This is a genomic window from Reyranella soli, from assembly GCF_007992495.1.
Classification (GTDB): Bacteria; Pseudomonadota; Alphaproteobacteria; order Reyranellales; family Reyranellaceae; genus Reyranella; species Reyranella soli.
The window spans coordinates 1-56306 of the sequence record NZ_BKAJ01000081.1; the positions used below are offsets into that span (position 1 = coordinate 1).

50 protein-coding genes (1 of these 50 running past the window's edge) are annotated in these 56306 nt (G+C 66.5%); 20 read left to right on the plus strand and 30 right to left on the minus strand.

Annotated features, from left to right (window positions below; translation table 11 throughout):
• Positions 1-3315, minus strand: a 3315-nt coding sequence (locus RSO01_RS23035; protein WP_147151813.1) for a carboxyl transferase domain-containing protein, incomplete at its 3' end; no start/stop codon positions are given.
• A 30-nt stretch (positions 3316-3345) separates the two neighbouring features.
• Here RSO01_RS23035 and RSO01_RS23040 point away from each other — a divergent pair.
• The gene (locus tag RSO01_RS23040) at positions 3346-3804 is read left to right on the plus strand and encodes a flavodoxin family protein (protein ID WP_147151814.1); all 459 of its coding nucleotides are present in this window, start codon (positions 3346-3348) and stop codon (positions 3802-3804) included.
• 147 nt (positions 3805-3951) lie between these two features.
• Here RSO01_RS23040 and RSO01_RS23045 read toward each other — a convergent pair whose 3' ends face one another.
• The gene (locus tag RSO01_RS23045) at positions 3952-4713 is read right to left on the minus strand and encodes a bestrophin-like domain (RefSeq protein ID WP_147151815.1); all 762 of its coding nucleotides are present in this window, start codon (positions 4711-4713) and stop codon (positions 3952-3954) included.
• Between the two features lie 5 nt (positions 4714-4718).
• Entirely contained in the window at positions 4719-5522 is an 804-nt protein-coding gene (locus RSO01_RS23050) for an SDR family NAD(P)-dependent oxidoreductase (RefSeq protein WP_147151816.1), read from the minus strand.
• A 74-nt stretch (positions 5523-5596) separates the two neighbouring features.
• Between RSO01_RS23050 and RSO01_RS23055 the strand changes: the two genes are divergently transcribed.
• The 3 genes from RSO01_RS23055 to RSO01_RS23065 are packed head-to-tail and all read left to right on the plus strand — an operon-like array spanning position 5597 to position 8571.
• On the plus strand, positions 5597-6061 hold the full coding sequence (locus RSO01_RS23055; RefSeq protein WP_147151817.1) for a tripartite tricarboxylate transporter TctB family protein: 465 nt from the start codon (positions 5597-5599) through the stop codon (positions 6059-6061).
• Positions 6062-6064: 3 nt separating this feature from the next.
• A complete protein-coding gene (locus RSO01_RS23060; protein ID WP_147151818.1) occupies positions 6065-7564 on the plus strand; it encodes a tripartite tricarboxylate transporter permease in 1500 nt (499 codons plus the stop codon).
• Positions 7565-7602: 38 nt separating this feature from the next.
• Positions 7603-8571, plus strand: coding sequence for a tripartite tricarboxylate transporter substrate binding protein (locus RSO01_RS23065; protein WP_147151819.1), 969 nt, complete (start codon positions 7603-7605; stop codon positions 8569-8571).
• A gap of 88 nt (positions 8572-8659) precedes the next feature.
• Here the strand turns inward: RSO01_RS23065 and RSO01_RS23070 are convergent, their stop codons facing one another.
• Both RSO01_RS23070 and RSO01_RS23075 read right to left on the minus strand, forming a co-directional pair.
• Positions 8660-9892, minus strand: a complete 1233-nt coding sequence (locus RSO01_RS23070; RefSeq protein ID WP_147151820.1) for an acyl-CoA dehydrogenase family protein — start codon at positions 9890-9892, stop codon at positions 8660-8662.
• Positions 9893-10022: 130 nt separating this feature from the next.
• A complete protein-coding gene (locus tag RSO01_RS23075; protein ID WP_147151821.1) occupies positions 10023-11147 on the minus strand; it encodes an acyl-CoA dehydrogenase family protein in 1125 nt (374 codons plus the stop codon).
• 87 nt (positions 11148-11234) lie between these two features.
• Between RSO01_RS23075 and RSO01_RS23080 the strand changes: the two genes are divergently transcribed.
• Complete coding sequence (locus RSO01_RS23080; protein WP_147151822.1) at positions 11235-11585, plus strand: DOPA 4,5-dioxygenase family protein; 351 nt, start codon at positions 11235-11237, stop codon at positions 11583-11585.
• A complete protein-coding gene (locus tag RSO01_RS23085; protein ID WP_147151823.1) occupies positions 11586-12068 on the plus strand; it encodes a CinA family protein in 483 nt (160 codons plus the stop codon). It begins immediately after the preceding gene.
• 2 nt (positions 12069-12070) lie between these two features.
• Here RSO01_RS23085 and RSO01_RS23090 read toward each other — a convergent pair whose 3' ends face one another.
• From RSO01_RS23090 to RSO01_RS23100, 3 genes are read right to left on the minus strand one after another with little or no spacing between them, the layout of a single operon-like run.
• Entirely contained in the window at positions 12071-12472 is a 402-nt protein-coding gene (locus RSO01_RS23090) for a DUF423 domain-containing protein (RefSeq protein WP_147151824.1), read from the minus strand.
• Positions 12473-12477: 5 nt separating this feature from the next.
• Positions 12478-13281: an SDR family NAD(P)-dependent oxidoreductase gene (locus RSO01_RS23095; RefSeq protein ID WP_147151874.1), complete on the minus strand. Its 804-nt coding sequence runs from the start codon at positions 13279-13281 to the stop codon at positions 12478-12480.
• Positions 13278-14051 carry an enoyl-CoA hydratase/isomerase family protein gene (locus RSO01_RS23100; protein WP_147151825.1) on the minus strand — a complete coding sequence of 258 codons (774 nt, stop codon included), beginning with the start codon at positions 14049-14051 and terminating at the stop codon, positions 13278-13280. The genes RSO01_RS23095 and RSO01_RS23100 overlap by 4 nt, the downstream gene beginning before the upstream one ends.
• 80 nt (positions 14052-14131) lie before the next feature.
• Here RSO01_RS23100 and RSO01_RS23105 point away from each other — a divergent pair, with 80 nt between their 5' ends.
• On the plus strand, positions 14132-15073 hold the full coding sequence (locus tag RSO01_RS23105; RefSeq protein WP_147151826.1) for a 3-hydroxyacyl-CoA dehydrogenase family protein: 942 nt from the start codon (positions 14132-14134) through the stop codon (positions 15071-15073).
• Here RSO01_RS23105 and RSO01_RS23110 read toward each other — a convergent pair.
• Complete coding sequence (locus tag RSO01_RS23110) at positions 15070-16632, minus strand: DEAD/DEAH box helicase (protein ID WP_147151827.1); 1563 nt, start codon at positions 16630-16632, stop codon at positions 15070-15072. The two genes, RSO01_RS23105 and RSO01_RS23110, sit on opposite strands and share 4 nt — an antisense overlap.
• Positions 16633-16902: 270 nt before the next feature.
• The gene (locus RSO01_RS23115; protein ID WP_147151828.1) at positions 16903-18597 is read right to left on the minus strand and encodes an N-acyl-D-amino-acid deacylase family protein; all 1695 of its coding nucleotides are present in this window, start codon (positions 18595-18597) and stop codon (positions 16903-16905) included.
• A gap of 113 nt (positions 18598-18710) precedes the next feature.
• On the opposite strand from RSO01_RS23115, the gene RSO01_RS23120 reads away from it, so the two are divergent.
• The gene (locus RSO01_RS23120) at positions 18711-19778 is read left to right on the plus strand and encodes an LLM class flavin-dependent oxidoreductase (RefSeq protein ID WP_170303288.1); all 1068 of its coding nucleotides are present in this window, start codon (positions 18711-18713) and stop codon (positions 19776-19778) included.
• Complete coding sequence (locus RSO01_RS23125; RefSeq protein ID WP_147151830.1) at positions 19775-20668, plus strand: DMT family transporter; 894 nt, start codon at positions 19775-19777, stop codon at positions 20666-20668. Before RSO01_RS23120 ends, RSO01_RS23125 begins: the two co-directional genes overlap by 4 nt.
• On the opposite strand, the gene RSO01_RS23130 is transcribed toward RSO01_RS23125, so the two are convergent.
• Positions 20649-21437: an SDR family NAD(P)-dependent oxidoreductase gene (locus tag RSO01_RS23130; protein WP_147151831.1), complete on the minus strand. Its 789-nt coding sequence runs from the start codon at positions 21435-21437 to the stop codon at positions 20649-20651. The two genes, RSO01_RS23125 and RSO01_RS23130, sit on opposite strands and share 20 nt — an antisense overlap.
• 58 nt (positions 21438-21495) lie before the next feature.
• Between RSO01_RS23130 and RSO01_RS23135 the strand changes: the two genes are divergently transcribed.
• A complete protein-coding gene (locus tag RSO01_RS23135) occupies positions 21496-21978 on the plus strand; it encodes a GFA family protein (protein ID WP_147151832.1) in 483 nt (160 codons plus the stop codon).
• 3 nt (positions 21979-21981) lie between these two features.
• Entirely contained in the window at positions 21982-22554 is a 573-nt protein-coding gene (locus RSO01_RS23140; RefSeq protein ID WP_147151833.1) for an RraA family protein, read from the plus strand.
• Between the two features lie 242 nt (positions 22555-22796).
• On the opposite strand, the gene RSO01_RS23145 is transcribed toward RSO01_RS23140, so the two are convergent.
• Genes RSO01_RS23145 through RSO01_RS23155 form a run of 3 tightly spaced genes read right to left on the minus strand, consistent with a single transcriptional unit; the run spans position 22797 to position 25317 of the window.
• Positions 22797-23267, minus strand: coding sequence for a hypothetical protein (locus RSO01_RS23145; RefSeq protein WP_147151834.1), 471 nt, complete (start codon positions 23265-23267; stop codon positions 22797-22799).
• Positions 23268-23269: 2 nt separating this feature from the next.
• Entirely contained in the window at positions 23270-24295 is a 1026-nt protein-coding gene (locus RSO01_RS23150; RefSeq protein ID WP_147151835.1) for an alpha/beta fold hydrolase, read from the minus strand.
• Entirely contained in the window at positions 24292-25317 is a 1026-nt protein-coding gene (locus RSO01_RS23155) for an alpha/beta fold hydrolase (protein WP_147151836.1), read from the minus strand. Before RSO01_RS23155 ends, RSO01_RS23150 begins: the two co-directional genes overlap by 4 nt.
• Positions 25318-25332: 15 nt before the next feature.
• Between RSO01_RS23155 and RSO01_RS23160 the strand changes: the two genes are divergently transcribed.
• Both RSO01_RS23160 and RSO01_RS23165 read left to right on the plus strand, forming a co-directional pair.
• Positions 25333-26145, plus strand: a complete 813-nt coding sequence (locus RSO01_RS23160; RefSeq protein ID WP_147151837.1) for an enoyl-CoA hydratase — start codon at positions 25333-25335, stop codon at positions 26143-26145.
• Positions 26146-26319: 174 nt separating this feature from the next.
• Positions 26320-29208, plus strand: a complete 2889-nt coding sequence (locus tag RSO01_RS23165) for an ATP-binding protein (protein ID WP_147151838.1) — start codon at positions 26320-26322, stop codon at positions 29206-29208.
• On the opposite strand, the gene RSO01_RS23170 is transcribed toward RSO01_RS23165, so the two are convergent.
• Together RSO01_RS23170 and RSO01_RS47480 are read right to left on the minus strand one after the other, a co-directional pair.
• The gene (locus RSO01_RS23170; protein WP_170303290.1) at positions 29205-33071 is read right to left on the minus strand and encodes a hypothetical protein; all 3867 of its coding nucleotides are present in this window, start codon (positions 33069-33071) and stop codon (positions 29205-29207) included. The genes RSO01_RS23165 and RSO01_RS23170 overlap by 4 nt on opposite strands.
• Before the next feature lie 13 nt (positions 33072-33084).
• Positions 33085-33990: a hypothetical protein gene (locus RSO01_RS47480; RefSeq protein ID WP_170303291.1), complete on the minus strand. Its 906-nt coding sequence runs from the start codon at positions 33988-33990 to the stop codon at positions 33085-33087.
• 412 nt (positions 33991-34402) lie between these two features.
• Here RSO01_RS47480 and RSO01_RS47485 point away from each other — a divergent pair, with 412 nt between their 5' ends.
• From RSO01_RS47485 to RSO01_RS23180, 3 genes are read left to right on the plus strand one after another with little or no spacing between them, the layout of a single operon-like run.
• A complete protein-coding gene (locus tag RSO01_RS47485) occupies positions 34403-34558 on the plus strand; it encodes a hypothetical protein (protein WP_170303292.1) in 156 nt (51 codons plus the stop codon).
• 47 nt (positions 34559-34605) lie between these two features.
• Complete coding sequence (locus RSO01_RS47490) at positions 34606-35850, plus strand: MFS transporter (protein WP_170303293.1); 1245 nt, start codon at positions 34606-34608, stop codon at positions 35848-35850.
• Positions 35851-35865: 15 nt separating this feature from the next.
• On the plus strand, positions 35866-36621 hold the full coding sequence (locus RSO01_RS23180) for a maleate cis-trans isomerase family protein (protein ID WP_147151841.1): 756 nt from the start codon (positions 35866-35868) through the stop codon (positions 36619-36621).
• A 209-nt stretch (positions 36622-36830) separates the two neighbouring features.
• Here RSO01_RS23180 and RSO01_RS23185 read toward each other — a convergent pair whose 3' ends face one another.
• The 11 genes from RSO01_RS23185 to RSO01_RS23235 form a co-directional block, all read right to left on the minus strand.
• On the minus strand, positions 36831-37709 hold the full coding sequence (locus RSO01_RS23185; RefSeq protein WP_147151842.1) for a carbohydrate ABC transporter permease: 879 nt from the start codon (positions 37707-37709) through the stop codon (positions 36831-36833).
• Positions 37706-38587, minus strand: coding sequence for a carbohydrate ABC transporter permease (locus RSO01_RS23190; RefSeq protein ID WP_246158700.1), 882 nt, complete (start codon positions 38585-38587; stop codon positions 37706-37708). The genes RSO01_RS23185 and RSO01_RS23190 overlap by 4 nt, the downstream gene beginning before the upstream one ends.
• A gap of 56 nt (positions 38588-38643) precedes the next feature.
• A complete protein-coding gene (locus RSO01_RS23195; RefSeq protein ID WP_147151844.1) occupies positions 38644-39987 on the minus strand; it encodes an extracellular solute-binding protein in 1344 nt (447 codons plus the stop codon).
• Positions 39988-40156: 169 nt separating this feature from the next.
• The gene (locus tag RSO01_RS23200) at positions 40157-40441 is read right to left on the minus strand and encodes a DUF4242 domain-containing protein (RefSeq protein WP_246158703.1); all 285 of its coding nucleotides are present in this window, start codon (positions 40439-40441) and stop codon (positions 40157-40159) included.
• Between the two features lie 231 nt (positions 40442-40672).
• Complete coding sequence (locus tag RSO01_RS23205; RefSeq protein WP_170303294.1) at positions 40673-43006, minus strand: exo-beta-N-acetylmuramidase NamZ domain-containing protein; 2334 nt, start codon at positions 43004-43006, stop codon at positions 40673-40675.
• On the minus strand, positions 42957-44294 hold the full coding sequence (locus tag RSO01_RS23210) for a putative glycoside hydrolase (protein WP_147151846.1): 1338 nt from the start codon (positions 44292-44294) through the stop codon (positions 42957-42959). Before RSO01_RS23210 ends, RSO01_RS23205 begins: the two co-directional genes overlap by 50 nt.
• The gene (locus tag RSO01_RS23215; protein WP_147151847.1) at positions 44291-45067 is read right to left on the minus strand and encodes a polysaccharide deacetylase family protein; all 777 of its coding nucleotides are present in this window, start codon (positions 45065-45067) and stop codon (positions 44291-44293) included. The genes RSO01_RS23210 and RSO01_RS23215 overlap by 4 nt, the downstream gene beginning before the upstream one ends.
• 85 nt (positions 45068-45152) lie before the next feature.
• Positions 45153-46142, minus strand: coding sequence for an NADP-dependent oxidoreductase (locus RSO01_RS23220; RefSeq protein WP_147151848.1), 990 nt, complete (start codon positions 46140-46142; stop codon positions 45153-45155).
• Positions 46143-46243: 101 nt separating this feature from the next.
• Complete coding sequence (locus RSO01_RS23225) at positions 46244-47047, minus strand: crotonase/enoyl-CoA hydratase family protein (RefSeq protein ID WP_147151849.1); 804 nt, start codon at positions 47045-47047, stop codon at positions 46244-46246.
• The gene (locus RSO01_RS23230; RefSeq protein WP_147151850.1) at positions 47044-47244 is read right to left on the minus strand and encodes a hypothetical protein; all 201 of its coding nucleotides are present in this window, start codon (positions 47242-47244) and stop codon (positions 47044-47046) included. Before RSO01_RS23230 ends, RSO01_RS23225 begins: the two co-directional genes overlap by 4 nt.
• Positions 47238-47996, minus strand: coding sequence for a TSUP family transporter (locus RSO01_RS23235; protein ID WP_147151851.1), 759 nt, complete (start codon positions 47994-47996; stop codon positions 47238-47240). The genes RSO01_RS23230 and RSO01_RS23235 overlap by 7 nt, the downstream gene beginning before the upstream one ends.
• 57 nt (positions 47997-48053) lie before the next feature.
• On the opposite strand from RSO01_RS23235, the gene RSO01_RS23240 reads away from it, so the two are divergent.
• Positions 48054-49490 carry an amidase gene (locus tag RSO01_RS23240; protein WP_147151852.1) on the plus strand — a complete coding sequence of 479 codons (1437 nt, stop codon included), beginning with the start codon at positions 48054-48056 and terminating at the stop codon, positions 49488-49490.
• 13 nt (positions 49491-49503) lie between these two features.
• On the opposite strand, the gene RSO01_RS23245 is transcribed toward RSO01_RS23240, so the two are convergent.
• The gene (locus RSO01_RS23245) at positions 49504-49713 is read right to left on the minus strand and encodes a CYTH domain-containing protein (RefSeq protein ID WP_147151853.1); all 210 of its coding nucleotides are present in this window, start codon (positions 49711-49713) and stop codon (positions 49504-49506) included.
• Positions 49714-50109: 396 nt separating this feature from the next.
• Between RSO01_RS23245 and RSO01_RS23250 the strand changes: the two genes are divergently transcribed.
• The 3 genes from RSO01_RS23250 (at position 50110) to RSO01_RS23260 (ending at position 53306) form a co-directional block, all read left to right on the plus strand.
• Positions 50110-51084, plus strand: coding sequence for a Bug family tripartite tricarboxylate transporter substrate binding protein (locus RSO01_RS23250; RefSeq protein WP_147151854.1), 975 nt, complete (start codon positions 50110-50112; stop codon positions 51082-51084).
• A gap of 8 nt (positions 51085-51092) precedes the next feature.
• On the plus strand, positions 51093-51452 hold the full coding sequence (locus RSO01_RS23255; RefSeq protein WP_218037437.1) for a DMT family protein: 360 nt from the start codon (positions 51093-51095) through the stop codon (positions 51450-51452).
• A gap of 81 nt (positions 51453-51533) precedes the next feature.
• The gene (locus RSO01_RS23260) at positions 51534-53306 is read left to right on the plus strand and encodes a glycosyltransferase family 39 protein (RefSeq protein ID WP_147151855.1); all 1773 of its coding nucleotides are present in this window, start codon (positions 51534-51536) and stop codon (positions 53304-53306) included.
• Here RSO01_RS23260 and RSO01_RS23265 read toward each other — a convergent pair.
• Positions 53303-54598, minus strand: a complete 1296-nt coding sequence (locus RSO01_RS23265) for a PepSY-associated TM helix domain-containing protein (RefSeq protein ID WP_147151856.1) — start codon at positions 54596-54598, stop codon at positions 53303-53305. The two genes, RSO01_RS23260 and RSO01_RS23265, sit on opposite strands and share 4 nt — an antisense overlap.
• 19 nt (positions 54599-54617) lie before the next feature.
• Positions 54618-56306 carry the 3' portion of a ferrous iron transporter B gene (gene feoB / locus RSO01_RS23270; protein ID WP_147151857.1) on the minus strand. The gene runs 189 nt beyond the window's last position, so only the last 1689 of its 1878 coding nucleotides appear in the window; its start codon lies off the right edge, out of view — the gene reads right to left on this strand; it ends in the stop codon at positions 54618-54620.

Here is a 56306-nt window from a genome sequence, read left to right on the forward strand (position 1 = left end):
GCGCGGGCGTGGTGGGGCGTTGAGCAGGGCCGTCGACACCCAGCGGCGTGAATCGGCGGGATCGATCACCTCGTCGACCTCGAAGTAGGTCGCCGTGCTGAGCGCTTTGCCGCGCGCATAGGCGGCGGCCACCATCTTGTCGAACAGGGCGCGCCGCTCGGCCGGATCGGCGACCGCCTCGAGCTCCTTGCGATAGCCGAGCTTCACCGCACCCTCGAGCCCCATGCCGCCGAACTCGCCGGTCGGCCAGGAGATGGCGAAGGTGCCGGCATGGAACGAACCGCCGGCCATCGCCTGGGCGCCCAGCCCATAGGCCTTGCGCAGCACGATGGTGCCGAATGGCACGCCGAGATTGGCGCCGATCACGAACAGGCGCGAGCAATGGCGCACCAGCGCCGTTTTCTCGATCTCGGGCCCGACCATCATGCCCGGCGTATCGCACAGGAACAGCACGGGCAGGTCGAAGGCATCGCAGAGCTGCAGGAAGCGCGCGGCCTTGTCCGAGCCGTCAGAGTCGATTGCCCCGGCGAGGTGCGTCGGGTTGTTGGCGACGATGCCGAATGGCTTGCCCTCGATGCGCGCCAGCGACGTCACCATGCCGGGCCCGAAGGCACGCCGCAGCTCCAGGACCGAGCCTTCATCGCACAAGGTCTCGATGACATTGCGCACGTCGTAGACACGCAGCCGGTTCTCGGGAATGGCGCGGCGCAGCAGCCGCTGGTCGGCCGCGCGCCATTCCGGCAGCGCCCCCTGGAAATACGACAGGTACTTCTTGGCGACGGCGACCGCCTCGGCTTCGTCTTCGACCGCGATGTCGACCATGCCGTTGGGCACCTGAACGCTCATCGGTCCGACTTCCTCGGGCGCAAACACGCCGAGATTGCCGCCCTCGATCATCGCCGGGCCACCCATGCCGATCGACGAGTTCTTCGTCGCGATCACCACGTCGCAGCAGCCCAGGATCGCGGCATTGCCGGCGAAGCAGCGCCCGGAGTTGATGCCGACCAGCGGCGAGGAGCCGCTCAGCCGTCCGAAAATATGGAAAGCCATCGTGTTGAGACCGGCCACCGACTGCACGTCGACGTCACCCGGCCGGCCGCCGCCGCCCTCGGTGAAGAAGACCAGCGGCAGGCGCTGCTCCTCGACGATCTCGAACAGCCGGTCCTTCTTGTGATGGTTGGTCTTGCCCTGGGTGCCGGCCAGTACCGTGTAGTCGTAATGCGCGATCGCCACCCGGCTCTTCTCCGACCCGAACAGCGAGCCGTTGACGCGGCCGATGCCGGTGATCAGCCCGTCGGCCGGCGTCTTCTCGATCAGGTCCTCCTGGGTGCGCCGCGTGCGCTGGCTGGCGATGGCGAAGGCGCCCCATTCGACGAAGCTGCCGGGATCGACCAGGTCGTCGAGGTTCTGCCGCGCCGTGCGCTGGTTGGTCTTGCGCCGGCGCGCCACCGACTCAGGCCGCTTGTCGTCGAGCGTCATGGCGCGGCGCTCGAAATACTCGGCGAGGTCCGGCCGGATGTGGTCGAGGTCGATCTGGGCTTCGGCAACCGTGCCCTTCACCTCGACATCGGCTTCCTCGACGAACAGCAGCGCATGGCCCTCGTAGATCGTCTCGCCGGCCTCGACCGCGATCCGCCGCACGTAGCCGCGCGCCGGGCTCCTGATCTCGTGCTGCATCTTCATCGCGTCCATGACCAGCAGGGGCTGGCCGGCGGCAACGGCATCGCCCTCGTCGACCGAAATGCTGACGATCGTGCCCTGCATGGGCGCGGGCACCGCCACCGTACCCTCGGGCGCATCCGATGCGGCGTCCGATGCTGCCTGCTGCTGCGCGGTCTTGCCGAACGACAGCACCGCCAGTGGATCGACGGCATCGACCTTGGCGCCGGCCTGCCGGCCGCCGGCGACCGGTGCGGTCGCGGCCTGGAAATAGAGGCCGGCCTGCAACGCGGCCGAGGCATCGATCAGCGCCTTGGCCTGCTCGTCGACGAAGCGCGTATGGACCTTGTCGGCGCGGAAGTCCTTGTGCGCCAGCAGCGCGCGCAGGAAGGCGATGTTGCTGGGCGCCCCTTCGAGGCGGAACGCGGCGAGCGCGCGTTCGCTGCGCGCCAGGGCGTCGGCGAAGTCCGGCGACGGGCTGTGCACGATCAGCTTGGCGAGCAGGGAATCGAAGTTGGGATTGGTGCGATAGCCGGCATAGCCGTAGGTGTCGACGCGCACGCCTGGGCCCGACGGCGGCTCGAACACGGTGAGCGTGCCGCCGCCCGGCTTGGCCGAACCGTCCTCGGTCATGGTCTCCATGTTGATGCGCAGCTGGATGGCATGGCCGCGCGGCTTGGCATCGGCGATGCCGGTCTTGGCCAGGGCGACGCCGCCGGCCAACCGAAGCTGCGTCTTCACCAGGTCGACGCCCCATACCTCTTCGGTGACGGTGTGCTCGACCTGCAGGCGCGGATTGGCCTCAATGAAGAAGAACTCGTTGCCGTCGACCAGGAACTCGAAGGTGCCAAGGCTGCGGTATTTCACGGCCTTGGCCATGGCGACAGCAGCAGCGACGATCTTCTTGCGCAAGGCTGGCGCGAGGTTCGGGCTGGGCGCCACTTCGACGATCTTCTGGCTGCGCCGCTGCAGGGTGCATTCGCGTTCGCCGAAGGCGACGATGCCGCCCTTGCCGTCGCCCACGATCTGGACCTCGATATGGCGCGCGCGACCGACCAGGCGCTCGGCATAGAGGTCGCCGTTGCCGAAGGCCGACTTGGCTTCGGCGCCGGCGCGCGCGAGGGCATCCGTGAGCTCGCCCTCGTTCTTGACGAGCCGCATGCCGCGCCCGCCACCGCCGGCGATCGCCTTGAGCGCGATACCGGACTTCGCGTGCTTCTTGAAGAAGGCGGTCGCACCGGCGAGGTCGACGACGCCGGTGCCTGGCAGTACCGGCACCTTGCTCTTCTGCGCCTGGGCCCGGGCGCGCGCCTTGTCTCCGAACAATTTCAGCTGCTCGGGCGTCGGACCGACGAAGGTGATCTTGGCCTCCGCGCAGGCCTGCGCAAAATCGGCATTCTCCGACAGGAAACCGTAACCCGGATGCACCGCGTCGCAGCCTGCCTTCTTCGCTGCCGCGACCACCGCAGCGATGTCGAGGTAGGCGGCAGCGCCCTTGCCCTCGAGCGCGATGGCTTCATCGACCCGCCGGACATGCAATGACGTCGAATCGTCCTCGGAATGGAGGCCGGCGGTGGCGATGCCGAGCTCGGCGGCGGCCTGGGCGATGCGGATGGCGATCTCGCCGCGATTGGCGATCAGGAGTTTTTTCAGCATGTCGATGCGTTACGGGGTAAAACCCCTCCCATGTCCAAGAGGCTGCTCATTGTGGCCCACGCGCCGTCGGAGAACACCCTCTCCCTGCGCGGCGCCGTCGAGCGGGGCGCGCTTAGCGAAACCGGCATCGACGTGCGGGTGGTGGCGCCATTGCAGGCCGGTCCTGACGACGTGCTGGCGGCCCAGGCGGTGATTCTCGGCACGACAGAGAACCTCGGCTACATGAGCGGCGCGCTGAAGGACTTCTTCGACCGCTCCTACAATCCCCTGCTCGAGAAGACGCAGGGGTTGCCGGCAGCCCTCTATATCCGCGCCGGCAGCGACGGCACCGGCACGCGCCGCGGCGTCGAGACGATCCTGACCGGCCTGCGCTGGCGGCTGGTCCAGGAGCCGCTGCTCTGCAAGGGCCCCTGGCAGCCCGCCTTCGTCGAGCAATGCGAGGAGCTGGGCGCGGCCATGGCGGCGGGGCTGGCTGCCGGGATCTTCTAGGGAGCGCGGACCTCCAGGTCCGCTCATCTCTGTCGTCCTGAGCGAAGCGAAGGACCTCATCGCCGTTTGCAACCGTCATGAGATCCTTCGCTTCGCTCAGGATGACAAGAGCGGACCTGGAGGTCCGCGCTCCGGCAAGACGCGCCCTCAGGGACCGAGCACGCCGAGCGCGTCTCGAATCGGCGTGGACGGGATCTGCAACAGCCCGCCGAACGGATTGTTCAGCTCCAGGATCAGGAAGATCGCACCCGACGCCGAAAGGGCAATGATCGCGAGCACCGTGGCGCTGGTCGCATTGATCGGCGAGAACAGCGTGAATCCGGCGAACAGCATGGTCAGCCAGAAGATCACCACCGCGAGAAGCGCCGGCGGCAGGCCCGCGTCCGCCTCCTCGAACAACAACACGCGCGCCTCGGTGATCGCCGACGTCGTGGCGAGGGCGCGGAACTTGAGGTTCCGTTGAACGTCGTTCTGCGGCGCCAGGGCCTCGATGGCCGCGAATACAAGATCGCCCTCCAGCCCCGGCTGGTACGGCGCACCGGTCGGTGATTGCACGGCGCGCTGGCCCCAGATTCGTCCAATCAAGGCGGGAATCGCCTGTCGCTGCAATTCGCGGGCTTGGCGCGCTTCCGGTCCATAGCGCTTGAGCTGGTTGTCCATCAGAACCAGCTTCTCGGCGATCTGCCTGACCTCCTGGCGCTGGAGGTCATAGGTGTTCTTGGCGGAGGTGATCAGCAGGCCCAGCACCAGGGCCGTGATGGTGGCGACCAGCCCGGAACCCAGCCGCACGACGTCCTTCGCATGGTCGTTCAAATGATGCTTGGGCAGGTGCCTGCGCAGCAGGATTCCCGCGCAGGCGCCGCCCAGCATCAGCAGGGCGGCGCAGACCGATATGGCTACGGTGCTCACGGGTGTCAGTGAGCGGTCCAGCCGCCATCGACCACCAAGCCGGCCCCCGTCATGAAGCCCGCGTCGTCCGACGCCAGGAAGACGATGCCCTTGGCAATGTCGTCAGCGACACCGAGCCGGCCGATCGGATGCAAAGTGAGCGTCGTTTGGCGCGCCTTTTCGGTGTCGTTGGTGCCCTGCTGGCGCGCGCGCATGGCGAAGGTCTGCTGGCCCATGTCGGTCTCGATGAGGCCGGGATGGATCGAGTTGACGCGGATCTTGTAGCCCTTGCGGCCGAACTCCAGCGCCGTCGACTTGGTGAACAGCGTCACGCCGCCCTTGGTCAGCGAGTAGAGCGGGTCGAGCTGCGAGCCGACGAGCCCGGCGATGGAGGCAAGGTTGACGATGGCGGAACCATGCTCGCTCTTCGGTCCGCTCTCCTTGAGATGCGGCAGGGCCGCACGCGTGCCCAGCACGACGCCGGTCAGGTTCACAGCCACGAGCCTGTTCCATTCATCAAGTGAGGCTTCCTCCACGCCCTTGCCGTTGAAGATGCCGGCATTGTTCACCAGCACGTCGAGCTTGCCAAACTTCTTCACTGTAGCGTCCATGGCGGCGGCCCAACTCGCTTCGCTGGTGACGTCGAGCGAGACATAGAGTGCCTGGCCGCCTGCCGCCTCGATCTCCTTCGCCGTCTGCCGGCCGCGCTCGTCGAGCAGATCACCGATCGCCACCTTGGCGCCGGCTTGCGCCATCAACTTGGCCGTGGCACCGCCGATGCCGCGCGCCGCGCCCGACAGGAACGCAACCTTGCCGTCTAACCTGTTCATCCTTCCTCCCGATCCCGGTTTGCCGCTATGCTGACGCTTAGAAGAGCAAAAGAAAACAGGGAGGGCCACCAGGCATGCGCCAAGGTCGGCTGATCGCGACAGGCGCCATGCTGGTGTTCTGCCTGTTCGCCCTATGGCAATCGTTGCTGCTGTCGCTGACGGACCGTCTGGGGCCAGGCCCCGGCTTCTTTCCGTTCTGGCTGGCGTTGATCGGCGCCGTGCTCGCCGTCGCCCTGCTGGTCACGACGTTCCGCGAAGCGGCCGATCCTTCCGATGCAGAGACCCGCATCCTGCCGCACGGCGAGGGCGGCAAGCGCTGGCTCGCCATTGTCGTGCTGCTGGCAGCGGTGACGGTGGCGATGGAGTATGTCGGCTTCCGGATCGCCATGCTGGTGTTCAACGCCGTCCTGGTGGTCGCGCTGGGCGAGCGGCGCTGGTGGGTGATCGCCGTGTTCTCCATCCTCGGCAGCGTCGGCGTCTACTATGTCTTCACCACCTGGCTGGATGTGCTCCTGCCGGTCAGCCCGTTCGGGTTCTAGGCCATGGAAGCACTCGGCCACCTGCTCTCGGGCTTCGCCGCGGCGTTGTCCTGGTACTACCTGCTCTATGCCTTCGTCGGCTGCGTGCTCGGCACGCTGATCGGCGTGCTGCCCGGGCTCGGGCCGGCGGCGGGCACGGCGATCCTGATCCCGCTGACCTTCAGCCTCGATCCGACGGGCGCCATCATCATGCTGAGCGCCATCTACTACGGCGCGATGTACGGCGGCACCATCACCTCGGTGCTGATCAACGTGCCGGGCGAGGCGGCATCGGTGGTGACCTGCATCGATGGCCATCAGATGGCGCGCCAGGGCCGGGCCGGCTCGGCGCTCGGCATCGCCGCCATCGGCTCCTTCGTCGGCGGCACGCTGGCCACCGTGGCGCTGGTCGTCGTCGCCATGCCGCTTGCCACCTTGGCGCTGAAGTTCGGGCCGGCCGAGTTCTTCGCCCTGATGGTGGCGGGCCTCTGCCTGGTCGTCGGCCTGGCCGGCAAGAACATCCTGGCGGCCCTGCTGATGACGGTGATCGGCCTGCTGCTGGCCTTGATTGGCCTCGATCCGGTGCGCGGGGCACCGCGTTTCACCTTCGGCATCGAGGAGTTGTTCGACGGCATCGGCTTCGTGCCGGTCGTCATGGGCCTGTTCGGCGTCGCCGAGCTCCTGCTGGCGGCCGAGACGCGGCAGACGCACATGATCCAGGCCGAGCTCAAGAGCTGGATGCCGACCCGCCAGGAGTGCAAGGACTCGGTGGGCGCGATCGGCCGCGGCACGGTGGTCGGCTTCGTGCTGGGCCTGATCCCGGGCGTCGGCGCCATCGTGCCGACTTTCATGGCCTATGTGCTGGAGAAGCGCGTCTCCAAGACGCCGGAACGCTTCGGCAAGGGCGCGATCGAAGGCGTGGCCTCGGCCGAGACCGCCAACAACGCCTATGCCAACGCCTCAATGGTGCCATTGCTGGCGCTCGGCATCCCGAGCTCGCCCACCATCGCGGTGCTGATGGGAGCGTTCATCATCAACGGCATCACGCCCGGCCCGTTCCTGTTCGCTGAGCAGCCCAAGCTGGTGTGGACGGTGATCGCGAGCTTCTTCGTCGGCAACGTGCTGCTCTTGATCCTGAACCTGCCGCTGGTCGGGCTATGGGCCAAGCTGCTGAAAATCCCGTTCAGCTACATGTGCGCGGGCGTGCTGATCTTCTGCGTGATCGGCGCCTATGGACTGAAGCAGAACCTGTTCGACGTCTGGGTGATGCTGGGCTTCGGCATCATCGGCTACCTGCTGCGCAAGCTCGATTTCCCGATCGCACCGGCCATCCTGGCGCTGATCCTGGGGCCGATGATGGAGAAATCGCTGCGCACCACGCTGGAGATCTCCGGCGGCAGCTTCGCCATCTTCCTCGACCGGCCGGTGGCGCTTGCGCTGCTGGCGATCCCGGTGATCGTGGTCGGCTTCCTCGTATTCAAGCCGCGTTCACTTGCGCCGCTCAGGGAGAGCGACGCCGAATAACCAAGGTTGCTTCGTCAGAGACAAAAGGGAGGAAACTTATGTTCATCCGTCGCCGCACGCTGCTTGCCGCCTCGGCGGCCAGCGCCGTTGCAAGCCCCGCCCTCGCGCAGAACTACCCGCGCCGCGCCGTGCAGCTGATCGTCGCCTTCCCGGCCGGCGGCAGCACCGATGTCGGCGCACGCATCCTGGCGGGCCTCGCCGAGAAGGACTTCGGCCAGCCCCTGACCGTGGTCAACAAGGCGGGTGCGGGCGGCCAGATCGGCTTCACCGAGGCCGCACGCGCCCGGCCGGATGGCTACACGCTCTGCTTCCTCAACCTGCCGGGCATGAACACCATCACCCTCGATCCCGAACGCAAGGCTGCGTTCACCATCGACAGCTTCATCCCGATCGTGAACCAGGTGCTCGATCCCGGCTTCATCTGGGTCAAGGGCGACAGCCCCTACAAGACGCTGGCCGACCTGGTGGACGCGGCCAAGAAGAACCCCGGCAAGATCAGCGCCTGCACCACCGGCATCCTGAGCGACGACCATCTCGCCATTCTGATGGTGCAGGAGGCGGCCAAGTGCGAGTTCCGCATCGTCCATTTCGACGGCGGCGCGCAACAGCTCACCGGCGTGCTGGGCGGCCACGTCGACGTCGCCTTCGACAACGTCGGCAGCGTCTTCAAGCGCGTCGCCACCGGCGAGATCCGTGGCCTCGCCGTTACCGACACCCAGCGCTCCAAGTTCCTGCCGCAGATCCCGATCACGCCCGAGCTCGGCATGCCGACGGTGATCTCCTCCTCGACGCGCGGCGTCGGCGCACCCAAGGGCACGCCGGCCGACATCTGCAAGATCGTCGAGACCGCCTTCCTGAAGGCGATCAACTCCGCCGAGATGAAGGAAAAGATGGACGCCGTGGGCCTGGCGCTGAAGCCGATGGTCGGCGCGGAATACGCCAAGTACTACGCCGACCAGCAGGCGCAGGCGAAGAAGTACACGGAGTGGGCGCTCAAAATGAGATAAGGCGCGTTCACACGCGCCTGGCGGGCGGCAGCGCTTGTAACCAAGCGCGAGAGCCCGCACAGCGCAGAAAGGACACGGGCGTGCCTGCCTACTTCAACTTGTTGAACGGCACGTCCTTGTCGACGCGTACGTCCGCCGGCATGCCGAGCACGCGCTCGGCGACGATATTGCGCAGGATCTCATCGGTGCCGCCGGCGATGCGGAAGCCGGCGCCGCCGATCCATTGCGCCTGGAAGCCCGCGGCGTGCGGCACCTCCTCCTTCATGATGCCGGCCGGGCCCATCAGCTCCATGGCGAAAGCGCCCATGTCCTGCATCTTGGGGGCGGCCACGATCTTGATGATCGAGGATTCCGGCCCGGGCGTCTGGCCCTTGGAGAGCGCCGTCAGCGTGCGGTACCGCGTCAGCTTCAAGCCCTGTTGCTGGACGTACCAGTCGGCGATCTTCGAGCGGACCTGCTGGTTGCGGATCGCCGGTCCATCCTCGAGGTCGGTGTCGCGGGCGAGCTCCATCAGCTCGTCGACATCGAGGCCGCCCGAGGGCATGCCGACCGCCAGGCGCTCGTTCATCAGTGTCGTGAGGGCCGCCTTCCAGCCCTCGCCGACCTTGCCCAGCCGCTGGCTGTCGGGGATGCGCACGTCAGTGAAGAACACCTCGTTGAAGTTGGCGCCGCCCGACATCTGCTTGATCGGCCGCACCTCGACACCCGGCGTCTTCATCGACAGGAAGAACATGGTGAGGCCCGCGTGCTTCGGCACATTGGGATCGGTGCGGGTGATGATGATTCCGTAGTCGCTATAGTGCGCGCCCGACGTCCAGACCTTCTGGCCGTTGATCACCCAGCCGTCGCCCCCATCAGGTAATTTGGCACGCTCGGCGCGGGTGCGGATGCCGGCGACGTCGGAGCCGGCGGCCGGCTCGGAGAAGAGCTGGCACCACACTTCGTCGCCGTGCAGCGCGGGCTTCACATAGCGCTGGAGGTGCTCGGGCGAGGCATAGGCCATCATGGTCGGGATGCACATGCCGAGCCCGATGTCGAAGAAGCCCAGCGGCACCAGGTAGTTCGCTTCCTCCTGCTGGTAGATCACCTGCAGGATGGGCGAGCCGCCGCGGCCGCCATATTCCTTGGGCCAGGTGATGCGCGCGTAGCCCGCCTTGGCTTTCATGTCCTGCCAGGCCTTGGCCTTCTTCAGGAGCTCGGGATCGTCGTTGCGGGCGCGGAAGCTCGCCTTGTCGTCGCTCTTGCGCGTGGCGTTGGCATCGAGCCAGGCGCGCACTTCCTTGCGGAAGGCGGCTTCTTCGGGAGTGTCGTTGAAGTCCATCTGTCTCCTCCAATCACCTCATCCTGAGGAGCGCCCGCAGGGCGCGTCTCGAAGGATGGGCCTCAGTCTTGATGTTGCCCACCCTTCGAGACGCATCGCTTCGCGATGCTCCTCAGGGTGAGGCGGTGCGTTACGCGGCGTTCTTCTGCTCCAAACGGCTCACCAGTTTGTCCTTCCAGGCCATCGGCCCGCCCAGCGCCAGCGCCATCACGCGGGCCCGGCGATAATGGAACTGCGTGTCGGCTTCCCAGGTGAAGCCGATGCCGCCGTGGGTCTGGATGTTCTCCTTCGAGGCGAAGTCGTAGGCGTCGGTGGCGGCGATGCGCGCTGCCGCGGCGGCGAGCGGCAGGTCGGCCCCACCGTCGGTCAGCATCATGGCGCCGTAGTAGGCGTTGGAGCGCGCCAGCTCGAGCTTGACGTAGCAGTCGGCAAGCTTGTGCTTGATCGCCTGGTAGGAGCCGATGGCGCGGCCGAAGGCCTGGCGCTGCAGGGCATAATCGCGCGCCATCCACATCGCGGCCTCCGCGCCGCCGACCTGGGCGAAGGCGAAGTACACCGCCGCGGCGTCGTAGAGCCGCTCCAGCGTGCGCCAGCCCTCGCCCTCTGCGCCCAAAAACTCGGCGTTGGCGTCCTTGAAAGTGAGCTCCGCATGCTTGCGCGCCGGATCGATGGTCTCGACGCGCTTCTTCGAAACGGCAGCCTGCGTGAGATCGACCAGAACCAGCGACACGGCGCGATCACCCTGCCCACCGGTGTTGGCGAGCACGACCGCAAACGTCGCCGCTTCGCCGTCGGCCACCGGTACTTTCTTGCCGTTGAGACGGCCGCCGCCGAAGGTCGTGCGGATGCCGCGCGGCTTGGGCGGTTGCGGGCCCTCGGCGATGGCGAGCGTGCCGATCGCCTTGCCGGCCGCCAGCTCGCTCAGCCACTTCTTCTTCTGCGCGTCCGAGCCCGCGAGCTTCAGCGCCTCGGTCGCCAGCACGACCGACGTGTCGAACGGCACGGGCGCCGCCGCGCGGCCGACCTCCTCGGCGATGACGCAAAGCTCGAGGGGCGACAGGCCGAGCCCGCCATACTCTTCGGGAATGCCGGTCGCCGGCACGCCGAGATCGACGAGGCCTTTCCAGACCTCGTCGGCGTGAGTCTCGTTGCCGTCCAGCACGCGACGCACGACCTTGGTCGGGCACTTGTCGGTGAGGAACTTACGGAGCTGCTCCTTGAGCAGCTTCTGGTCGTCGGAGAAATCGAAGTTCATGATGGGCAAAGCCTAGCAATTGCGCTCGCATCGGGGAACGGTAGAAGGTTCCGACAGGCGGGTGCAGCAATGTGATACGGTGAACACATGGATACAGCGCAAATCAAGGATTGGCACGCTCACATCTACTTCGACGCCATCACGGTCGAGCCCGCGCGAGCGTTGCGCGAGAGGATCGAGCAGGCGTTCGAGATCGAGATGGGGCGCTTCCACGAAAGGCCGGTGGGCCCGCATCCGCGCTTCAGCTACCAGGTCGCGTTCAAGAACGAGCAGCTGGCGCCGCTGCTGTCGTGGCTCACGCTCAACCGCGGCGACCTCACGATCTTCGTGCATCCCAACACCGGCCAGGACCTGGAGGACCATCGCGACCGCGCGATCTGGCTCGGCCAGCAGGTGCCGCTGGTGCTCGACATCTTCACCAAGAAAAAGGACTCGTAAATGGATTCGCTCCTGCCGCTGGCGCAGAAGGTCGGCGAGAAACTGAAGGCCCGCAAGGAAACGGTCGGCGTATCCGAATCGTCGGCCGGCGGCCTGGTCTCCGCCGTGCTGCTCGCCGTCCCTGGCGCGTCGGCCTACTTCATGGGCGGCGCCGTCGTCTACACGCGGCCGGCGGGCGAAGCCTTCCTGACCGCATCTCCGGACAGGCGCAAAGGCATCCGCTCCTCCTCCGAACCCTGGGCCACGCTCGCCGCCGAGCTGGTGCGCGAGCGGCTGAACACGACCTGGGGCCTCGCCGAGACCGGCGCTTCGGGTCCGACCGGCAATTCCTACGGCGATCCCGCCGGCCACACCTGCGTCGCGGTCGTCGGCCCCAAGGGCAAGATCTCGCGCACGTTGCGCACTGGCTCGAACGACCGCGTCGCGAACATGCGCGCGTTCGCGGCCGAAGCGCTCAAGCTTCTGGACGAACAGCTCGCCTGAAGTCAGTCGGCCCCTGGCCTCATCAGCGCAGCAAGGGCGAGGCTCAACCAGCCCAGGATGAAGGCGGCGCCGCCGATTGGCGCCACCGCGCCCATCCATCGCGGACCACCGAAGGCAAGCGCGTACAGGGCGCCCGGAAAGAGCACGCTGCCAAGCAAGAACAGGCACTGAGCGACGAGGGCGACGGGCGCGTTGATCGTCGCGCTACGCACCAGGACGACCACGCCCATGATCGCGAGCGCATGGATGACTTGGTACTGGCTGCCTGTCTGCAGCCACTCGCGCGCCTTGCGGCCGGCCTCGGTGGAAAGATCGAGGCCGTGGGCCGCGAATGCGCCGACAATGACGGAGATCGCGCCGCTCAGTGCGGCGACCACGATCCAGCCTTTCGCGGCAGCGCCCACGGAACTTACTGCGGCCGCGTCGGCCGTCCGCCGGCCGTGATGCCGCCGTCGATCACCAGCTCCTGGCCGGTCATGTAGTTGGCGGCCTCGGTGCACAGGAACATGACGCCGTTGGCGATGTCCTGCGCCACGCCGACACGGGTCAGCGGCACCATCATGGTCGCACGCTCGACCGGATCGATCGGCGCGTTGCGGCGGTTGCCCTCGGCGCCGGTCGGGATCTTGCCCCAGATCGGCGTGGCGATGATGCCGGGATGGACCGAGTTGCAGCGGATGTTGTCGTGGGCATGCTCCAGCGCCACTGACTTCGCCAGCAGCCGCACGCCGCCCTTGGTCGCCGAGTAGGCGGCAAGGCCCGGCGCGCCGCGCAGGCCTGCGATCGACGACATCAGCACGATCGAGCCGCCGCCCTGGCGCCGCAGCGCGGGGATGGCGTGCTTGATCGACAGGAACACGCCGTCGAGGTTGATCGCCTGCTGGCGCTGCCAGTCGGCGAGCGTCATCGTCTCGATCGGCGCCATGACGCCGATGCCGGCATTGGCAACCATGATGTCGAGGCGGCCGAAATTCTTCTCGGCGTCGGCGATCACGCCCGGCCACGCCGCCTCGTCGCGCACGTCGTGGTGCAGGTAGCGGGCTTTGCCGCCGGCCTTGACGATACGCTCGACGACCGCCTTGCCCAGCGCGTCGTCGATGTCGGTGATAAGAACCGACGCACCTTCGCGCGCCAGCGTCTCCGAGCAGGCTTCGCCGATGCCGGAGGCGCCGCCGGTGACGATGGCGGCTTTGCCGGCGAGCTGGGCCATCAGCGGCCCTTCCAGTTGCCCGGCCGCTTCTCGGCGTAGGACTTCACGCCCTCCTTGAAGTCCTCGGTCTTGCGCGTCCAGTCCTGCTCGGTGAGCTCGCGCTCGGTCGCGACCTCGGCGGCATCGGCAAAGCCGCGCCGCATGGTCTCGCGCGTCGACATCACGGCAAGCGGCGCCGATTCGGCGATCTCGTGAGCGAGCTTCATCGCCTCCTTGCGCACGTCGGCGAGCGGCGCCAGCACGTCGGCGAGGCCCCATTCGACCGCCTGCTCGCCGCCGATGCGCCGACCGGTCAGGAACATCAGGTTGGCGCGCTGCTGCCCGATCAGCCGCGGCAGGGTGAAGGTCAGCGAAAAGCCGGGATGGAAGCCGAGCCGCGTGAAGTTGGCGGCAAAGCGCGCCTCCGGTGCGGCAACGCGGAAGTCCGGCATCAGGGCAAGGCCGAGGCCGCCGCCGATCGCCGGGCCCTGGATGGCGCCGATGCTGGGCTTCTTGGAGCGGAACAGGCGGGTAGCCTCCTTGTAGAGGTGCTTGCCGCTTTCGGCCGCGCCGGTCTGCGGACGATTGGCGAAATCGGCGCCGGCGCAGAACGACTTGCCCTGCGCGCAGAGCACGTAGGCGCGGATTTCGTTGTCACGGTCGAACGCCTCGAAGGCGTCGGCGATCTGGTTGATCAGCGAGTTGTCGAAGAAATTGTGCGGCGGCCGCTGGATTTCGACGATGCCGACATGACCTTCGCTGCTGACGCCGATATCCTTGTAGGTGGCGCTCATACGTTTCCCCCACGGGCTAATGATGAGCGGCGATATTGCCCCGCCGCCGGGGCACCCGTCGAGTTGGGAGGAGAGCAAGAATGTCGCAAAGCGAACGCCATGCCCCAGGACATGCACTGGTGGTGGGTGGCGGCACGATGGGCGTGGGAATCATCGCCATGTTCCTGGGCGGTGGTTGGAAAGTCGATGTCGTGTCGCGCTCGGCCTCGACGCGCGAGGGCCTGCCCGACGGCTGTGCGCGCGCTCTCGCCGCACTCGGCAAGCCCATCGATACGTCAGGACTCGCGACCTATGCGACGCTGCCGGAAGCCTCGTGGAAGGCGATCGATGTGGTCGTCGAAACGGTGACCGAGGACCTCGAGCTGAAGCGCCGGCTGTTCGCCGAGATGGAGGCGCTGGCCCGGCCGGACTGCGCCATCACCTCGAACTCCTCGAGCTTCCCGATCAGCGAGATCGCCAAGGGCCTCGCGACCCAGGGCCGCATGATGGGCCTGCACTTCTTCATGCCGGCGCATCTCATCCCCCTGGTCGAGGTCGTGCGCTCGGTCCACACCGACGTGAAGCAGGCCGAACGCGTCGGCGAGATCATGCGCGCGCTCGGCAAGCGGCCGGTGCAGGTGAAGAAGGACGTCATCGGATTCTTAGGCAACCGCATCCAGGGCGCGCTGATGCGCGAGGCCCTGTGGCTGATCGAGCAGGGCGTGGCCTCGCCCGAAGACATCGATGCCACCGTGCGGCTCTCCTTCGGCTTCCGCTACGCCGCGGCCGGCCCGATCGTGCAGAAGGAGCATTCGGGCTGGGACACGACCTGCGCCGTCGCCAAGATCATCTGGCCCGACCTCAGCAATGCCGATGGCCCGCCACCGGTTCTGCAGAAGAACGTCGACGAGGGCCGCATCGGCTTCAAGACCGGGCGCGGCTTCTTCGAGTGGGACGACCAGTCGATGGCAAAAGAGCGTGCCCGATATGAGCACGCTCTTCGCAAGTGTCTGGAAATCTTCCGCGAGGAAGGAATTATCTAGGCGGCGCGACCGCGACCGCTGCGGCCACCACCACCACCGCCGCCGCCGAAGCGACGGCCGCCGCGCGGCGGGCCGCCGAACGGGCGGTCGCCTTGCGGGCGCGGCGTGTAGGGCCGGTTGGCGTTCGGGCGGGCGCCGTGAGGGCGCTCACCCTGCGTCGGGCCAGTGCGCGGACGATCGTCGTGGGTGCGCTCACCCTGCGGGGCGTCGCGATAGTCGCCGCGCGACCACTGATGCTCGGCCGGGGCCGACGGGCGATCGGCGCGCGAGCGCTCGCCGAACGGGCGATGGCCGCCGCGGCCGTTGCCATTGCCATTGCCGCGCTTGGGACCGTGACCGTTGCCGCGATGCTCGCGACGCTCGCCTTCATCACGCGCGTCGCGCTCGGCCTTGGGACGAAGCGGCGGCGCTGCCGGCATGTCCTCGTTGGCCGGCGTCGCAACGACGGCGATGCGCTGGTTGGTCAGCCGCTCGATGCTCTTGAGCTGGCCGCGCTCGCTGCCGTCGCAGAACGACAGGGCGATGCCCGAGGCGCCGGCACGCGCGGTGCGGCCGATGCGATGGACGTAGCTCTCGGCGTCGGCCGGCAGCTCGTAGTTGATGACGTGCGTGACGCCGCTCACGTCGATGCCGCGCGAGGCGAGATCGGTGGCGACCAGCACGCGGGCGCGGCCGCGGCTGAAGTTGTCGAGCGCCTTCTGCCGGGCGTTCTGTGACTTGTTGCCGTGGATCGCTTCGGAGCGCACGCCGCGATCCTCGAGCGCCTCGGCGACGCGGTTGGCGCCGCGCTTGGTGCGGGTGAAGACGATGACACGCTCGAGCGTCTCGTCGTTCAGCAGGTGGCTCAGCAGCGCACGCTTGGCGGCGGCCGGCACGAAGTAGACGCGCTGGTCGATCTTGTCGACGGTGCGGCCCTGCGGGGCGATCTCGACCTTCTCGGGGTTCTTCAGGATCTCAGCCGCGAGCTTGGAGATGTCACCCGGCATGGTCGCCGAGAACAAGAGCGTCTGGCGCTGCTTGGAGACCGAAGCCACGATGCGGCGCACGTCGCGGATGAAGCCCATGTCGAACATGCGGTCGGCCTCGTCGAGGACGAGGAAGGTCACATGCGCCAGCTTGACGTTGCCGCGCTCGACCAGGTCGAGAAGCCGGCCCGGCGTTGCAACGAGGATGTCGACGCCGCGATTCAGGGTCTCGATCTGGCGGCCGAAGCCCAGCCCGCCGATCACCATGCCGAGCTTCAGCCCGAGGCCACGGCCGTAGGTGTCGAAGCTGCGGCCGATCTGGACGGCGAGCTCGCGCGTCGGCGCCAGCACCAGCGCGCGCGGATGCTTGGGCTGCGGACGCTCGCGGAAACCGGAGAGGTGCTGCAGGATGGGCAGCGCGAAAGCGGCGGTCTTGCCGGTGCCGGTCTGGGCGATGCCCAGCACGTCGCGGCCCTGCAGCAACGCCGGGATGGTGCGCGCCTGGATCGGCGTGGGCACGGTGTAACCGGCGGCATCGAGGGCACGCAGCAACGGCTCGGCGAGGCCGAGATCCGCAAACGAAACATTACTCACTGGAAATCAAATCCTTTGGCCGCCGGCGTACCGTTCAGGCACGCGAATGGAGCGGCTTTTGGCCCGTTCCCGCGCGCGGCTGGGACGGCTCTTGTTTTGGGGATTGTCTCGGGATGAGGCGCCGTCGAATGAGAGGCGCGTCGCGCGATCGCGAGAAATCTTTTTCAGCCCGCAAACCAGCGGGCTGGCGCGTATATGATTGTGCGGCGCAACTAAGTCAAGCGACGGTATTGTGGCGGCTCGCGGGCCTGAGCCCGCGACCGAAAACCATCAGCCGCGCGCCTTCCTGCGCAACAAACGACCCGGCAGGTTGCCCGTCGGCTTGTTGTCGCGCAGCAGGACCTGGCCGTTGACGATGGTGGCGTGCATGCCCTCGCAGGTCTGCTTGAGCCGCTTGGCGCCGGCCGGCAGGTCGCACACGACCTCGGGCAGGTGCGGCCCGACCGTGTCGGGATCGAACACGACGATGTCGGCCGCCATGCCCTCGCGCAGCAGGCCGCGATCGTGGAAACCGAACTGGGTCGCGGTGTCGTTGGTGATCAGCTTCACCGCCTCTTCCAAGGTAAAGGCCTGCTTCTCGCGGACCCAGTGGCTCAAGAGATGCGTCTGCAGCGAGCTATCCATGATCTGCGAGACGTGGGCGCCGGAGTCAGAGAAGGTCACGACCGAGCGCGGATGCTTCATCAGCTCCAGCGCCTCGGCCTGGTCCTCGTTGGCGATCGGCTGGATCATGAAGAACTTGAGATCGCGCTCCAGAGCCATGTCGATCATCAGATCGACCGGATGGGTGTTCTTCTGGCGTGCCAGCTCGGCCATGGACTTGTGCGGGCCCGTCATGCTGTCGAGCGAATAGATCACATCCCACTCCGGCGGCCGCGCTTCCGCGCCACGCACGGTCGGACCCTCGTAAGGCTTGGAGGCGATCTCGACCAGCCTCCGGCGCTTGTCGGCATCGAGCAGCCACTGCTTCTGCTCAGCCAACGGCAGCTTGCGCATGTCGCGCCACATGTCCCACTTGTCGAACGGCAGCTGCGTCTCGAAGGAGAGCAGCACGTTCAGCGCCCGGCTGTGGACCTGGGCGAACATGCGCCCGCCCTGGTGGGCAGTGCGCTCCATGATGTCGAACGTGGTGCGCCAATGGCCCGGGACGGCCTTCCGGTTGAACAGGCCGAAGGTGAACGGCCGCCCGCTCTCGATGGCGAGCCTGCTGAGGTCCTCGTACCAGCGCCGTGCCTTTTCGGCGTCGCCGCGCGGTTCGCCCGCGACCTCGACCATGCCCGCGCCCATGGCCTTGACCAGCGTCTCGAACTCTTCCCAGGTGGCGAGGCGGCTTGCCACCGGCTTGTCGTCCGAGGTCATGTGGCTGACGCTGCGCGTGGTCGAGAAGCCATGCGCGCCCGCCGCGATCGATTCACGGGTGTGATGCGCCATCGCCTTGATCTCGTCCTCGGTCGCCTTGTCGGTGAAGGCGCGCTGGCCCATCACATAGGTGCGCAAGGCACAGTGGCCCATGTAGCCCGCGTAGTTGATGCCCTTGGGCAAGGACTCCAGCACGTCCAGGAACTCGGGAAAGGTCTCCCAACGCCACTTGATGCCGGCCTTCATGGCGGCGCGGCTGATGTCCTCGGCGCGCTCGAGGTTGCGCATCACGAGATCGGCCTCTTCCGCGCGGCAGGGCGCCAGGGTGAAGCCGCAGTTGCCCATCAGCACCGTCGTCACGCCCTGGAAGCAGGAGCTGGTGCCGATCGGATCCCAGAAGATCTGCGCGTCCATGTGGGTATGGCCGTCGACGAAGCCCGGCGAGACGACGCGGCCGTCGGCGTCCATCGTCTCCTTTGCGGCGGCACCGTTGATGCGGCCGATCTCGGCGATCTTGCCGTCCTTGACCCCGATGTCTGCACGATAACGCGGTAGTCCGGACCCATCGACGATCATGCCGTTCTTGACGACGAGGTCGAATGCCATGGCGATCCTCCGGCTATTTCCTGAAAGGTACCCTTCCGCAGAGTGGGGTCAATCGCTGGCAAGCGCATGGCTGCCGTCATAGGATCGCGCATCAAGGAAAAGCGCGAGGAAACATGGAATTCGGCATTCTCTTCACGTCGCATCCCAACCCCGCGGAAGAGCCCTACCCTCACCGCGCCGTGCACGCGCGCACCACCGACGAGGTGATCGAGGCCGAGCGGCTGGGCTACGACACCGCCTGGATCGCCGAGCACCACTTCGCCACCAGCTACGGCATCATGCCGGACTGCTTCGCCTACATGGCCTATCTCGCGGCCAAGACCAGCCGCATCAAGATTGGCGCCGCCGTCATCACCCTGCCGCTCTACGACCCGATCCGCGTGGTCGAGAACACCTCGTTCGTCGACATCCTCTCCGACGGCCGCGTGCGGCTGGGCGTGGGCTCTGGCTATCGGCCCTACGAGTTCGAGGGGCTGGGCCGCGACTTCGACAATCGTCGCGACATCGTCGAGGAATCGATCGGCCTGATGTTCGATGCCTGGCATCGCCATCGCTGGGACCACAAGGGCAAGTACTACAAGGGCACCGTCAAGGAGCCCTACGAGATGCTTCCTCATCCCGTCCAGATGCCGCATCCGCCGCTCTACATGGCTGGAGGTACCGATCGTTCGATCGGATACAGCGGTCGCAACGGCTTCGGCCTGATGCTGTCCACCCTGCCCAGCGTCGAAACGCTGGCCGCGCAGACCGCGTTGTACAAGCGCGAGCTCGCGACGGCGTCGGCGGAGCGGCGCAAGAACCCGGCGGCGGGCGAGATCGACATCGCCCGCTGGGTCTACATCGCCGACACGGATGCCCAGGCGCGCGCCGAGACCGAGGAGGCGATCGTGCGCCACATCTCGCATTTCGGCGGCTCGGGCACGGGCGGCTATCTCGGCTCGGTCTCCGAGAAGGGCGCCGCCATCAAGTACGACGATCTCGCCTCGACCCTGCTGCACGGCTCGGCCGAGACGGTGATCGCCTGTCTGCGTGAGATGCAGGCCAGGACCGGCATGACCTCGCTGCTGCTGCACTACCCGCCCTATTACGGACGCGAGAAGACGATGAAGAGTATCCGGCTGTTCGCCGAGCGCGTGATCCCGGCCTTCCGTCCGCCGGCACGGCGGGCAGCGGCAGAGTGACGGCAGCGACGGCGGGCACGCCGAACAAAGCAGCACTGGGTCCCCTCCTCACCATGTTCGCGATGCTGTGCTTCGCGGGCATGGATGCGACCAGCAAGTTCCTGGTGGCCGACTATGCCGTCGGCCAGATGATGTGGATTCGCTGCATCATCCTTTTTCTGTTCGCCTGGTTCATCGTGCGGCGCATCGGCGTGCGCGCCGCCTTGAAGACCCCACGGCCGGGAGTGCAGATCACGCGGTCACTGATCCTGCTGGTCGAAAGCGCCCTGTTCGTGTTCGCCTTCCGCTACCTGCCGCTGGCCGACACCCATGCCCTTGCCTCGACCTCGCCGCTGATCGTGATCGCGCTCGGCGTGATCTTCCTCAACGAGCGGGCCGGTGCGGCGCGCTGGCTGGCCGTCGTCGCGGGGTTCACCGGCGTGCTGCTGATCATCCGGCCGGGCTTTCGCGACTTCGACTGGCCATTGTTGCTGCCGGTGGTCGGCGCGGTGCTGTGGGCGACCTACCAGATCCTGACGCGGCTCGCCGCCCGGCACGATTCAGCAGACACGTCGCTAATCTGGTCGGCGCTGATCGCGCTGATCGCCACCACCTTCGTCGCCCCGATCGACTGGCGCTGGCCAACGGCGGGCGCCTGGGTGCTGATCGTGGGCGTCGCGATGATCGGCTCGGTGGCGAACTATGCGCTGATCAAGGCGCTCGACTATGCCGAAGCCGGAGCCGTGCAGCCCTACAGCTACACGCTGCTCGTCTGGGCGACCCTGCTGGGCTTCGTCGTGTTCGGCGACTTCCCGGACTTGTGGACCATCGTCGGCGCCGCCGTCATCGTCGCCAGCAGCGCCTACACCTGGTACCACGACCGCATGACGGCTAGCGCGGCCAGGCCCTGAGGGCCACGAGCCCGCCGTCGATCGGCAGCAGCACGCCGGTCACCCAGCGCGATTCATCGGAGGCGAGATAGACCGCGCCATAGGCGATGTCCCACGCCGTGCCTTCGGTCTGCATGGGCACCATCTTCTTGCGCCGCTCGCGCGCCTCGGCGCCGAGATGCGCGACCATCGGCGTGTGCACCGAGCCCACGATGATGCAGTTGGCGCGGATGTTTTCCGTCGCGTAATCGGCCGCCACCGACTGGGTGAAGCCGTGCAGGCCGGCCTTGGCCGTCGAGTAGGCGACGGCGCCCGGGCTGCCCATCAGGCCGACGGCGCCCGCGATAGACGACACCATGATGATCGAGCCGCCGCCGCCCTTCTTCATCTCGGGGAGGCAGTACTTGGTGCACAGCATGGTGGTGGTGAGGTTGGCCTCCAGCACCTTGTGCCAGTCGGCCGGGGTCACCGTCTCCGGCGTGCCCGGCGCGCCGACACCGACATTGTTGTGCAGGATGTCGAGCCGTCCGTAGGTCTTGGCCGCGAACGCCGCCATCGCCTCGGCCGCGTCGGCCTTGGCGACGTCGCCCGCGAACACCGAGGCCTCGCCGCCCTCGTCCTTGATCTGCTTGGCGAGCTTCTCGGCGCGCTCGGCGCTGCGATTGACCAGCACCACCTTGGCGCCCTCGCGGGCGAACATGATGGCGGTCGCCATGCCGTTGCCCACGCCTTCGCCGCGCGGCGCCGCGCCGGTCACCACCGCCACCTTGCCTGCAAGCCGTCCGGCCATTTCTCTCCCCTTCGCCCGGTGCTATCTCAGGCGCGACCTTAGCCGGGAGACTCGCGCCATGGCCAGCAACACCCCAGCCCACGACGGCGGCTGCACCTGCCGCAACGTGCGCTATCGCATGACCTCCAAGCCGTTGTTCGTGCATTGCTGCCACTGCCGCTGGTGCCAGCGCGAGACCGGCTCGGCCTTCGTGCTCAACGCCATGATCGAGGCCGACCGCGTCGAACTGCTGGCGGGCGAGCCGGAAATGGTCCTCACCCCGTCGGAAAGCGGCAAGGGCCAGAAGATCTGGCGCTGTCCCAAGTGCCGCATCGCCGTGTGGAGCAACTATCCGGGCGCCGGCGAGGCGGTGCGCTTCGTGCGCGTCGGCACGCTCGACAATCCCGACGCCCTGCCGCCCGACATCCACATCTTCACCATGTCCAAGCAGCCCTGGGTCGTCCTGCCCGAGGACGCGGCCGCCGTCCCCGAGTTCTACGACGTCCGCAAGACGTGGCCTGCCGAGAGCCTGGAGCGGGGCAAGGCGCTACGGCGAGGCTGATCGATGGCCCTGGTACAAGCCACCCGCGACAAGCTTCTATCGGTCGGTACGGCCCGCATCGCCGCCGCGCTCGTCAAGCGCGGCTTGCGCCGTCAGTCGCTGCCGGGCCTCAGGCCACTTTCGCCTTTCCAGGATGCGCTGGTCGGCGTGGCCGCCACTGCCGTCGATGCCTGCCCGCCAGGAGCCGTGCTCGTCATGGAGAGCAGCGTGACCTCGGCGCCGGTGGCGCTGCTGACGCGGCGCAAGGTGGCCGGTGTCGTGAGCAACAGTCCCTTGCGCAACGCTACGGAAATCGCACGCGTGGGATTGCCGGCCTGGCAGCGTCCGTCGGGACCGGCGCCAAAGCCTTTGCCGATCGAAGCCGGCGATGTCCTGTTTGGCGACCGCGCCGGCCTGATCGTCATTCCCGCTGATCTGGCTGGCCAGATTGCCGAGGAGGCGGTCGAGGCGATGGCTTACGAGGAATTCGTCGCCGAGCAGGTCGCCTCAGGCGGCGGCGTCTACGGCCTGCATATCCCGAGCGGCGAGAATGCGCGCCGCGCCTTCGCGGAGTGGCGGCGCCTCAGGGGCCGTTAGCCAGGACTGCATGCACTGCCGGCAGGAATTTCCGCATTTCTCGCATTTTGCGCTACCCCCCGACAGGCTTGAGTGCACCCCGAAGCGGGACCGTAGATTTCTCAAGCGTAATGCCACGAGAGGGCGGACCGCTCGGCGCAGGAGCGGTCCTCTCGCGATCTGGAATCGGATAGACGATGCATAGAGCGACAAAGACGTCGGATCCTACCATGACTCAGGTAACTAATCAATAACTACGGTTCTTATTGCAATCGGCTGAGATCGACCACCAGCGCCGCGACATTGCGCGTGCCGAGGCCGATGACGAGGATGTCGGTGTCGACGCGCAAGTATTGATGGCCGGCCGGCGACGGCGACAGCTTGGCGATCAGGCCGGGCGGCGGCGCGTCGGCTTTCACGCCGTCGGGCAAAGGCTGGTCGAGCCTCCAGGGCTTGGTCGGCATGGCCGCCGGCGCGCCGCAGGCCTTGTCCCGTCTCACCAAGGGCGCCGGGCAGCGGCCGGCGGCGATCTCGTCGCGGTAGAAGGCGAAGGCGGCGTCGCGGTCGCGTTGCGGCACGACCATGTTCAGCGTCGGCAGCGGGCTGTCCTTTGCCGCCGGCTTGGTCTGCTGCGCAGGGGCCGGAGCCGCGGGCGCGTTCTGACGAGCGGGCGGCGTCTGCGCGGCAGCAGGCAGGGCGAAGAAGGCCACGAAAGCGATCAGAGCAATACGCATGTCTAACCCTGCCAATAGTGAGGAAGTTTGGTCGCCAGCCACTTCGCCAACGCCGCGTTCACCGCCACCGGCTGCTCCTGTGCCATCCAGTGGCCGGAATGCACGACCACCTCGGTAAGGTCGGCGCAGTCGCGACGCATCGGCTCGGGCAGGCGTGACGTCATGGTTTCGCAGGTGACGTCGTAGGCGCCGTGCAGGAACAGCACGGGCATCGCAAGCCTGCCGCCGTTGGGCACACGCTTGGCGTAGGCGGCGTTGGCCTTGTGGTTCATGTACCAGGAGTCCGGACCGAAGAAGCCGTTGCGCGTCAGCGCCGCCGTATAGGCATCGAGGTCCTGCTCGGTGATCACAGCGCCATCTCGCGGCACGTCGGGAAAGCCGTTGGGTCCTGCCATCCCGCCGTTCTTGCGCGCGAACGCCGTGCGGCTCGGCTTGCCGACCGACTTGGGATCGCCCTTGCGGAACAGCGCCTTCACCGTGTTGCGGATGTTGGCCTCGAAGCCCTTGCACGCCTGGTCGAAGCTCTCTTGGTAGAAGAACTGGTAGTCCCACTGCCCGACCGGAAACTCGGCTTCGGGATAGGTCTTGCGGTCGACCAGGGGCACGATGTTCTCGAGGGTGAAGCCTTCGGCAAGGTAGGGCACGCAGAGGCTCGCCACGCCCACGGTCTTGTCGGCGTGATGGGCGGCGATGTTCCACACCACGGGGCTGCCCCAGTCGTGGCCGATCCACACTGCCTTGTCGCGGCCGAGCGAGGCCAAGAGCTCGATCATGTCCCCGACGATCTGCTCCTGCGCAAAATCCTCGTGGCGCGTGTAGGTGCTGGAACGGCCGTAGCCGCGCATGTCGGGCGCAATGCAGCGGAAGCCCAGCGCCGCCATCGCCGGCAGCTGGTGCCGCCACGACAGCGAAAGCTCGGGCCAGCCGTGGCAGAAGACCAGCAGCGGTCCGCTTTCCGGCCCGCAGGCGAGGTAGCCCGTCGTGTGGCGCCCCGTCTTGAGCGTGTGTTCAGTCACCGGAAATGTCATGCCGCACTCCAATAGTCGGGCAGTTTCGTCGCCAGCCACTTGGCCAGCGCCGCATTCACGGCCACCGGCTGCTCCTGCGCCATCCAATGGCCCGACTTCACCACCACTTCGGTGAGATCGCTGCAATCGGCGCGCATGGGATCGGCGAAGCGTGAGTTCACTGTCTCGCAGGTCGTGTCGTAGGCGCCGTGCAGGAACAGCACCGGCATCGCGAGCTTGGGCGACGTTGCCTGCCTGGAATACTGCGCGTTCACCTTGTGGTTCATGTACCACGCGTTCGGCCCGAAGAAGCCGTGGCGCGTCAGCGCCGCGGTATAAGCTTCGAGGTCCTGCTCGGTGATGACGTCGGCATCGCGCGGCACGTCGGGACAGGCGCCGCCGCCGAACCAGCCGCCGTTCTTGCGCACCGATGCGGTCGCCGCAGGCTTGCCGACGGCGGCCGGATTGCCCCTGCGGAACATCGCCTTCACGGCGTTGCGGATGTTGGCTTCGAAGCTGGCCTGCGCCTCGTCGAAATGCTCTTCGTAGTAATAGTGATAGTCCCACTGGCCGACGGGATAGAGATCGGCGGGATAGACCGAGCGGTCGATCAGCGCCAGGCGGTTCTCGACCGAGTTGCCGGCGGCGATGTAAGGCACGCAGAGGCTCGCCACGCCCACCGTCCTGTCGGGATGGTGCGAGGCCACGTTCCACACCACCGAGCTGCCCCAGTCGTGGCCGATCCACACGGCCTTGTCGCGACCGAGCGACGCCAGAAGTTCCAGCATGTCCTCGACGATCAGCTCCTGGCGGAAGTCCTCATACCGGGCGTAGGTGCTCGAGCGGCCGTAGCCGCGCATGTCGGGCTCGACGCAGCGGAAGCCCAGCGCCGCCATGGCCGGAAGCTGATGGCGCCACGACAGCGAAAGCTCGGGCCAGCCATGGCAGAAGATCAGCAACGGGCCCTCTTCCGCTCCGCAGGCGAGATAGCCCGTCGTGTGGCGGGCGGTCTTGACGGTGTGTTCGGTGACCGGGAATGTCATGGCACGGAGGCTTCCATGGAAATCGATACCGGCACAACCGAACTTTTATGCGAGGTCCGCGACGGCGTGGCGCTGATCACGCTGAACCGGCCCGAGGCGCGCAACGCCATGTCGGACAAGCTCACCCCGGCGCTGCGCAGCCAGATCCGCGAGCGCGGCGAGGATCCCGACGTCGGCGCCATCCTGATCACCGGCGCCGGCACGGCCTTCTGCAGCGGCGGCGACGTCAAGGGCATGGGCGGGCGCGGTCCGCGCGGCCAGATGACCTTCGAGGAGCGGCTGAGCGACCTGCGCTGGCGCCAGGCGGCGCTGACCGGCGCGCTGGTCGCGGTGCGCAAGCCCACCGTAGCCGCCCTGCCCGGCGCGGCGGCCGGCGCCGGCCTCGCCATTGCCCTCGCCTGCGACATCCGTATCGCCGCCAGGTCCGCCTTCGTCAGCACCGGCTACGCCAAGGTCGGCCTGTCGGGCGACTACGGCATCGCCTGGCTGCTGACGCGCGCCGTCGGCTCGGCGCGGGCGCGCGAGCTGATGTTCACCGCCGAGCGTGTCGACGCCGAGCGCTGCGAGCGCATCGGCCTGGTGAACCGCATCGTGGCCGACGACAAGCTGCGCGACGAGGCCTTCGAGTTCGCCAAGTCGCTGGCCAACGGCCCGCGCGTGGCGCTGCGCAACATGAAGGACAATCTCGACGACGCGCTGCACATCGACTACGCGACGGCGCTGCACCGCGAGGCCGAGCGGCTGGTTCAGGCCTCGCGTACCGAGGACCACAAGGAAGCGGTCCGGGCCTTCGTGGAGAAGCGGAAACCGGCATTTGTCGGACGTTGAACGCGCGCTGGGCGGGCTTTAACTGCAATGTCTTCCAGCTATCGGGCGTTAAGCCCGCATTAGTGGAGGCGGACTGCAATGTCATGTAATCGGGTCGACCTCGGGCCCGTCGCGCTGTAAAATCAAGGCGACCGCAGCTGCGCGGTCGCAGGCGGCGGGACAACGGATGATCCGATGAGAAATCTGGCCGATTCGCCGGAGCGGAGCATCGTCACCATACTTGCCGTGGATACGGTGAACTCGACTGGTCACATCGCCGGCGACGATCCGGACGATGCGCAGGTGCTGCTGGACCGGATCTACGACCATCTCAACTCCGCGGTGACACGCGCCGGCGGGATGTTTCTCAATTTCTCCGGCGATGGCGGGATCGCCGCATTTGGCTGGCCGCAGTCGCTGGAGGACCATGCCGATCGAGCTTGCGAGGCAGCGTGGCTGATCCAACAGCCTGGTCTGGCCGGCCAGCCGCTGCGTGATGCTTCCAAGCGGCCGATTCACTTTCGCGTCGGCATCCATTCCGGCCTAGTCGGCCTTCGTCGTATGAACATGGAAATCGGCGCGCGGCTCGACCCCGTGGGTGCCACGGTCCATGTCGCTGCCCAGCTCCAAAAGAGCGCAGAGCCCGACGGATCCTTGGTCACCTCGCAGACCCTCGACCTGTGCCGCATTGAGCAGGACGTGACGCCGCTCGATGCCTTGCCCTTCCTGACGCAGATCAAGGCAAGGGCGTTCCTGCTGCACCCACGGCCCAATCAACTGGACATTAAGCCTTCTCCGCGCATCTACGGCGCGCCACTCGTCGGACGCCTCGACGAGCTTCAGACATTGCGCGCAGCCTTGGTCGACAACGACAAGGGCCATCGCGCGCTCGCCCTGATCGGCGAGCCGGGCATAGGAAAGAGCCGGCTGGCGGCAGCGGTGATTGAAGACGCGCAGAAGAGCAGCATCGCGGTCCTGGTGTTTTACGGCGATGCGCACAAGCGCGCGACACCCTACTCGACCATGCGATCGTTGATCCTGGCAAGATTGTCGCTCAACGAGACCACGTCCGACAACGACATCATCTCGGCGCTGAATGATCATGGCCTCGACGACCTTGTCGGTGGTCCGCTCGGAACCGTCCTTCTGGCCAATCGGCCGGGGAAGGAGGAGGACGGCAGCAGGCTGACGCCAACCCAGGTTGCACGCGTGCTCATCGGGGCGTTCAAGACCCTGATAAAGGGCACGCCGATACTGATCGTGGTCGAGGATCTCCATCTTCTTGACCCGGAGAGCATTCGTTGCCTGCGACTGCTTGCCAGAGAACTCGTCGACGCACAGACCTTGATCGTTACGGGAAGGCCTGAGGCGATGCGCGATGCCCGAGAGATCACCGACACGGTGATGCGGCTGCCGCCGCTGCCTCGCGACGAGATGGCGAAGCTTGCCCAGCAACTGTCGCCGAAGGGGGTCTTGCCGGAGCGTGTGCTTCACAAGGTCCTGGACAGAGCCGATGGCATCCCGTTCGTGCTCGAGCAGATCATGCTGTCGATCGATGCGGCGGGCGCGGCGAATGTCGATTTTTCACCACAAAGCGTTCAATCCGCCATCCATGCGCGATTGAACCGACTGGCTGCTCCCGCCAAGGCCTGCGCCCAGGCATTGAGCGTTCTCGGCGAGGAAGTCGAAACCGATTTCGCCTTGAGGACCCTCAAGCTCAGTCGCGATGCGTTCGAGCGCGACCGCTCGGAACTCGAACAGCTGGAAATCGTCTATCCGGCCGAGCGGGAGTCGATTCGCTTCCGTCACGCAATCGTCGCCGAGTCGTGCCTGGCGACCGTACCCGGCTTGCGGCGACAGGAACTTCATCGCGCCGCAATAGACGCCATCAAGTCGATCCATCCCGATCTGAACGCTCAATATGAGCGACTCGCCTTTCATGCCGAAGGCGCTCGCAACGACGTGGAAGCGCTCAACTATCTGTGGCTGGCGGCGCTGCGCGCCCGCCGCAGTTCGGCGAGCGGCTCTCTCCACCTGATGTTCAGCCGTGCAATACGCTTCACCGAGCGAATCGGAGAACCGGCGGAAAGGCAGTACGTCGATTTCGTGCTGATGGCGTTCGATCCACTTCAGCAGATCGGCGAGTTCAGAAGGCTGAGCCCCTATCTGACCCGTGCCATGGAACTGGCTGGAAAGCAGAATCGGGAAGACAAGGTCTGTGCTGCGTTGTGCCACATGAGCATGGTGAGCTGGTTCGACGGGCGTTACGCCGAGGGCCTCAAGCAAAGCGAGAGTGCACTGGCGATCGCCACCAAGCTCGGCTACCTGCCCTTGATTTTCGCCGCCAAGTTCATGCTTGCGAGCGTTCTGCATGGCATGGCCGATATGCCCCGCGCCATTGGCCTACAGCGTGAACTGTGCGAGATGCTCAGCGGCAAACTCGAGACGGCACGGTTGGGGGCGGCGGCAATCCCCGGCTCGGTCGTGCGCAGTTTCTTGAGCTGGTTCCTGATGGAAGTCGGCGCCTACGAAGAAGGCCTGACCATGGTGAAGCGCGCCCTGGAGATCGCCGAGCAGCAAAGGGAACCATACTCGGAAGTGCTCGCCCGTCTCGGAATGGGCCGTAACCTGATCAAACTGAAGCGCAACCAAGAGGCGGTCGAATGTCTGGAAATCGCGATCGCCTTGATCGAGAGAAATGGCTACTTCGCCGGGCTGCCGCACATCACCGGGTTGCTCGCCACAGCTCTCACCAGAAGCCAGCGGGCTGAAAGAGCCGTGCGCATCGTGGAAAATTGGTTTGAACTCGGACAGGAAGAGCGCACCGGGCGTCTTGAGCTCTATTATCTCAACGCCGGCTACGCCGAGGCCCTGTTCGACAGCGGCAGGATCGAGCGGTGCCTCGCCGCGATCGATCAGGCTCTCGAGATCGGGCGCAGCATCGCCAATCCTTGCCTGATTGTGCAGGGCCTTGGGCTGCGCGCACGTTTCCTGCGCGAGTCGGGTTCCGGCCAGGACTTCGAGCGCGACCTCGCCGAACAGCGCGACCTCTGCCGGCAGTATGGGCTGGTGGCCGAAACCTAAGCTGGCTGCTTCACTGGACATTCCGTTGGACGCTCTGGCGTCGGCCAGTCCGGCAACACGCCGCTGTAGCGCGCCGGCAGCCCAATGGTGACCTGGGTGAGCGTCCGCGCGCGTCCAGCCGGGCCTGCTACTCTTTGCAGGTGCTGCAGGCGGCCGGCCGCCTTGACGCACTCCTTCAGGATGCAAAGCGCGGTGTCGCGTCCCCAGCAACCCCGTCCTCCGGGTTTCTCGATGTTCCGTTCCCCGAACATCAGATAGTCGTCGATGTTGCGTACCGGGCCCGGCAGGAAGGGATGGAGGGAAAAGCGCCGTGCCTCCGTAAAGTGTTCTTCATCAAACGCGGCAACACCAAGGAGTGCGGCAACCACGTCACCTTCCACGACCTCGCCGCCGCTCGGCAGCACGTCAGTTTGCCTGCAGGTGCGCATCAAGACCTTGATCAGCCCATTCAGCCGGCAGGTTTCGTAGATCAGGCGAACCACTCCATCCTCGCCTGGCATGTCCTCGGACTTGCCGCCCGGTCCAAACTGGGGCGTTCCCAGCAGAATGGGAAGGAGTTCGGTCAAGGGGATATTGAACTTGAGCACGGCGTCCATCACGGTCCCGAAGGCCGCCGGAATGTTCGCGACCATCGTGCCCACCAATTCCAGAAGCATCACTCGAACGTCGGCGTAGTATTCCGAGGCGCTGTCGTAGCAGGCCTCGGGGCTGTTGTGCCCCTTCACGAAGTGGTCTTCGAGGTACACGAATGACGCCATCAGGTTCGGCGACGGCTCATGCGGTCGGCTTCGTGCGACGGCCTGCCTGTAGTTGGCGGCGCCCAGGGCATACGTCGCGCGCGCCTTGGTGATCACGGTGCCGAGATGGGTCAACATCTCTGCGGCGGCCTGGGCAGACAGTGCCATCAATTCGGGCTGCTGCTCATAGTTGCCGATGAGGTCGATCGTCATCAGGATCGACCAGATTTGCAGGCTCGCCAGGCTGAAATTGTCGGGAACCCCGGACTTCGAGGCGAGCCGGGCTGCCGTCACCCACTCGGGTTGCAGTGCTCCGACGTGCAGCGAGGAGAACGGCAGCGAAATGGCCAGTTCCGTCAAATAGGCAGGGCCCGGCGTACCGAATACGTCAACCAACACGTCATATACGGCGCCGGAAGCAAGATCGTGAACGAGATCGATCCGCTTGCTCGGACCAGTAGCTCCCAATGCCGCTGTGATGCTGCGCTTTGTCACTTCATCGAAGCGCTCGTATGTCCCTTCTCCCATCAACTTCCACGCCTTCCCAAGAACGCTGAACATCCTCCGGCGTGTCGCCTCGGTACCTGAGCCGAACTCGGTCGCGACCGGCGATGGGTGACCGAAGGCCATACGCTCCACCGTGTCGCGGTATTGGGCGATCGAGTGGACGATCTTGTTCTCGCGGACTGTCATTGACAGAACCCGCTTGACGTCTTCGAGCCGGCCCACGAAGGCCACCGTCGGTACCTTTACACCTGCTGGGTTTACGGACCCGCCGGCGCGGCGGAGCGCAGCAGGGTCCGGCAACGCGGCAAGGCCATCGGGCCGCATAAGCTCCGGCAGCGGTACCCTTATGACGGTGGATTTGTTGCTCTCGTCGCCGAAGATCTTTTTCCCGTACTCGCCGAGTCGCTGTTCGTTGAAGAGGCTGGGCGTCGCGACATCCGCCATGCTGCACCCGCCGTAGGGCAGGTCCGCCCGGTCCACTTTGAACTTGAAGCGGTTGGCGATCTTGGCCAGCGCTTCCAGGCCGGGGGCGAAGAAGTAGTCGCCGCCGCGGGTGACGACGAAGCGCGGCAGCGCGGTGACCGGCGCGGCGGCGCCGGCCTCGAGAAAGGCATCTTGCGTACCTCCGGCATTGGCGCCGGCGAGGGGGCAGCGATTGAGACCGGCCTGGCCGAGAAACTCGCCGCTGTTGAGCCAGTTGGCCTGGATCACCTCGAACTGCAGATCGATGCGCGCATTGGCGCAAATGAACAGCATGCCGCGTTTGTTGCCGTCGCCCAGCGAGTTGGCCGGCAGCAGTGGACCGCCATAGGCGATGCCACGGCGAAGGATGCGATGGCGGCGGACGTCGTTGGTACCGCCAATGTCACGGGGATTCGAGCGGCGTATATGGGCGCCCAGCGGGCATTTCAGGCCCCTCGGATCATCCTCTTTGTAGAGGAAATCGTTGAACATGAAGTTGGGCTTGTCCCGATCACCGCCCAGCTCGAGTTCGGCATCGGGAGCGAGCACGAGAGGCGTGCCGTTTGGCCAGCGCCCAACGAACTGCGCGGCGAGTTTGCGCTGCGCCACTGGGTCGTTCGGACGCTGTTTCATGAGAAACGCGCGGAACCCGGCCACATCCTGTTCGAGCTTGCGAAACACCAGGTAGGTGCCGCCGCTGCGCAAATCCGGATGAGCCGGAGACTCGTGCAAATTACCGTCTTCATCCGCCCGATCGAGGAAGATTTCTCCCTCCGCCACCGGCGACCACGTGCGGTTGCGACGCGGCGTGCCGCCACCTGGCGGCGGGGCACCGAGCCCGAGATCGACGAATGGGTTGCTGATGCCGTCGCGAAAGCCGAAATGCTCCAGGCGATGCTCAGGCGGCTCTACGTTGCCGTTCTTATCCACTTCATAGGGAGCCTGTCCGAGCTCGATATGCAGGATATCCATGCCGATCAGCTTGAAGTAAGTGCGAAGGCAGGTGCGCAGATTCTGGCCCTGGTCCTGCTCGTCGACCGGGGCGCGGTCGTTGTAGGCCTGGATCTGGTCGCGCAACTTCTTCCAATGTTTCTCCTCGACCGGCTGGCCTTCGGCGCCGACCCTGAATCCACCGGTGAAGTAGCCATGAACGCGATCGAGACCGAGGACGCCGTCCCAGTATTCGGGCGCACTCGGCCCTGTATCGCCCAGCCGCTCGGCTCGCGCCGCCATGCCTTCCCTGAATACCTCAGGAAACGATGCCAGGACGCGGCCGTCGAGCTTGAGTGCCTCCAACCCGGAATAGGTGAAGGCGAAATTGATCGGGACAGGGTCCCACGGACAATGATCGGCGTTAGCATCGCTTCGCATGATGGCCTGTGCCGCTTCGCTGCCAGGCGCCTTGCATTGAGCGTGGGCAAGCTGACGCAAGACTTCGTAAAGGCAGACACCTTGCAGCCCACCGGACAACGCCTTCAGTCCGGCCTCGCCAGGCGTACTGCCAAACTCGGCTGTCATGAAATCTGTCAACGCCTTCGGGTCGTTGAGAATGGCAGTGAGCTGCCGCAGGTCTTCACATAGCCCGTGGAGGGCCTCGGGCGCCTTCTCGGCTGAGGTGGATGTCAGCCATGCAGCGCTCGCAGCCGAGGGAAACATTGGTCCAGTCGCCGGATCCCAGGACTTGGCGGGTCCGAAGGCATCGGTGATGCCGGCCAACGCCAGCTTGTCCCTCAGGCTCTTGACCAGGCCGCCAACTCCCCCGCCAGAGACCACTTTCAGCCAATCAAGAAACAGCTGCGTCGGCTCATCCGCTGCGCCGATGTGCTCATCCTTCTTTCCCTTTTCGGCGATTCTCTGGTCGACGAGGCCGGCGTTCATCGCCGCCGAGGTACGCAACGTGGTCAGCAGTTCCTGCCCTTCGCGTTGCTTGTCGTTGTCGCTGCCCCCTTTCAGGGCCTTCATGTACTTCGCCACCCGACCGGCTTCCTCGTCGACTTCCGCCTCGGGCAAGATCCTGAAGAAGAAGAAGAGCGACCAGTCGCGTCCGCGGTTACTGCCAGCGAAGCGTGAGGCTCGGTTGATATTCTGCTGCACGGTCCTCGCAACCGGCTGCTTCGACGATGGGCCCGGCGTCGCCGCTTGTTGGTCATTTGCCATTGTCTATCCCCCTTTAATCCTCGCCCGGCTTGTACATGCCGCCGGGTGTCGGGAAATCGCTGGCATACTGCTGGGTCTTTCGCAGAAACTCGTCGAACAGCTCGTCCATCGATTCCACGCGCCGCCCGGTCGGCGAACGCACCTTGGTGACGAACGCGTCGAAGCGACGCTTGAAGTCCTGGAGCTGCTTGATGCGCGCAACCGAAAGGTCGCGATAGCGCGGATAGAAAAGGCCGGTTTCGATCTGATAGCGTCGGATCCATGCCCAGAACTGCTCGAAGTTGCTGGTTCCGGGAAAGTCCTGACAATTTCGAAATACCGAGTCGAAGTCGGGCCCGAGGAATTCCGCGACGTCCCTGAAGTACGTCCGCAGGTCTCCATCAAACTCCACCAGCGTCAGCAACCACGAGCGGAATATCGGCCTTCCCCCGTTCGCATGATGCGCTGTGGCATTACTGCCGGCCTCACTCTGGCCATGGCTGAACGCGTGATATTCATCGATCGCGTCCGGTATTTGCAGGGCGTGGCCGTCAGCCGGGTGATCGTAGCGGACGCCTCTCACCGCGGAGTAGACCAGATACTGTTCTGGACGAATGATGATCATTCGGCCGAAGTGAATGGTCGGAACCTTGTCCAGTTCGGTCGGCAATCCCTGCTTCACTCGACCGGCGAGGTTGGCGATCGTCATCCGCAATCGTTCCTCGTAGGTCCGGCGCTCGTTGGGTATTCGGCCCTTTCTGATCGGGGCCATGACGGCGATCTCGGATACGCCGCCGATTGTCTGGGAGGTTGCCCCCTTGGGCAGATTGCCGGACACCATGTTAGCCAGCCTTGGTTGACGGTGGTGCAGGGAATGGGAAGCGCCGCGAATGAATCGACGGCGGGTTCGCCGCGATGCAGCGCCGAGCCTGGCCGTCACTGCGTCGTCGAAACCTCGTGGACGGAGATGGCGCTCCCGGGATCGCGCGACGACGGCTCAGGGTGGCATCAGCCAATGCCTGATCGGTCTCCAACGCCTTACGGGTGCTTCGCCTGCGGGCCATTGCGCAATCTCCCCCCTGATCCGAACCTCCCATGCCCTAAGGAGGTCCACCGACAAGATGCGCTACTAGCCCAGCCTATCATGGCCAACGGTACGGGCTATGTGACTTTCGTCACCTTCGCCACGACTAACCCTGAAGGTGTTCAACCCCTGGCTGCGGCCCTCGAACAGCCCTGGCCAGGGCCTGTGGCGCCTCGTCGAGGCCGTCGACGACAACGACGATGGGCTCTCCTCAACCGAGCGACAAGCCTGGCTTCGGCCTGGCGTGCTGTCGTAGAGTTCCGCGCAAATGAAGGACGATCTCGACGACTCGCTCCGCATCGACTACCCGACGGCGCTGCACCGCGAAGCCGAGCGCCCCGTGCAAGCGTCGCGCACAGAGGGTCACAAGGAAGCGATGCGGGCCTTCGTGACGAAGCGCAAGCCCGTGTTCGTCGGGAAGTAGGCCTCCTGTCTCCTTCAAGCGCGCCCGCCCTGCGGCGCCAGGGCCTGGTGATCGTCGCCACCCTGGCGACCGCCTACGTCGCCAGCCACTTCTTCCGAGCTTCCAACGTCACGATCGGGCTCGACCTGATGCGCGACCTGGAGATCGGGCCGGAAGCGCTGGGCGCACTGACGGGTGCCTTCTTCTTCGGCTTCTCGGCGATGCAGATCCCTTGCGGCTTTCTCTTCGACCGCTTCGGGCCGCGGCGCACGGTCACCGGCATGCTGCTGCTGGCGGCGGTGGGCGCCACCGTGTTCACCGTGGCGTCCGGCTGGCCGGTCCTGCTGGCCGGCCGGGCCCTGATGGGCGCAGGGTTCGGCGTCATGCTGATCGGCAGCATGGTGGTGATCTCCCGCTGGTTCCCGCGCGACCGGTTCTCGACGATGGCCGCGCTGGTGCTGTCGATCGGCCTGATCGGCAACCTTTTAGCCACGACGCCTCTGGCCTGGGGGACCGAGCTGATCGGCTGGCGCGGCGTGTTCGGTATCGTGGTGATCTTCACCGCGCTGGCCGCCGTCGCGGTCTGGCTGGTCGTGCGCGACGCGCCGCCCGACCATCCGTTCCTTCACCGGAGAATCGAAACACCGGGCGAGATGCTGCGCGGCATGGCCGAGGTCCTGCGCAATCCGCAGCTGCCTTTCATCCTGACCCTGAACTTCTGCAACTACGCCTGCACCTTCACCGTGCAGGGATTGTGGGGCGGGCCGTTTCTGCGCGAAGTGCACGGGCTCACCATCATTCAGTCGGGCAACGTGCTGCTGGCGGCAGTGCTGGCCTATCAGGTCGGCATGCTGACCTTCGGGCCGCTCGACCGCCTGCTCGATACCCGCAAATGGATCGCCTTCGGCGGCACCCTGACGATCGCCCTGATCCTCGCAATGCTGGCCCTGGCGGGCGGCGCGTCCCTGTGGGTGGCGATCGGCGGGATCGTCGCCATGGGCTTCTTCAGCGCCTCCAGCACCATGATCATGACCCATGGCCGCGGCATCTTTCCCGACCGCCTGATCGGGCGCGGCATGTCGACCATGAACACCTGCGTGATGCTGGGCGTCGCCTGCATGCAGACGCTGTCGGGGACCATCCTCGGCGCGTTTGCGCCGCTGGCCGATGGCGCACGATCGGAGCTGGCCTATCGCACCCTGTTCGGCTTCATGTGCGCGGTGCTGCTGGTGGCGGTGACCATCTACAGCCGCGTGCGCGACGTGCGACCGAGCGACGAGCTGCGCGCCGCCCTGAAGGGCGCCGCGAACTGAAAAGGGAGTGAAAGTATGCGTGACTATCTGGCCTGGAGGCTTGCCTTTGGCGTGACGACGCCGTCGACCAATACGGTCGTGCAGCCCGAATACGACGACATGCGACCGGCGGGCGTGACCAATCACCTCGCCCGCATGGTCATCGCCGACGATCCGGTGACCTCGGACGCCGACTTCGAGAGGCAGCTTGAGGCGATCGACAAGTCGCTCGAGGACGCGGTCGACCGGGTCATGGACGCCAAGCCCAACGCGTTCATCCTGGGCATCTCCGCGCTCTCGGTATGGGGCGGCACGCTCGAATGGGGCGAAGAGCTGAAGCGTCGCGTGCGCAAGGTGGCAGGCTGGGACATTCCCGTCTCGATCGCCTCCGATGCCGTCGCGGCCGGCCTCAAGGCCCACGGCATCAAGCGCAAGATCGCCATCATGGAACCGTACTACCCCTGCATCGAGCCGCGTCTCAATGCCGTGCTGGGCGCCCATGGCTACGAGATCGTTCGCTTCTGCCACATGCGTGGCAAGAGCCCGGCCTCGTATTCCGTGCTGACCGCCCAGGACATGATCAAGGCGGCGCGCTCGATCGACGGGCCGGACGTCGAGGCGATCGTCGCCTTCGGCGCCAACCTGCCCTTCGCCAAGCTGGCCGACGAAGCCGAACGCTGGCTCGACAAGCCCGTGCTGCAGATCAACGCCACGACCTATTGGCACGCGCTGCGGACCAACGGAATCACCGACAAGGTCTATGGCTACGGCTCACTGCTGGCGCGTTTCTAGAGCGCTATCGCCTCAGGCTGAATCGCAGCCAGAGAAACCTCACTCTGAGGAGCCACGCGAAGCGTGGCGTCTCGAAGGGTGGGCACGAGCACGGTCTCCGTTGCCCATCCTTCGAGGCGCGCACGGAGTTTACCCCGAGGTACTCGAGGGGGGCGCTCCTCAGGATGAGGTCGCCTTCGTTTCCACCCTGGACGATCATGCCTTAAGGGCTACTTAACCCCGCCGGCCGACAGGCCCTGAACGATCTCACGCTGGATGACGATGGTCAGCGCCAGCACCGGCAGCATGACGACGATGGCGGCGGCGGCGAGCGGCCCCCAGGCGAAGCTCTCGAAGGTCAGCATGTTGTAGACCGCGACCGGCATGGTGCGCGTGGTGCGGCCGGCGAACACCGCGCCGAAGATGAAGTTGTTCCAGGAATAGATGAACGACAGGATCGCGCCCACGACGATGCCCGGCCGCGCCAGCGGCAAGGCGACGTAGCGGAAGGCCTGCCAGAGGTTGGCGCCGTCGATGCGGGCGGCCTCCTCGAGCTCGTGCGGCAGGGTCTCGAAGAAGCCGATCATGATCCAGACCACGATCGGCAGGGTGATCACCATGTGGGTGAGCGCGATCGGCCACACGGTGCCGATCATGCCCAGCATCTGGAACAAGGTGAACAGCGGGATCAGGTACGAGAGGCCCGGCGTCATGCGGCTGAGCAGCAGCATGGCGGCGAGCCCATTGGCCTTGGCCTTGGCGATGCCGTACCCCGCCGGCACGCCCAGCAGCAGGGCGACCAGGGTCGCGCTGCCGGTCACCTGCACGCTGTTCCAGAAGTAGAGGAACATCGGGCTTTCCTCGAAGACGTGCCGGAAGTTGTCCAGCGTCGGCTCCGTCGGCCAGAACACCGGCGGCCACGCCGTGTTGTCGATGTCGTACTTGATCGACAGCGACAGCATCCAGAAGAACACGAACAGGCACGGCGCCAGCAGCACGGCCACGGCGAGCGCCAATGCCGCCTTGTCGGCAACCTTGCGCAGCCGACGCCGGCCGCGCTTGCCGAGGACGCCCTTCTCGAGGGCGGGTTTGTCGAGCGCGAGGGTCATGACCACTTCGCCTTCTGCCGCGCCCACAGGAGCACCAGCGACAGGGCCACGATGATGGCGAAGAACACCACGACAACGGCCGAGGCGGTGCCGACCTGGTTGTAGGCGAAGGCTTGGGCGTAGAGATAGACGTTGAGCGTTTCCGAGGCGGTGCCTGGACCGCCGTTGGTGATCACCCAGATCGTCTCGAATGCTTTCAGCGCGTCGATGGTGCGGATGATCATCGCCACCACCAGGAAGGGCAGCACCAGCGGATAGGTGATCTTCCAGAACATCTGCCATTGCGAGGCGCCGTCGATCAGGGCGGCCTCGTAGGGCTCGGTCGGCAGCGAGGCGAGCCCGCCCAGCACGATGATCATGACGAACGGCGTCCACAGCCAGATCTCGACCAGGATCAGGCTCGGGATCACCGTGCTGGTGGCGAACACCCATTGCGAGGGCGGCAGGCCGACCAGGCTCAACAGGTAGTTCAACACGCCGAGCTGCGGATGGAACATCATGGTCCATACCAGCGACACTGCCACGGGCGTGGCCATCATCGGCATGATGAACAACGCGCGGAAGAAGCCGCGGCCGCGGAACTTCTTGTGGAAGACCAGAGCCGCCATCGTGCCCAGCACCAGCGGCAGGAACACGGCGAGGATGGTGAAGTAGAAGGTGTGGCCGATCGATTCGAGGAAGCGCCGGTCGGTCGCGAGGTTGGCGTAGTTTGCCCAACCGACGAAGGCGCGCTCGCTGCCGATATGCCAGTCGTTCAGGCTCATCCACACCGTGAACAGCCACGGGAAGATGATGACGGCCGTGCACACGATCAGGGCCGGCCAGATGAAGCCGAGATAGGGCCGCAACCGGGCATCACCCGACGCCCGGCTCGTCATGCCGCCCGATATGTCTGCTCCAGCCATACGCTACGCCACCCGCCGTCGATGTGGCCTCAACCCTGCTCGCTCTTCTCGAGGATGGGCTTGAACTCCGCCGTCGCGCGCTTGAGCTCGGCAGCGGGATCGGCGCCGCCCAGCATGTTGGTCAGCGCCGTGCCGATGGTGTCGCGGAACTGCGTCACCGGCACGATCACCGGCAGGCCGGGCATCGAGATCGGCGCGCAGCCGGCCGCGCAGTCGGCCCATTCCTTCGGAATGGTGAGGCCCGACAGCACCTTGGGATCCTTGAGCGGCTCCGAGCGGAACGGCACGCCGCCGCCGGTCTGCAGCATGCGGCTGGTCATCTCCCGGCCGGTCATCCAGAGCGCCGCCATGTAGGCCGCTTCCTTCTTGGCGCTGGCGTTGGGGATCGCAGCACCGCCGCCGAAGAATACCGAGTGGTGCGCCTTGGGGCCGGCCGGCGGCAGGATATAGCCGACCTTGCCGACGACGCGGCTCTTGGTCTTGTCCTCGGCCGGCGGCGCGAAGCCGATGCCGTCCAGCCAGATTGCGGCGCGACCCTGCATGAACAGGCCCTGGCATTCGTTCCAGTTGAAGCCGGTCACGCCCTGCGGCGCGTAGCTGGTCAGGATCTTCTTGTAGTATTCTGCCGCGGCGATGGCGTCGGGCGTGTCGGTGATGAGCTCGGGCGGGTCACCCTTGGTCGTCTGCTGGCCCCAGCCCGACAGGTACTGCGTGTAGAGCGGCACGTTGGCGTTGCGCAGGCCGCGGCCGACATAGCCCGCGATGCCGTTGGCCGGATCGTTGAGCTTGGCCGCCGCATCCATCATCTCGTCCATGGTCTTGGGCGGCTGCAGGCCCTTCTTCGCGAACAGCTCCTTGTTGATGTAGATCATGAAGTAGTCGACGAACATCGGCAGGCTGGTGATCTTGCCGTCGCTCTGCGTGGCGTAGTCCCAGCCCGGCTTGGAGATGTCGCCGAACTCATACTCGGCCGGCGTCATCTGCGGGTCCTTGGTCCACGGCGTGATGTCGAACAGCCATTTGGCCTTCTCGATCTGCCGCTTCTGCACGTGATAGGCGATGTTGAAGAGATCGAAGGCGGGCTTGCCCGAATTCAACTCGATGGTGGTCTTCTGGCGGGCCTGTTGCTCGGGAATGATCTCCAGGCCGACCTTGATGCCGGTCTTCTCCTCGAACTCCTTCTGGTGCTTCTTGACGAGGTCGGCGCGCGGGCCGGTCTCCATCACGATCTCGATCGCCTGGCCCTTGAAGCGCTGCCAGTTGAAGGCGCTGCTCTGCGAATAGGCCGTCACGGTATTGAGCATCGGCGCGGCCAGGCCGCCCAGGGCGGCCGCGCCCTGCAGCGCACGCCGGCGAGAAATCGACTGACGCATTACTTTGTTTCCTCCACGCTGTCCGGCGTTTGCCGCCTTGGTGCCAGCCTAGAGGAGGAATGGGAGGTCGTTAAGCGCGACTTGTTGCAGCCGTTACACGCGCACGAAGCCGTCCGGCTGATTCCAGCTGGACGGCCTGTGATTTGGGCTGCCGGCCGCCAAACTTTGGCTACGCCGCTTTCTCGGTCGTCGGATCGATCATCTTCGACACTTCCGTGATCTTGGTGGCCGGAAAGCCGCTGATATCGGCGTGTTTCCGAATCACGGCTTCATCTTTTGCCAGATAGACGCAGAAAGTCTTGTCGTTGGCGACGAAGCTCTCGATCCATTGGATGTCCGAGCCAAGCTGGTTCAGCACTTCATTGGACTTCGCCGCGGCCTGGCGCAGCTGCTCGCGCTCGAATGTTCCCACTTTTGGGATGTCGCGCTCGATGATGAATCTGCGCAGTGCCATGGTCGCTTTCCCTCTTGCAAGATGTCCGAAGACGAATGCCGGAAAGGCCGCCGCAAAGCTTGAACGGATGGTTGATTTACCCTTGAGAAATCGTTGGCAAACGCTTGAGAGCGTTAGGCTCATATTCTTCCGGACCGCCGGCTTCCAGCCGGCTCATGACTCATGAGGCCGGCTGGAAGCCGGCGGTCCGGAAGACATGAGCGGACCTGGAGGTCCGCGCTCCGGCAAGACTCAATACAAGAGATGCGGCTGCCGCTTCGCGAGGAACTCGGCCACGCCGGGCGTCCAGGATTGCGCGACGTCGCGCGGATCGACCAGCGCCTTGACGGCCGCGAGCGAGGCTCGCGAGCCGATCATGCCGAGCGTGCGGTCGATCTGGAGCCGGTCGCCGTAGAGGCGCCAGAGTGCGGCCATCAGCTCGACGCCGAGCAGCGGACTGTCCAGCCGGTTGCGGTCGGTCAGCACGATCCGCACGCCTTCACATCGTTGGCCGGGATAGACCCATTCGCGCGGCGTGAAGGTCGCAGCCTCGAAGCGCACGCCGGCAATCCTGCGACCGTTCAGATGATCGGTCAGGGCCTTGCCGTCGATCCAGGGCGCGCCCACCAGCTCAAACGGCGAGTCGGTGCCGCGGCCGACGCTGACATTGGCGGCTTCGATCATGCCCACGCCCGGGTAAAGCACGGCCTGCTCGAGTTTGGGCAGGTTGGGTGACGGCGGCACCCAGGCAAAGCCGGTCTGGTCGAACCACATCGTCCGCTCGTAGCGGCGCATGGTGACGACATGCAGCCGGACGCCGATGTTCTTCTCGGCGTTGAACAGCCGCGCCAGCTCGCCCAGCGTCATGCCGTGACGCACGGGCAGCGGCAGATAGGTGATGAACGAGGTGAGATCGTCATCGAGCACCGCACCCTGCACCGTGCTCGCCGTGATGGGATCGGGCCGGTCGAGCACATAGAAGTCGAGCTTGCTGGCGGCCGCGGCCTCCATCGCATAGGCCATGGTCGTGGGATAGGTGTAGTAGCGCGCGCCGACATCCTGCATGTCGAAGACCAGCGCATCGAGGCCGGCCAGCATGGTCGGTGTCGGCCGCCTCGTCTCGCCATAGAGGCTGAACACCGGCAGGCCGGTCGCCTGGTCGCGTCCCGAGGCGATCTTTCCTTCGGCCGCTGCATCGAGCCCGTGCTCGGGGCTGAACAGCGCCACCAGTTGCGGCCCCCCTCCTTGCCGGGCACTGGCCTGGCGCAGGACATCGGCGGTGCGCCGGCCGCCCGAGTCGAGCGCCGAGCGGTTGGTTATGAGCCCGACCCGGCGCCCGGCTAGCTGGCGAAAGCCGTAGGCTTCGAGCACGTCGATGCCCGACATCACCCGGCTCTGCTCGCCGCGTGACGCCGCGCCGGCCACGGTCGAGATGCGCCGCAGCATTTGCAGATTGTTGCCCTTGCCGTCGGGATGCAGCCGGTTGGTGAGGACGATCAGGAAGGTCCTGGTCGAGGGATCGATCCAGATCGCCGTGCCGGTGTACCCGGTATGGCCGTAGGACTGCGTCGAAAACGACGGCGCCATCCACACGGCATAGGGCGAATCGATGTCCCAGCCGAGGCCGCGCAAAGCCGAGCCGCCGGGCGGGCTCTGCGGCTGCGTCATGGCCGCGACTGATGCCGGCTTCAGCACACCCTTGCCGCCCGACAGCATCATCTGCGCGAACTTCGTGAGGTCGTCGGCGGTGGTGAAGACGCCGGCGTGGCCCGCGACGCCGCCCATGCGATAGGCAATGGGGTCCTGGACCTCGCCCCAGCGCAGTTCGCCGCCTTCGACGTCGGCCGGCGCGATACGGTCCCGCGGTGCGGACGGCCGGAAGGAGGTGTCGCGCATGCCGAGCGGCTGGAAGATGTTTTGCGCCGCATAGGCGTCGAGCGACTGGCCGGAGACGCGTCGCACGATCTCGCCCAGCACGATGAAGTCGACATCGCTGTAGACGAACCGCGTGCCGGCAGGCGCCAGCGGCTTCAGGGCGACGATGGCGTCGAGCGCGCCCTCGGTGCCCGACCAGGCGCGCGTCGGGATGCCGGCCGGCAGGGCGGCATAGTGGGTCATGAGCTGGCGGACGGTGATGTCGGCCTTGCCGTTGGCGGCGAAGGCCGGCCAGTAGGCGGCGGCCGGCCGGTCGAGATCGATCTGGCCGCGCTCGACCAGCTGCATGATCGCCACCGACGTCGCCATCACCTTGGTGAGCGAAGCGGCGTCGTAGATCGTGTCGAGCGTGGCCGGCTGCACCGAGGGCATCACGGAGCGGTTGCCGTAGGCCTGACGCACGACGATGCGATCGCCGATGCCCAGCACGACGACGGCGCCCGGCACCTTTCCGTTGGCGATCTCGTCGCGCACGATGGCGCCGATGGCGTCGGCGGCCTGGCTTGGAGAGGTGGGCGGCGCCGCGGCGGCAGGCGTCGCCGGCGCCGCGCAGGCGACGGCGACCTGGCAGATCAGGCCGACGAGGAAGAGCCGCAGCGCCTCAGCGGTCTGCCTTGGCCTTGGTCTCAGGCGGCTCCGGCTTGATCTCATTGGTCGTGTAGACGTTGCGGGGATTCCACAGCATCCAACCGTCGGTGCCGGCGTCGCGCGACGCCTTGGTCTGCTTGGCAATCTCATCGGCGCCGAAGACCTTTCCGCCAAAGGCATAGTCGGTGAATGCCTGCAGCCACGGCCGGTACCGCACCGCCGTGTTCGCCGTCCGCCGCTTACATTCTTCGAGCGTGAGGTGGACGATTTCGTAGGGGTTCTGGACCGGATTGCGGTAGCCGGGGATGCCGAACTGGAAGCCCGACGGATAGAGCATGGGCGAGATGATGTCGACCGCCGTGGCAAGGTCCTCGACCCTCTGGCCGATGCCCGTGTCGTTCTGGTTCCAGCAGACGTAACCGAAGGAATCCATTGCCGTGAACACATTGTACGGCACCAGGCGCTTGCGCGCCTCGCGGAGAAAGTCGGTGATCGCCGCCACGCGCCCGTTCTCGTCGGACGCATTGGCGAAGGCAAGGCCGCCGGTGTCGGGGAAGCGGACGTAGTCGAACTGGATCTCGTCGAAGCCGGCCGCGGCGGCTTCCTCGGCGACGCTCAGGGTGTAGTCCCACGCCTCCCGGCGGGAGGGATCGATCCAGGCCAGTCCCTCGCGGTCCTTCCACAGGCCACCGCCCGCGGTCCGGATCGCCCACTGCGGATGCGACGCGGCCAGCAGGTCGTCCTTGAACACGACGATGCGGGCAATCAGGTAGATGCCCTTGCTCTTGAGATTGGTCGCGAGCGCCTTCAGGTCGGGAATGGTGCGCAGTTTTTGCGCCCCGATCTTGGCGGCGAGCGGCAGCTTGCTGGGATAGGGGATGAGCCCGCGATCGCCCTTGAGATCGATGACCAGCGCATTGAGGCCGCTCTTTTCGATCACGTCGAGGGCCGGATCGAGCAGGAACGGCGCGCCGATGCCGTAGACGGTGAGGTAAAGCGCCTTGGGCCGCAACGGCGCGAGCTCGGTGGTCGGCGGCCCGGCGTCGCTTGCCGCGACGGCCGAGCGGCCGTAACCGACGGCGCGGACCTGCAACGGCTGGGTCCCGGCGGGCGCGCGATAGTGGCCCTTCGCGTCGGTCAGCACCGTCTTGTCGCCCGCCGTGACGACGGCGCCGGCGATCGGTGAGCCGGTCGCGCGGTCGATGATCGTGCCTTCGCGCTCGGCGTCGCGCGCCGCCTCCTTGACCTGGTCTTGCTTCACCTCGGCGTTGTTACTTTGGGCGTAGGCCGCGGCCACCGGCACGAGGAAAAGCGCAGCGGCGGCCAGCAGCGGCCGCAGGACGTTCTTCATTTTGATGCTCCCAGAAGCGACACGAAGCGTTCACCGCGGTCGAGGTTGGTGACGATGAAGCGCGGCAGCGCCATGATCTTGTCGGATCGCGTCGCCGGACGGCGCTCGATGGTGAAGGCTGCGACGTAGCCTGCTGCCTGCGCCCATTGAGCGAGCTGGTCGTCATGGATGCCGAAGGGCCAGGCCAGGAGGTCGACCTTGCCGCCCAGGCGCTGCTCGAGCACGGCCTTGGATTTCAGGAGCTGGTCCTGGGTGAACTTCTCGTAGGCCGCCGGCGCCAGGCGCTTGCGCTCGACGTTGAAATTGGGGTGCCAGAAGGTGTGCGACTGGATGTCGACCAGGCCCGACGCCTTCATCTCGGCCAATTGTGCCCAGGTCATCGCATAGTCGGCATTGGAGATCGCCGAAGGATAGATGAACAGCGTGACCGGAATCTTCAGGCGCAGGATCAGCGGAAACATGTCCGAGTAGACGGTGCGATGGCCGTCGTCGGCGGTCAGCACCACGGCGCGCTCCGGCAGGGGAGCCGCGGAGTCGCCCAGCGCCGCCACCAGTGCCGCCAGGGGGATGACCTTGTAGCCGCGCTCCTGGATCAGCTTGAGCTGAGCCTCGAACACGGGCGTCGTCACGGTCATCTCATCGGGCGAGACCGGACCGAGGCGGTGATAGAGCAGGATGGGAACAGAGGACGGGTCGGCGGCAAAGCCGGGCGACAGGCAGGTGAGAGACAGCAGGCAAACAATGGCGGACAGCCACCCAGCAACACGCTGCATACGCACCTATGAGCTCAGATCGAGCACCTCTGGACACGTTACCACGGTTTTCGATGCTGTGCTCGCATAAAGCGCAAAGCGTCGCCTAAACACGCACGGCCATCTTCCCCTTGTTGCGACCTTCGAACAGGCCGATCAGCGCCTGCGGTGCCTTGTCGAGGCCGTCGACGACATCGACGATGGCCTTGATCTTCCCCTCCTCGACCCAGCGCGCCAGCTTGGCCTCGGCCTCGGCGCGCTGGTCGTAGAAATCCATGACGATGAAGCCTTCCATGCGCAGCCGCTTGGTGACCACCAGGCCGGGAACGGCCATCGGGCCGGGCGCCGGCTTCTCGACGTCGTATTGCGAGACGTTGCCGCAACAGACGATGCGGCCGCGCAGGTTCATTAGCGACAGCGCCGCCTCGAGCACCGGCCCGCCCGTGTTGTCGAAATAGACGTCGATGCCGTCGGGGCAGGCCGCCCGCAGCGCGCGGAACACGCCGCCCGCCTTGTAGTCGACGGCGGCATCGAAACCGAGCTTGCGCACCAGCCAGTCGCACTTGTCCTGCCCGCCCGCCGTGCCGACGACACGGCAGCCGGCGAGCTTGGCGATCTGGCCGACCATGGTGCCGACCGCGCCGGCCGCCGCCGACACCAGCACCGTGTCGCCCGGCTTGGGCTGCCCGATATTGAGCAGGCCGAAATAGGCGGTGAGGCCGGTGACGCTGAGCGGGCCGATCAGCAGCTCGAGCGGCGCCTTGGTCGTGCGCCTGGTCAATCGCCGTGCCGGCATGGCGGCATAGTCCTGCCAGCCCCAGTCGCCCTCGACGATGTCGCCGGCCTTCAGCCCGCCGGTCTTGGAGTCGACCACCTCGCCGATGGCGAAGCCGCTCATGACCTGCCCCGGCTCAAGCGCGTCGCGATAGGTCTTGCCCATCATCCAGGCGCGGTTGGCGGGATCGAGCGACAGCATGCGCGTCCGCACCAGCGCCTCGCCGTCGCGCGGCTCGGGGATCGCCGTCTCGGTCCACTGGAAGGTGTCAGGCCCGATCTTGCCCTGGGGTTGCTTGGCGTAGAGCCATTGGCGGTTCATCTCGTCCTCCTCAGCAGGATCATGGTCTCCCGGACCGCGCGCGTCCCCGCGGGCTCGTGATCATGAGGCGCGCGGGGACGCGCGCGGTCCGGAAGACGAGATCAATCCTTATAGTTGGCAGCGCGCTTCTGCAGGTTCGACATGATCGCCTCGAGCTGGTTGGGCGAGCCGATCAGCTTCTGCTGCTCGACGGACTCCGCCATCAGGCCAGTCGCGGCGTCGACGGCCACGGCGTCGTTGAGGATGCGCTTGGCGGCGCGGACGGCGTCCGGGCTCTTGCCAGCGATCTCCTTGGCTGTCTCCAGCGCCGCCGCGAGCGGATCGTCGACCACGCGGGTGACGAAGCCGAGCTGATGGGCTTCCGTGCCGTTAAAGATGCGCCCGGTATAGGTGAGCTCACGCACGACGTCCTCGCGCGCCAGATGGCGCATGAGCTGCGTGCCGGCGAGGTCGGGCACCAAGCCCCACTTGATCTCCATCACCGAGAAGCGCGTGTCGGCGGTGGCGTAGCGCATGTCGGCGCCCAGCATGATCTGGAAGCCGCCGCCGAAGGCCACGCCATGGACCGCGGCGATCACCGGCACCGGCAGGGTGCGCCATTGCCAGGCGCATTGCTGCGGCCGGTTGGCGATGCCGTGGGTGCGCTTGGTGAGGTCGCGCACGCCGGGCACGGCGTCGCCGTCCTGCTTCATGGCGGCGAAGCTTCCCATGTCGAGGCCGGCGCAGAAGGCCTTGCCCTCGCCCGACAGCACGACGCAACGCAGGCCTTTCATCTTCGCGAGCTGGTCACCCGCCTCGATAATGCCCTCGAACATCGCGGGATCGAGCGCGTTCATCTTGTCGGCGCGGATCAGGCGGACGTCGGCCACGCCCTCCTTGAAGTCGATCGAGACGCGGTCCTTCATTTTTCGTTCTCCGATTTCAACCATTCGCGGAGCCGCCGCCTGACTTCCTCGGGCGGCAGACGCTCCGGTGGCTTGAGGCTGCCGTCACCCTGCTTGGGCCACATCAGCACGGCGATGCCGCGCTGCACGTCGGCATAGCTGCAGTCGTCGGGCAGCCGGTCGAGCAGCGCCCTCACCTCGGCCTTCACGTCTACCATCGTGTCACCATCAGCCAGATGCCCTGCGCAACATAGACCGCGCCCAGCGCCAGGATCACGCGGCGCGTCCAGTAATAGAACTGCCTGTCGGACATACGGTCGAGGAAGCTGCGCGACAAGGTGGTCCCGAGCACGGCAAAGGCGGCGGCATAGGCCATGACCAGCCACTGTTCGAGGTCACGGCCGGCCGGGCCCTCGATCAGGACCCCGAAATAGGCGACCTTGGTGAGGTGTCCCAGCACCATGGCGGCGGCCTTGGTGGAGACATTGACCTGCCGGGTCATGCCGGTGCGCACATAGAAGATGTCGAGTATGGGGCCGGTGACGCCGGCCACGAGCTGGATCGCGCCGCCGATGGCGCCGGCCAGGAAGGCCTGGCCGCCGCGCTCGATGTCGGGCGCGATGCGCTGCGGCACGGCAAGCGCGATGAACGGCATCAGCCCGACCATCATCAGCACCAGCGCCTCGTCGGGCACGAAGTCGAACCAGGAGAAGACCAGCAGCGACGCCGCCGACCCGGCGCCGAACTTCAGCACCACGCTCCATTTGACGTGATGGCGCCACAGCCAGGCCCGCCAGCCGTTGGCCGCGATCTGGATGACGCCGTGGAACACCATGGCCACCGGCACCGGCAGCAGGAACAGCAGGAAGCCGATCAGCAACATGCCGCCTGCCATGCCGAAGACGCCGGAGATGAACGAGGTGACGACGGCCACAGCGGCCAGCGCGGCAAGGACAGACAGCGAGAACATCCGGGCGCGGCGTAGCGCAGGTGGCAAGGCCTGTCGAGGATCGCCTATGGTGCAGAGATGACCGATACCGATCTCCTGTTCACCCCGGCGGTCAAAGCCGCCGCCCTCATCCGCGCCAAGAAACTTTCGCCTGTCGAGTATGTCGACGCCGTCCTGACGGCAGCCGACAAGGCCAATGCCCGGCTCAACTGCTTTCGCGTCCTGATGCATGAGGAGGCTCGGCGCGACGCCCGGGCCGCCGAGGAGGCCGTGACCAAGGGCAAGCCCCTTGGGCCGCTGCACGGCGTGCCGATCAGCATCAAGGACCTGGTCGATGTGAAGGGCGTGCCGACGCGGCACGGCTCGGCGATCTACGCCGACAATCCGCCGGCCGCGGCCGACGACATCCTGGTCCAGCGCCTGCGCGCCGCCGGCGCCATCATCTTCGCCAAGGCGTCGACGCCGGAATTCGGCGTCAAGGGCCTGACCGACGGTCCCTCCTTCGGCGTCACGCGCAATCCGTGGAACCTCGAGCGCACGCCGGGCGGCTCGAGCGGCGGCGGCGCGGCCGCCGTGGCGGCGGGCGTCGGCCCATTGTCGCTCGCGACCGACGGCGCCGGCTCGACGCGAGGCCCGGCCTCGTGCAGTGGCCTCGTGGGATTGAAGGCGACGCTGGGTGCCGTGCCCTACGACACGACGCGCGATGCCTTCGGCAACAACATCTATGCCGGCCCGCTCAGCCGCACCATCACCGACGCCGCGGTCATGCACGACGTGCTGAAGGGACCGACCGAGAAGGATCCCTGGACCCTCTCGGGCGGCGTGCAGCACCCACTGTCGCCCAAGCTTGCCGGCCAGGATCTGTCGGGCGTGCGCATCGGCTACATCGAGCTCACCGCCAACCCACGCGTCGCGGCCGATGTGCGCAGCAACACCCGCGCCGCCCTCGCGGCGTGGGAGGCGATGGGCGCCGGCGTCGAGGAAGTGACCGAGACGATCGACTGGATCGAATACGAGGGCCGCGTGCTCTACCAGGCGAACTTCGCGGTGTTCTGCGCCCAGTACCTGCCGAAGTGGCAGAACCAGATGGACCCGGTGACCTTGGCCTTCATGGAGCGCGGCGCCAAGTTCACCCTGGCCGACTTCCGCAACGCCCAGTTCGCGCGCACTGCCCTGTTTCGCAAGATCCAGTCGCTGTTCGAGCGCTACGACTTCCTGGTGACGCCGACCAACTCGCGCACCGCGCTCGACGTCACCCATGACGCCGCCAACGACGAGGTTCTGGTCGACGGCGTGAAATGCGGCATCACCCGCCAGGGCTGGACCTCGTATCAGTACCCGTTCAACCTCACTGGCCATCCCGCCCTCGCCCTGCCCTCGGGCTTCGGCGCCGACGGTTTGCCGACCTCGGTGCAGATCGTCGGCCGCTGGGGCCACGAGACCGACGTGCTGCGACTGGGCGCGCTCCTGGAGGCGGCACGGCCCTGGGCGCAGCACCGGCCGCCGTCAGCCTGATCGAAAGGATACTTCAGCCCGCCCGGCGGCGAGCGAGAGCGGCCTGCCTCATCCTCAGCAGGCTGACCTTCTTGTACTCCGAACATCCGGTGATCTCGGCGCCGACCCACCCGGGCAAAGCAAGGTCGGCGTTCTCGTCGGGCAATTCCACCTCGGTGAGGACGACGCCGTCGAGCAAACCTTCGTAGACGTCGACGTGCCATACCAAGCTGGCATGTGGCACACCAACGGCCGTCGGCGACCAGGAACTTTCGCTCTATTTCGACGATCACCCGGCACTCATCGGGCGGCTTCCGCCAGGCCCACCTGAACGGGCTCGGTGGGCATCGCGGCCCGGAAGCCGTCCCATCCTCCGCGCCCCGGTGTCGCATAGCGGCCGTCCGCGCCGGGCACCGAAGCGCACGCGCCGAGAAGGAACGCGACGGCAGCAAGTGCCAGGAGAAGCCTCATCGTCACCTACCTCGTCATGCCTAGTGGACGAGGTGGGAATCGTTGGGCGGCACGACATCGACCTGCGTCAACTCGCGACACCGCCAACCGGCGTTCGTCGCAGTCGCGCGGGCCGGTGGCACGATGGCTCACGCGTTGCTAGGTTTCCGGCGACTTCAGGGGGAAAAACATGCGTTCGATCACGGCGTTTCTCGGCGTGCTGGCATTGCTCGTCACCGGCACCGCCGCCGCCCAGACTGCCGACAAATACCCCGACAAGCCGATCCGCATCATGGCGCCCTATGCGCCGGGCGGGAACATCGACGTCACCGCGCGCATCATCGCCGAGAAGCTGAAGGACGTTCTGGGCGTGACAGTGATCGTCGAGAACAAGGCCGGCGCCTCGGGCATGATCGGCAGCGACGTCATCGCCCGCTCGGCGCCCGACGGCTACAACCTGCTGGTCTCGGCCAACTCGCTGGTCGCCGTGCCCGCGATCTACGGCAATGCGCCCTACGACTGGCGCACGGCGTTCCAGCCGATCAGCCACATCCAGGCCGTGCCCGCGGTGCTGATCGTGCCGCCCGATTCGCCGATCAAGACGCTGGCCGACTTCATTGCGCTCGGCAAGGACGGCAAGTTCACCGTCGCCGATTCAGGCGTCGGCACGACCAACCACATCGCCATCGAGCTCATCGGCGAAGCGACCGGCACCAGGTACACGCTGGTCCACTACAAGGGCAGCGGACAGGCCCATCTCGACCTGATCGCGGGCCAGGTGCCGGCGCAGGTCGACCAGGTCAATGCCGCGATCGGCCATATCAAGGCGGGCAAGATGCGCGCCATAGCCGTGTCGTCCGACAAGCGGGTGCCGCAGCTGCCCGACGTGCCGACCATGAAGGAATCGGGCGTGAAGGGCCTCGAGGACTTCACCTTCAGTACCTACACAGGCCTGTTCGCGCCGGCCAAGCTGCCGCCGGAGATCCTGGCCAAGCTCAACGCCGCCATGGTGACCACGCTCAGCGATCCCACCGTGATCAAGAAGTTCGCCGATCTCACCGCGGAGACGAAATCCAGCACGCCGCAGGAGCTTGCGGCCATGCTCGACAAGGAAGAGAAGCTTGTCGTACCCCTGATCAAGAAGCTCGGTATCAAAGCGGAGTAGTAACCGACATGACCTGGCTGCCCCCGGCCGTTGCCCCCATCGTCCTGCTGCTGATCTCCAACGTCTTCATGACCTTCGCCTGGTACGGGCATCTGAAGTTCACCGATCGGCCCTTGTGGATGGTGGTGCTGGCGAGCTGGGGCATCGCCTTCGTCGAATATTGCTTCGCCGTGCCGGCCAACCGCTGGGGCCACACGGTCTATTCGGCGGCCGAGCTCAAGACCATGCAGGAGGTGATCACCCTGTCGGTGTTCGCCCTGTTCTCGGTGCTCTATCTCGGCGAGCGCATCACCCTGAACCACATCGTCGGCTTCGCCCTGATCTGCAGCGGGGCGTTCTTCGTGTTCCGCGGGCCCCTGCCTTCTTGAGAGGGCCGTCTTGAGGAAAAGTCCGCCACCTGTCCGGGATGAGGCTGCCTTATCCTGCGTAGACCCCTCGAGGGGAGGCGATTGACGGACCAGGCGAGCAGACGACGGATTGAATGGGCGGCGTTCGCCGCCGTGCTGCTGGTTGCCGCTGCATTGCGGCTGATTCGGCTGGAGGACAATGGCGTCGGCACCGCCTATTACGCCGCGGGCGTGCGCAGCATGCTGCAAAGCGTCTGGCTGTTCTTCTACAATTCGTTCGATCCCGCGGGCTTCATCTCGCTCGACAAGCCGCCGATCGCCTTCTGGATCCAGACGGTCTTCGCCGCGGTCCTTGGCTATAGCGGCTGGGCGATCCATCTGCCGCAGGCGCTGGCCGGCATCGCCTCGGTGGCCCTGCTCTATCGCCTGGTGCGGCCGCTCGGCGCGCCGGCTGCCATCCTCGCAGCCCTGCTGCTGGCGATCATGCCCATCGCCGTCGCGATCGATCGCTCGAACAACACCGATTCCTGGCTGATCTTGTTCCTGCTGCTGGCGGCGCGGACCGCGCTACGCGGCCGCGGCCTGTCGCTGGTGGTGGCGATGGCCCTGCTGGGGCTCGCCTTCAACACCAAGATGCTGGCGGCGCTGGTGTGCGGACCGGCCCTGCTGGCGGGATGGCTGCTCGCGGGCACGCTCAACTGGCGGCAGCGGCTTGGCTGGATGACGGCGGCGGCCGTCACGCTCGCCGTCGTGTCGCTGTCCTGGGCAGTGGCGTTCGATCTCACGCCCCAGGCGAAGCGGCCTTATGCCGGCAGCAGCCACGACAACTCGATGCTCGAGCTGATCATCATGCACAATGGGCTGGAGCGGTTCGTGCGCAACAGGCCGACGCCGGCGCCCACGCCAACGCCCGCCCAGACGACGCGCTTCGTCGCCTACGATGCCGTGCCGGTGGGACCGCTGCGGCTCGCCGCGCCCGCGCTGGCCATGCAGTTCGCCTGGACCTTGCCGCTCGCGGTGCTGGGCGCGGTGTTCGCCTGGCGCCGTCGTCGCGCGCAGGTGGCGCTGTGGAGTGTGTGGGCTCTTACCTATGCCATCGTCTACAGCGCGGCCGGCGGTATCTTCCACGGCTATTACCTGTCGACCCTGGGCCCGCCGCTCGCGGCACTGGCCAGCATCGGCTGCTTCGAATTGTGGAAGCGTGGCTCGACGCATCTCGCCGTGGGCCTCGGCGCCGCCGCCCTGTGGCAGGGCTATGTCGCCGGCGCGTCCCTGGGCTGGACGTCGGCCTGGGTGGGCTTTCCCGCCGTGGCGCTGCTGGCCGCCATGGCCGCGCAGTGGCGCGCCAAGCGTCCGCCGGCCGTCATCGGCGGCGTCGCTCTGCTGGTGCTGCCTGCATTCTGGTCGCTGAGTGCGGTCTTCGCCCCAGGCAACCTCACCCTGCCGTCGGCCAGCCTGCCGCGCTGGCTCGGCATCGACGATGGCCGCGGACCGATCCTGTCGCGCAATTGGGGGGCGCTGACCGACGATCCCAAGCTGCAGGCTTTCCTGAAGGAGCATCGCGGCAATGCGCGCTTCCTGCTGGCCGCGCCCAATGCCTTGCTGGCGGCGCCGGTGATCATCCGCACCGGCCAGCCGGCGATGGCGTTCGGCGGCTTCTTCGGCAACGACCCGGTGATGAGCGTCGATGCCTTCGCCAAGGCCGTCGAGCGCGGCGAGGTGCGCTTCGTGGTGCTGGCCACCAACCGGCGCACGCGCGACTTCGAACGCTGGGTGCGGACGCACGGCACGGTGGTCGATCCGAGCCTGTGGCGCTCGCTGCCGCCCGAGCCGCGGCGCGCGATCGTACTGTACGATCTGGGGACGAAGAGCTAGTCCGCCGCCCTCGCCGCAGCCTCCGCCTGGATCACGGCCTTGGCGCGTTCGCCGGCGCGGCGGTTGCGGCGCTTCAGCCACCACATCAGGAAACCGGTGACGGCGAACACCGGGATGATCACGCCCGACACGAACACCAGGAACTTGTAGCCGCCGCCCAGCCCGATGCCGTAATGCAGCGCGCGCTGCCAGGCGATGATGCGCTCGCCCGTGCTCATGGTCTGCGGATCGAACACGTCGACCACGCTCTTGCGGAAGGGATCGATGATCACCGTGATGACCGGCGCGCCTTCGATATGATCGCTGCGGAGCAAGCTGATGCGCGTCGCCTGGTCGGGCCGGATCGACAGGAAGGCGTTGAGGAAGCGGGCATCGGGCACCTTCGAACGCGCGACCTCGACCGCCTCGTCGATGCCCATCGGCTGGGCCCCGCGCATCGGCTCGACGCGCGCCTGGAACATCGCCGCGCGCATGTCGCGGCCCGGCCACACCGCGTTGACCGCCGAGGAGATCTGCTGTGGGAAGGCGAGATAGACGCCGGTGAAGTTCACCAGCATGAACAGCACCAGGCTCCAGATGCCGACCGCGCCGTGCAGCTCGCGATTGAGGCGCACGCCCTTGGCGGTGCGGCGCACCATGAAGGCCGCTTTCCATTGGCCCGGGCGGGGCCACCAGAGATAGAGGCCCGAGCAGCCCAGCACCAGCAACGCCACGCCCAGCCAACCCACCAGCTCGCGGCCGAGGCCACCGGCGATGAAGAGATGGCCATGCAGGTCGTGGAAGAAGCGCAGCCAGCCCGTCATCGCCTGCTGCGTCTCGAGCACCTGCAGCGACACCGGGTCGATCAGGATCTGCAGGCTGCCGGCAAACGGACTTTGCGTGGGGACGCGGCCTTGCGCCTGAGCCTGACCCTGACCTTGGCCCTGCGCCTGCCCTTGCCCCTGGCCTTGCTGGCCACCGCGGAACTGTTGCCGTTCGGTCGCCATGCCCGGCCGCGACAGGCGCACCGCGGCGGGCTCGCCGACTTCCATTGGCCAGCGCACGGCAATCGGGATGCGGCTCGGATCGTTCGAAGCCGTGCGCGCTGCTTCGATGAGCTCGGCCGGCGAGCGCCAGTCGCCGGCCGTCTTGGCCGGCGGCTCGCCCTGGCCCAGCAGGTGCTCGATGTCGTGGCCGTAGACCAGCACCGCGCCGGTCACGCCCATCATGACCAGCGGCAGCAGCAGGATCAGGCCGATCCAGAGGTGAAGCTGCTGCAGCCAATAGCGAAAAGTGCGCTGCGGTCCAGTCATCGAGGCCTCGGTCGTCTCGTCAGCCGGCGCCGAGTGCGCGGGCGATCTGGTAGGTCGCGAGCGCGGCCACATAGGCCAGCGCCAGCATGTAGGCAAAGGTGATCCACATCCACCGCCAGCCGCCGGTCTCGCGACGGATGACGGCGAGCGTGGAAGCGCACTGCGGCGCGAAGACGTACCAGGCGAGCAGAGCAAGCGCCGTCCCGAGGCTCCAGCTCGCGACCAGGGCGCGGCCGATCTGCTCGGTGGCTTCCTCGCCGCCGGCGATCGAGTAGATCGTGCCCAGCGAGCCGACCGCGACCTCGCGCGCCGCCATGCCGGGGATCAGGGCGACGTTGATCTGCCAGTTGAAGCCGAGCGGCGCGGTGAGCGGCTGGATCGCCGAGCCGATCATGGCGGCGAGGCTGTAGCTGATCGCGGGGTCGGTGGCGCCTTCCGGCGCCTGCGGGAAACTCGCCAGGAACCAGATCAGGATCATCATCGAGGCGATGGTCGTGCCGGCGCGCTTGAGGAAGGCCGTCGCGCGCGCCCACAGGCCGATGGCAAGGCTCTTGGCGCGTGGCATCTTGTAGTCGGGCAGCTCGAGCATGAAGGGCTCGCCCGGCGTGTCGCGCCAGATGAGGCGCTTCAGAACGAACGACACCGTCAGCGCGCCCACGATGCCGGTCGAATAGAGGCCGAACATCACCAGCCCCTGCAGGCCGACGAAGCCCCAGACCTCGCGGTCGGGGATAAAGGCGCCGATGATCAGGGTGTAGACCGGGATGCGCGCCGAGCAGGTCATCAGTGGCGCCACCAGGATGGTGGTGAGCCGGTCGCGCCGGTTGTCGATGACCCTGGTCGACATGATGCCGGGAATGGCGCAGGCGAACGACGACAGCAGCGGGATGAAGGCGCGACCATGCAGGCCGGCGCCGCCCATGATGCGGTCCATCAGGAACGCCGCCCGCGCCATGTAGCCCAGGTCTTCCAGCACCAGGATGAAGAAGAACAGGATCACGATCTGCGGCAGGAACACGATGACCGCGCCGACGCCGCCTATGAGGCCGTCCTTGAGGAAGCTCTTGAGCAAGTCGGGCAGCGGCGCGCCTTGGACCTGATCGCCCAGCCAGTGGAAGGCCGCCTCGATCCCGTCCATGGCGGGCGCCGCCCAGGCGAAGACCGCCTGGAACATGACGAACAGGATGGCCAGCAGGATGAGCAGCCCGATCACGGGATGCAGCAGCACCGAGTCGACCCGTGCCGTCAGCGAATCGCGCTCGCCCGGCCCGCGCACGGCGGCGGCCAGCAGCCGATCGGCCTCGCGCTGGCCGACGCGCAAGGCGCCGGCATCGGGCGGCTGCCAGTCGGCCTCGCCGCTCTTGAGCTGCTCGTCGAGACGCTTGTCGATGCCGGCCAGCAGGGCGTCGATGCCGCCGCGACGCACCGCCACCGATTCCACGACCGGCACGCCGAGCTCGCGCGACAGGCGCTCGACATCGATCGAGATGCCGCGCTTGCGGGCGATGTCCATCATGTTGAGCGACAGCATCACCGGTCGGCCGACGCGCTTCAGCTCGAGCGCAAGCCGCAACGCCAGCCTGAGGTTGGAGGCGTCGCCGACGCAGACGATCAGGTCGGGGACGACCTCGCTCTTCAGGCGGCCCAGCACGACGTCGCGCGTGATCTCTTCGTCCGGCGAGCGTGCCCGCAAGGAATAGGTGCCGGG

Coding starts and splice junctions, on each gene's coding strand:
- RSO01_RS23040 (WP_147151814.1), top strand. CDS start 3,346: ATGTCCAAGAGGCTGCTCATTGTGGCCCACGCGCCGTCGGAGAACACC.
- RSO01_RS23070 (WP_147151820.1), bottom strand. CDS start 9,892: ATGGACTTCAACGACACTCCCGAAGAAGCCGCCTTCCGCAAGGAAGTG.
- RSO01_RS23135 (WP_147151832.1), top strand. CDS start 21,496: ATGGCCAGCAACACCCCAGCCCACGACGGCGGCTGCACCTGCCGCAAC.
- RSO01_RS23235 (WP_147151851.1), bottom strand. CDS start 47,996: ATGTTCTCGCTGTCTGTCCTTGCCGCGCTGGCCGCTGTGGCCGTCGTC.
- RSO01_RS23225 (WP_147151849.1), bottom strand. CDS start 47,047: ATGAAGGACCGCGTCTCGATCGACTTCAAGGAGGGCGTGGCCGACGTC.
- RSO01_RS23150 (WP_147151835.1), bottom strand. CDS start 24,295: ATGACATTTCCGGTGACTGAACACACGCTCAAGACGGGGCGCCACACG.
- RSO01_RS23060 (WP_147151818.1), top strand. CDS start 6,065: ATGGAAGCACTCGGCCACCTGCTCTCGGGCTTCGCCGCGGCGTTGTCC.
- RSO01_RS23115 (WP_147151828.1), bottom strand. CDS start 18,597: ATGGCATTCGACCTCGTCGTCAAGAACGGCATGATCGTCGATGGGTCC.
- RSO01_RS23080 (WP_147151822.1), top strand. CDS start 11,235: ATGGATACAGCGCAAATCAAGGATTGGCACGCTCACATCTACTTCGAC.
- RSO01_RS23205 (WP_170303294.1), bottom strand. CDS start 43,006: ATGAGATCAAGCCGGAGCCGCCTGAGACCAAGGCCAAGGCAGACCGCT.
- RSO01_RS23240 (WP_147151852.1), top strand. CDS start 48,054: ATGACCGATACCGATCTCCTGTTCACCCCGGCGGTCAAAGCCGCCGCC.
- RSO01_RS23065 (WP_147151819.1), top strand. CDS start 7,603: ATGTTCATCCGTCGCCGCACGCTGCTTGCCGCCTCGGCGGCCAGCGCC.
- RSO01_RS23055 (WP_147151817.1), top strand. CDS start 5,597: ATGCGCCAAGGTCGGCTGATCGCGACAGGCGCCATGCTGGTGTTCTGC.
- RSO01_RS23085 (WP_147151823.1), top strand. CDS start 11,586: ATGGATTCGCTCCTGCCGCTGGCGCAGAAGGTCGGCGAGAAACTGAAG.
- RSO01_RS23195 (WP_147151844.1), bottom strand. CDS start 39,987: ATGCGTCAGTCGATTTCTCGCCGGCGTGCGCTGCAGGGCGCGGCCGCC.
- RSO01_RS47485 (WP_170303292.1), top strand. CDS start 34,403: ATGAAGGACGATCTCGACGACTCGCTCCGCATCGACTACCCGACGGCG.
- RSO01_RS23265 (WP_147151856.1), bottom strand. CDS start 54,598: ATGACTGGACCGCAGCGCACTTTTCGCTATTGGCTGCAGCAGCTTCAC.
- RSO01_RS23100 (WP_147151825.1), bottom strand. CDS start 14,051: ATGAGCGCCACCTACAAGGATATCGGCGTCAGCAGCGAAGGTCATGTC.
- RSO01_RS23250 (WP_147151854.1), top strand. CDS start 50,110: ATGCGTTCGATCACGGCGTTTCTCGGCGTGCTGGCATTGCTCGTCACC.
- RSO01_RS23155 (WP_147151836.1), bottom strand. CDS start 25,317: ATGACATTCCCGGTCACCGAACACACCGTCAAGACCGCCCGCCACACG.
- RSO01_RS23210 (WP_147151846.1), bottom strand. CDS start 44,294: ATGAAGAACGTCCTGCGGCCGCTGCTGGCCGCCGCTGCGCTTTTCCTC.
- RSO01_RS23200 (WP_246158703.1), bottom strand. CDS start 40,441: ATGGCACTGCGCAGATTCATCATCGAGCGCGACATCCCAAAAGTGGGA.
- RSO01_RS23140 (WP_147151833.1), top strand. CDS start 21,982: ATGGCCCTGGTACAAGCCACCCGCGACAAGCTTCTATCGGTCGGTACG.
- RSO01_RS23230 (WP_147151850.1), bottom strand. CDS start 47,244: ATGGTAGACGTGAAGGCCGAGGTGAGGGCGCTGCTCGACCGGCTGCCC.
- RSO01_RS23190 (WP_246158700.1), bottom strand. CDS start 38,587: ATGACGAGCCGGGCGTCGGGTGATGCCCGGTTGCGGCCCTATCTCGGC.
- RSO01_RS23145 (WP_147151834.1), bottom strand. CDS start 23,267: ATGCGTATTGCTCTGATCGCTTTCGTGGCCTTCTTCGCCCTGCCTGCT.
- RSO01_RS23215 (WP_147151847.1), bottom strand. CDS start 45,067: ATGCAGCGTGTTGCTGGGTGGCTGTCCGCCATTGTTTGCCTGCTGTCT.
- RSO01_RS23220 (WP_147151848.1), bottom strand. CDS start 46,142: ATGAACCGCCAATGGCTCTACGCCAAGCAACCCCAGGGCAAGATCGGG.
- RSO01_RS23120 (WP_170303288.1), top strand. CDS start 18,711: ATGGAATTCGGCATTCTCTTCACGTCGCATCCCAACCCCGCGGAAGAG.
- RSO01_RS23160 (WP_147151837.1), top strand. CDS start 25,333: ATGGAAATCGATACCGGCACAACCGAACTTTTATGCGAGGTCCGCGAC.
- RSO01_RS23075 (WP_147151821.1), bottom strand. CDS start 11,147: ATGAACTTCGATTTCTCCGACGACCAGAAGCTGCTCAAGGAGCAGCTC.
- RSO01_RS23130 (WP_147151831.1), bottom strand. CDS start 21,437: ATGGCCGGACGGCTTGCAGGCAAGGTGGCGGTGGTGACCGGCGCGGCG.
- RSO01_RS23185 (WP_147151842.1), bottom strand. CDS start 37,709: ATGACCCTCGCGCTCGACAAACCCGCCCTCGAGAAGGGCGTCCTCGGC.
- RSO01_RS23165 (WP_147151838.1), top strand. CDS start 26,320: ATGAGAAATCTGGCCGATTCGCCGGAGCGGAGCATCGTCACCATACTT.
- RSO01_RS23105 (WP_147151826.1), top strand. CDS start 14,132: ATGTCGCAAAGCGAACGCCATGCCCCAGGACATGCACTGGTGGTGGGT.
- RSO01_RS23050 (WP_147151816.1), bottom strand. CDS start 5,522: ATGAACAGGTTAGACGGCAAGGTTGCGTTCCTGTCGGGCGCGGCGCGC.
- RSO01_RS23170 (WP_170303290.1), bottom strand. CDS start 33,071: ATGGCAAATGACCAACAAGCGGCGACGCCGGGCCCATCGTCGAAGCAG.
- RSO01_RS23180 (WP_147151841.1), top strand. CDS start 35,866: ATGCGTGACTATCTGGCCTGGAGGCTTGCCTTTGGCGTGACGACGCCG.
- RSO01_RS23255 (WP_218037437.1), top strand. CDS start 51,093: ATGACCTGGCTGCCCCCGGCCGTTGCCCCCATCGTCCTGCTGCTGATC.